General features: G+C 47.3%; 72 protein-coding genes and 2 other annotated features (1 of these 74 only partly in view). Of the genes, 69 read left to right on the forward strand and 3 right to left on the reverse strand.

Annotation, left to right across the window (positions count from 1 at the left end):
• Nucleotides 1-485: 485 nt before the first annotated feature.
• From DRW41_RS20670 to rplQ, 61 genes are all read left to right on the forward strand, one after another.
• The gene (locus DRW41_RS20670) at nucleotides 486-947 is read left to right on the forward strand and encodes a CtsR family transcriptional regulator (protein ID WP_115453935.1); all 462 of its coding nucleotides are present in this window, start codon (nucleotides 486-488) and stop codon (nucleotides 945-947) included.
• A 47-nt stretch (nucleotides 948-994) separates the two neighbouring features.
• On the forward strand, nucleotides 995-1,543 hold the full coding sequence (gene mcsA, locus DRW41_RS20675) for a protein-arginine kinase activator protein McsA (RefSeq protein ID WP_115453936.1): 549 nt from the start codon (nucleotides 995-997) through the stop codon (nucleotides 1,541-1,543).
• A 1-nt stretch (nucleotide 1,544) separates the two neighbouring features.
• A complete protein-coding gene (mcsB, locus tag DRW41_RS20680; RefSeq protein ID WP_115453937.1) occupies nucleotides 1,545-2,618 on the forward strand; it encodes a protein-arginine kinase McsB in 1,074 nt (357 codons plus the stop codon).
• 13 nt (nucleotides 2,619-2,631) lie between these two features.
• Nucleotides 2,632-5,070, forward strand: a complete 2,439-nt coding sequence (gene clpC / locus DRW41_RS20685; protein ID WP_115453938.1) for an ATP-dependent protease ATP-binding subunit ClpC — start codon at nucleotides 2,632-2,634, stop codon at nucleotides 5,068-5,070.
• Between the two features lie 128 nt (nucleotides 5,071-5,198).
• Entirely contained in the window at nucleotides 5,199-6,578 is a 1,380-nt protein-coding gene (radA, locus tag DRW41_RS20690; protein WP_115453939.1) for a DNA repair protein RadA, read from the forward strand.
• A gap of 137 nt (nucleotides 6,579-6,715) precedes the next feature.
• Nucleotides 6,716-7,798 (forward strand): PIN/TRAM domain-containing protein, encoded by a 1,083-nt coding sequence (locus tag DRW41_RS20695; protein ID WP_115453940.1) that lies wholly within the window; start codon nucleotides 6,716-6,718, stop codon nucleotides 7,796-7,798.
• Nucleotides 7,799-7,849: 51 nt separating this feature from the next.
• Nucleotides 7,850-8,542: a 2-C-methyl-D-erythritol 4-phosphate cytidylyltransferase gene (gene ispD / locus DRW41_RS20700; protein ID WP_115453941.1), complete on the forward strand. Its 693-nt coding sequence runs from the start codon at nucleotides 7,850-7,852 to the stop codon at nucleotides 8,540-8,542.
• Nucleotides 8,543-8,588: 46 nt separating this feature from the next.
• Nucleotides 8,589-9,071, forward strand: coding sequence for a 2-C-methyl-D-erythritol 2,4-cyclodiphosphate synthase (gene ispF, locus DRW41_RS20705; protein ID WP_115453942.1), 483 nt, complete (start codon nucleotides 8,589-8,591; stop codon nucleotides 9,069-9,071).
• A gap of 84 nt (nucleotides 9,072-9,155) precedes the next feature.
• Nucleotides 9,156-10,613, forward strand: coding sequence for a glutamate--tRNA ligase (gene gltX / locus DRW41_RS20710; protein ID WP_115453943.1), 1,458 nt, complete (start codon nucleotides 9,156-9,158; stop codon nucleotides 10,611-10,613).
• A 42-nt stretch (nucleotides 10,614-10,655) separates the two neighbouring features.
• Nucleotides 10,656-10,885, forward strand: a binding site (T-box leader).
• A 69-nt stretch (nucleotides 10,886-10,954) separates the two neighbouring features.
• On the forward strand, nucleotides 10,955-11,602 hold the full coding sequence (gene cysE / locus DRW41_RS20715; protein ID WP_115453944.1) for a serine O-acetyltransferase: 648 nt from the start codon (nucleotides 10,955-10,957) through the stop codon (nucleotides 11,600-11,602).
• Between the two features lies 1 nt (nucleotide 11,603).
• A complete protein-coding gene (cysS, locus tag DRW41_RS20720) occupies nucleotides 11,604-13,001 on the forward strand; it encodes a cysteine--tRNA ligase (RefSeq protein WP_115453945.1) in 1,398 nt (465 codons plus the stop codon).
• 3 nt (nucleotides 13,002-13,004) lie between these two features.
• A complete protein-coding gene (locus tag DRW41_RS20725) occupies nucleotides 13,005-13,433 on the forward strand; it encodes a Mini-ribonuclease 3 (protein ID WP_115453946.1) in 429 nt (142 codons plus the stop codon).
• A complete protein-coding gene (gene rlmB, locus DRW41_RS20730) occupies nucleotides 13,426-14,169 on the forward strand; it encodes a 23S rRNA (guanosine(2251)-2'-O)-methyltransferase RlmB (RefSeq protein WP_115453947.1) in 744 nt (247 codons plus the stop codon). The genes DRW41_RS20725 and rlmB overlap by 8 nt, the downstream gene beginning before the upstream one ends.
• Nucleotides 14,170-14,171: 2 nt before the next feature.
• Nucleotides 14,172-14,681, forward strand: a complete 510-nt coding sequence (locus DRW41_RS20735; RefSeq protein WP_115453948.1) for an NYN domain-containing protein — start codon at nucleotides 14,172-14,174, stop codon at nucleotides 14,679-14,681.
• A 115-nt stretch (nucleotides 14,682-14,796) separates the two neighbouring features.
• A complete protein-coding gene (sigH, locus tag DRW41_RS20740) occupies nucleotides 14,797-15,402 on the forward strand; it encodes an RNA polymerase sporulation sigma factor SigH (protein ID WP_439330893.1) in 606 nt (201 codons plus the stop codon).
• A 107-nt stretch (nucleotides 15,403-15,509) separates the two neighbouring features.
• Entirely contained in the window at nucleotides 15,510-15,659 is a 150-nt protein-coding gene (rpmG, locus tag DRW41_RS20745; protein WP_115453950.1) for a 50S ribosomal protein L33, read from the forward strand.
• Between the two features lie 42 nt (nucleotides 15,660-15,701).
• Complete coding sequence (secE, locus tag DRW41_RS20750) at nucleotides 15,702-15,884, forward strand: preprotein translocase subunit SecE (protein ID WP_115453951.1); 183 nt, start codon at nucleotides 15,702-15,704, stop codon at nucleotides 15,882-15,884.
• Between the two features lie 392 nt (nucleotides 15,885-16,276).
• Nucleotides 16,277-16,810 (forward strand): transcription termination/antitermination protein NusG, encoded by a 534-nt coding sequence (gene nusG, locus DRW41_RS20755; protein WP_115453952.1) that lies wholly within the window; start codon nucleotides 16,277-16,279, stop codon nucleotides 16,808-16,810.
• Nucleotides 16,811-17,031: 221 nt separating this feature from the next.
• Nucleotides 17,032-17,457, forward strand: a complete 426-nt coding sequence (rplK, locus tag DRW41_RS20760) for a 50S ribosomal protein L11 (RefSeq protein ID WP_048822996.1) — start codon at nucleotides 17,032-17,034, stop codon at nucleotides 17,455-17,457.
• 182 nt (nucleotides 17,458-17,639) lie between these two features.
• Nucleotides 17,640-18,338, forward strand: coding sequence for a 50S ribosomal protein L1 (rplA, locus tag DRW41_RS20765; protein ID WP_115454002.1), 699 nt, complete (start codon nucleotides 17,640-17,642; stop codon nucleotides 18,336-18,338).
• Between the two features lie 46 nt (nucleotides 18,339-18,384).
• Nucleotides 18,385-18,530: a sequence feature (ribosomal protein L10 leader region), on the forward strand.
• Nucleotides 18,531-18,562: 32 nt separating this feature from the next.
• Nucleotides 18,563-19,063 carry a 50S ribosomal protein L10 gene (gene rplJ, locus DRW41_RS20770; protein WP_115453953.1) on the forward strand — a complete coding sequence of 167 codons (501 nt, stop codon included), beginning with the start codon at nucleotides 18,563-18,565 and terminating at the stop codon, nucleotides 19,061-19,063.
• 56 nt (nucleotides 19,064-19,119) lie between these two features.
• The gene (gene rplL, locus DRW41_RS20775) at nucleotides 19,120-19,482 is read left to right on the forward strand and encodes a 50S ribosomal protein L7/L12 (RefSeq protein ID WP_053364760.1); all 363 of its coding nucleotides are present in this window, start codon (nucleotides 19,120-19,122) and stop codon (nucleotides 19,480-19,482) included.
• Nucleotides 19,483-19,546: 64 nt separating this feature from the next.
• A complete protein-coding gene (locus DRW41_RS20780; protein ID WP_115453954.1) occupies nucleotides 19,547-20,149 on the forward strand; it encodes a class I SAM-dependent methyltransferase in 603 nt (200 codons plus the stop codon).
• A 299-nt stretch (nucleotides 20,150-20,448) separates the two neighbouring features.
• Nucleotides 20,449-24,009: a DNA-directed RNA polymerase subunit beta gene (rpoB, locus tag DRW41_RS20785; protein WP_115453955.1), complete on the forward strand. Its 3,561-nt coding sequence runs from the start codon at nucleotides 20,449-20,451 to the stop codon at nucleotides 24,007-24,009.
• A 151-nt stretch (nucleotides 24,010-24,160) separates the two neighbouring features.
• Nucleotides 24,161-27,754: a DNA-directed RNA polymerase subunit beta' gene (rpoC, locus tag DRW41_RS20790; protein WP_115453956.1), complete on the forward strand. Its 3,594-nt coding sequence runs from the start codon at nucleotides 24,161-24,163 to the stop codon at nucleotides 27,752-27,754.
• 248 nt (nucleotides 27,755-28,002) lie between these two features.
• Nucleotides 28,003-28,251: a 50S ribosomal protein L7ae-like protein gene (locus DRW41_RS20795; RefSeq protein WP_115453957.1), complete on the forward strand. Its 249-nt coding sequence runs from the start codon at nucleotides 28,003-28,005 to the stop codon at nucleotides 28,249-28,251.
• Between the two features lie 100 nt (nucleotides 28,252-28,351).
• Entirely contained in the window at nucleotides 28,352-28,774 is a 423-nt protein-coding gene (gene rpsL, locus DRW41_RS20800; RefSeq protein WP_115453958.1) for a 30S ribosomal protein S12, read from the forward strand.
• Between the two features lie 44 nt (nucleotides 28,775-28,818).
• Nucleotides 28,819-29,289, forward strand: a complete 471-nt coding sequence (gene rpsG / locus DRW41_RS20805; RefSeq protein WP_115453959.1) for a 30S ribosomal protein S7 — start codon at nucleotides 28,819-28,821, stop codon at nucleotides 29,287-29,289.
• A gap of 155 nt (nucleotides 29,290-29,444) precedes the next feature.
• Nucleotides 29,445-31,526, forward strand: a complete 2,082-nt coding sequence (gene fusA, locus DRW41_RS20810; RefSeq protein ID WP_115453960.1) for an elongation factor G — start codon at nucleotides 29,445-29,447, stop codon at nucleotides 31,524-31,526.
• Nucleotides 31,527-31,642: 116 nt separating this feature from the next.
• Nucleotides 31,643-32,830, forward strand: coding sequence for an elongation factor Tu (gene tuf / locus DRW41_RS20815; protein ID WP_115453961.1), 1,188 nt, complete (start codon nucleotides 31,643-31,645; stop codon nucleotides 32,828-32,830).
• Between the two features lie 383 nt (nucleotides 32,831-33,213).
• The gene (gene rpsJ / locus DRW41_RS20825) at nucleotides 33,214-33,522 is read left to right on the forward strand and encodes a 30S ribosomal protein S10 (RefSeq protein WP_053368705.1); all 309 of its coding nucleotides are present in this window, start codon (nucleotides 33,214-33,216) and stop codon (nucleotides 33,520-33,522) included.
• A gap of 37 nt (nucleotides 33,523-33,559) precedes the next feature.
• Nucleotides 33,560-34,186 carry a 50S ribosomal protein L3 gene (rplC, locus tag DRW41_RS20830; protein ID WP_115453963.1) on the forward strand — a complete coding sequence of 209 codons (627 nt, stop codon included), beginning with the start codon at nucleotides 33,560-33,562 and terminating at the stop codon, nucleotides 34,184-34,186.
• 28 nt (nucleotides 34,187-34,214) lie between these two features.
• On the forward strand, nucleotides 34,215-34,838 hold the full coding sequence (rplD, locus tag DRW41_RS20835) for a 50S ribosomal protein L4 (protein WP_115453964.1): 624 nt from the start codon (nucleotides 34,215-34,217) through the stop codon (nucleotides 34,836-34,838).
• Nucleotides 34,838-35,122: a 50S ribosomal protein L23 gene (gene rplW / locus DRW41_RS20840; protein WP_053364771.1), complete on the forward strand. Its 285-nt coding sequence runs from the start codon at nucleotides 34,838-34,840 to the stop codon at nucleotides 35,120-35,122. The genes rplD and rplW overlap by 1 nt, the downstream gene beginning before the upstream one ends.
• A 29-nt stretch (nucleotides 35,123-35,151) precedes the next feature.
• Complete coding sequence (gene rplB / locus DRW41_RS20845; protein ID WP_115453965.1) at nucleotides 35,152-35,982, forward strand: 50S ribosomal protein L2; 831 nt, start codon at nucleotides 35,152-35,154, stop codon at nucleotides 35,980-35,982.
• Between the two features lie 60 nt (nucleotides 35,983-36,042).
• The gene (gene rpsS / locus DRW41_RS20850) at nucleotides 36,043-36,318 is read left to right on the forward strand and encodes a 30S ribosomal protein S19 (protein ID WP_053364773.1); all 276 of its coding nucleotides are present in this window, start codon (nucleotides 36,043-36,045) and stop codon (nucleotides 36,316-36,318) included.
• A gap of 20 nt (nucleotides 36,319-36,338) precedes the next feature.
• Entirely contained in the window at nucleotides 36,339-36,680 is a 342-nt protein-coding gene (gene rplV / locus DRW41_RS20855) for a 50S ribosomal protein L22 (protein ID WP_043931564.1), read from the forward strand.
• A 3-nt stretch (nucleotides 36,681-36,683) separates the two neighbouring features.
• Nucleotides 36,684-37,340, forward strand: coding sequence for a 30S ribosomal protein S3 (gene rpsC, locus DRW41_RS20860; RefSeq protein WP_115453966.1), 657 nt, complete (start codon nucleotides 36,684-36,686; stop codon nucleotides 37,338-37,340).
• A gap of 2 nt (nucleotides 37,341-37,342) precedes the next feature.
• Complete coding sequence (gene rplP, locus DRW41_RS20865) at nucleotides 37,343-37,777, forward strand: 50S ribosomal protein L16 (protein ID WP_048823015.1); 435 nt, start codon at nucleotides 37,343-37,345, stop codon at nucleotides 37,775-37,777.
• Nucleotides 37,767-37,970: a 50S ribosomal protein L29 gene (gene rpmC / locus DRW41_RS20870; RefSeq protein WP_043931561.1), complete on the forward strand. Its 204-nt coding sequence runs from the start codon at nucleotides 37,767-37,769 to the stop codon at nucleotides 37,968-37,970. Before rplP ends, rpmC begins: the two co-directional genes overlap by 11 nt.
• A 19-nt stretch (nucleotides 37,971-37,989) precedes the next feature.
• Nucleotides 37,990-38,253, forward strand: a complete 264-nt coding sequence (gene rpsQ, locus DRW41_RS20875; RefSeq protein WP_115453967.1) for a 30S ribosomal protein S17 — start codon at nucleotides 37,990-37,992, stop codon at nucleotides 38,251-38,253.
• A 39-nt stretch (nucleotides 38,254-38,292) separates the two neighbouring features.
• Nucleotides 38,293-38,661, forward strand: a complete 369-nt coding sequence (rplN, locus tag DRW41_RS20880; RefSeq protein WP_115453968.1) for a 50S ribosomal protein L14 — start codon at nucleotides 38,293-38,295, stop codon at nucleotides 38,659-38,661.
• A 54-nt stretch (nucleotides 38,662-38,715) separates the two neighbouring features.
• Nucleotides 38,716-39,021 carry a 50S ribosomal protein L24 gene (gene rplX, locus DRW41_RS20885; RefSeq protein WP_115453969.1) on the forward strand — a complete coding sequence of 102 codons (306 nt, stop codon included), beginning with the start codon at nucleotides 38,716-38,718 and terminating at the stop codon, nucleotides 39,019-39,021.
• Between the two features lie 25 nt (nucleotides 39,022-39,046).
• A complete protein-coding gene (gene rplE, locus DRW41_RS20890; protein ID WP_115453970.1) occupies nucleotides 39,047-39,586 on the forward strand; it encodes a 50S ribosomal protein L5 in 540 nt (179 codons plus the stop codon).
• Nucleotides 39,587-39,610: 24 nt separating this feature from the next.
• Entirely contained in the window at nucleotides 39,611-39,796 is a 186-nt protein-coding gene (gene rpsN, locus DRW41_RS20895) for a 30S ribosomal protein S14 (RefSeq protein ID WP_009499044.1), read from the forward strand.
• 29 nt (nucleotides 39,797-39,825) lie between these two features.
• Nucleotides 39,826-40,224, forward strand: coding sequence for a 30S ribosomal protein S8 (gene rpsH / locus DRW41_RS20900; RefSeq protein WP_115453971.1), 399 nt, complete (start codon nucleotides 39,826-39,828; stop codon nucleotides 40,222-40,224).
• A 31-nt stretch (nucleotides 40,225-40,255) separates the two neighbouring features.
• Nucleotides 40,256-40,792, forward strand: a complete 537-nt coding sequence (gene rplF, locus DRW41_RS20905; protein ID WP_115453972.1) for a 50S ribosomal protein L6 — start codon at nucleotides 40,256-40,258, stop codon at nucleotides 40,790-40,792.
• Nucleotides 40,793-40,824: 32 nt separating this feature from the next.
• Nucleotides 40,825-41,187, forward strand: a complete 363-nt coding sequence (gene rplR, locus DRW41_RS20910; RefSeq protein ID WP_115453973.1) for a 50S ribosomal protein L18 — start codon at nucleotides 40,825-40,827, stop codon at nucleotides 41,185-41,187.
• 24 nt (nucleotides 41,188-41,211) lie between these two features.
• The gene (gene rpsE, locus DRW41_RS20915) at nucleotides 41,212-41,712 is read left to right on the forward strand and encodes a 30S ribosomal protein S5 (protein WP_115453974.1); all 501 of its coding nucleotides are present in this window, start codon (nucleotides 41,212-41,214) and stop codon (nucleotides 41,710-41,712) included.
• A gap of 14 nt (nucleotides 41,713-41,726) precedes the next feature.
• Nucleotides 41,727-41,909: a 50S ribosomal protein L30 gene (gene rpmD / locus DRW41_RS20920; protein ID WP_059174140.1), complete on the forward strand. Its 183-nt coding sequence runs from the start codon at nucleotides 41,727-41,729 to the stop codon at nucleotides 41,907-41,909.
• A gap of 31 nt (nucleotides 41,910-41,940) precedes the next feature.
• Nucleotides 41,941-42,381: a 50S ribosomal protein L15 gene (rplO, locus tag DRW41_RS20925; protein ID WP_115453975.1), complete on the forward strand. Its 441-nt coding sequence runs from the start codon at nucleotides 41,941-41,943 to the stop codon at nucleotides 42,379-42,381.
• Nucleotides 42,381-43,676 (forward strand): preprotein translocase subunit SecY, encoded by a 1,296-nt coding sequence (gene secY, locus DRW41_RS20930; RefSeq protein ID WP_115453976.1) that lies wholly within the window; start codon nucleotides 42,381-42,383, stop codon nucleotides 43,674-43,676. The genes rplO and secY overlap by 1 nt, the downstream gene beginning before the upstream one ends.
• A 59-nt stretch (nucleotides 43,677-43,735) precedes the next feature.
• Nucleotides 43,736-44,386: an adenylate kinase gene (locus DRW41_RS20935; RefSeq protein WP_115453977.1), complete on the forward strand. Its 651-nt coding sequence runs from the start codon at nucleotides 43,736-43,738 to the stop codon at nucleotides 44,384-44,386.
• Nucleotides 44,386-45,132, forward strand: coding sequence for a type I methionyl aminopeptidase (gene map / locus DRW41_RS20940; RefSeq protein WP_115453978.1), 747 nt, complete (start codon nucleotides 44,386-44,388; stop codon nucleotides 45,130-45,132). Before DRW41_RS20935 ends, map begins: the two co-directional genes overlap by 1 nt.
• Nucleotides 45,110-45,445, forward strand: coding sequence for a KOW domain-containing RNA-binding protein (locus DRW41_RS20945; RefSeq protein ID WP_245959518.1), 336 nt, complete (start codon nucleotides 45,110-45,112; stop codon nucleotides 45,443-45,445). The genes map and DRW41_RS20945 overlap by 23 nt, the downstream gene beginning before the upstream one ends.
• Nucleotides 45,438-45,656, forward strand: a complete 219-nt coding sequence (infA, locus tag DRW41_RS20950; protein ID WP_048823029.1) for a translation initiation factor IF-1 — start codon at nucleotides 45,438-45,440, stop codon at nucleotides 45,654-45,656. Before DRW41_RS20945 ends, infA begins: the two co-directional genes overlap by 8 nt.
• A 37-nt stretch (nucleotides 45,657-45,693) precedes the next feature.
• Nucleotides 45,694-45,807 carry a 50S ribosomal protein L36 gene (gene rpmJ, locus DRW41_RS20955; protein ID WP_000868344.1) on the forward strand — a complete coding sequence of 38 codons (114 nt, stop codon included), beginning with the start codon at nucleotides 45,694-45,696 and terminating at the stop codon, nucleotides 45,805-45,807.
• Between the two features lie 23 nt (nucleotides 45,808-45,830).
• Complete coding sequence (gene rpsM, locus DRW41_RS20960) at nucleotides 45,831-46,196, forward strand: 30S ribosomal protein S13 (protein ID WP_115453979.1); 366 nt, start codon at nucleotides 45,831-45,833, stop codon at nucleotides 46,194-46,196.
• 22 nt (nucleotides 46,197-46,218) lie between these two features.
• Entirely contained in the window at nucleotides 46,219-46,608 is a 390-nt protein-coding gene (gene rpsK, locus DRW41_RS20965) for a 30S ribosomal protein S11 (protein WP_053364791.1), read from the forward strand.
• Between the two features lie 170 nt (nucleotides 46,609-46,778).
• Nucleotides 46,779-47,723 carry a DNA-directed RNA polymerase subunit alpha gene (locus DRW41_RS20970; protein WP_115453980.1) on the forward strand — a complete coding sequence of 315 codons (945 nt, stop codon included), beginning with the start codon at nucleotides 46,779-46,781 and terminating at the stop codon, nucleotides 47,721-47,723.
• A gap of 52 nt (nucleotides 47,724-47,775) precedes the next feature.
• On the forward strand, nucleotides 47,776-48,138 hold the full coding sequence (rplQ, locus tag DRW41_RS20975; RefSeq protein WP_115453981.1) for a 50S ribosomal protein L17: 363 nt from the start codon (nucleotides 47,776-47,778) through the stop codon (nucleotides 48,136-48,138).
• Here the strand turns inward: rplQ and DRW41_RS20980 are convergent.
• Nucleotides 48,130-48,438, reverse strand: a complete 309-nt coding sequence (locus DRW41_RS20980) for a hypothetical protein (RefSeq protein ID WP_115453982.1) — start codon at nucleotides 48,436-48,438, stop codon at nucleotides 48,130-48,132. The two genes, rplQ and DRW41_RS20980, sit on opposite strands and share 9 nt — an antisense overlap.
• Nucleotides 48,439-48,606: 168 nt before the next feature.
• On the opposite strand from DRW41_RS20980, the gene DRW41_RS20985 reads away from it, so the two are divergent.
• From DRW41_RS20985 to rpsI, 6 genes are all read left to right on the forward strand, one after another.
• Nucleotides 48,607-49,446 (forward strand): energy-coupling factor ABC transporter ATP-binding protein, encoded by an 840-nt coding sequence (locus DRW41_RS20985; RefSeq protein ID WP_115453983.1) that lies wholly within the window; start codon nucleotides 48,607-48,609, stop codon nucleotides 49,444-49,446.
• Nucleotides 49,422-50,288: an energy-coupling factor ABC transporter ATP-binding protein gene (locus DRW41_RS20990; RefSeq protein WP_115453984.1), complete on the forward strand. Its 867-nt coding sequence runs from the start codon at nucleotides 49,422-49,424 to the stop codon at nucleotides 50,286-50,288. Before DRW41_RS20985 ends, DRW41_RS20990 begins: the two co-directional genes overlap by 25 nt.
• Complete coding sequence (locus DRW41_RS20995) at nucleotides 50,285-51,082, forward strand: energy-coupling factor transporter transmembrane component T family protein (RefSeq protein WP_115453985.1); 798 nt, start codon at nucleotides 50,285-50,287, stop codon at nucleotides 51,080-51,082. Before DRW41_RS20990 ends, DRW41_RS20995 begins: the two co-directional genes overlap by 4 nt.
• Nucleotides 51,083-51,094: 12 nt before the next feature.
• On the forward strand, nucleotides 51,095-51,874 hold the full coding sequence (gene truA, locus DRW41_RS21000) for a tRNA pseudouridine(38-40) synthase TruA (protein ID WP_115453986.1): 780 nt from the start codon (nucleotides 51,095-51,097) through the stop codon (nucleotides 51,872-51,874).
• A gap of 221 nt (nucleotides 51,875-52,095) precedes the next feature.
• Complete coding sequence (gene rplM / locus DRW41_RS21005) at nucleotides 52,096-52,533, forward strand: 50S ribosomal protein L13 (protein WP_115453987.1); 438 nt, start codon at nucleotides 52,096-52,098, stop codon at nucleotides 52,531-52,533.
• Nucleotides 52,534-52,551: 18 nt separating this feature from the next.
• Entirely contained in the window at nucleotides 52,552-52,944 is a 393-nt protein-coding gene (rpsI, locus tag DRW41_RS21010) for a 30S ribosomal protein S9 (protein WP_115453988.1), read from the forward strand.
• A gap of 13 nt (nucleotides 52,945-52,957) precedes the next feature.
• Here the strand turns inward: rpsI and DRW41_RS23940 are convergent, their stop codons facing one another.
• The gene (locus tag DRW41_RS23940; protein ID WP_500684490.1) at nucleotides 52,958-53,071 is read right to left on the reverse strand and encodes a CVP-CTERM putative sorting domain-containing protein; all 114 of its coding nucleotides are present in this window, start codon (nucleotides 53,069-53,071) and stop codon (nucleotides 52,958-52,960) included.
• A gap of 47 nt (nucleotides 53,072-53,118) precedes the next feature.
• Between DRW41_RS23940 and DRW41_RS23180 the strand changes: the two genes are divergently transcribed.
• Nucleotides 53,119-53,298, forward strand: a complete 180-nt coding sequence (locus DRW41_RS23180; protein WP_181884662.1) for a hypothetical protein — start codon at nucleotides 53,119-53,121, stop codon at nucleotides 53,296-53,298.
• A gap of 90 nt (nucleotides 53,299-53,388) precedes the next feature.
• On the opposite strand, the gene DRW41_RS21015 is transcribed toward DRW41_RS23180, so the two are convergent.
• Complete coding sequence (locus tag DRW41_RS21015) at nucleotides 53,389-54,312, reverse strand: DsbA family protein (protein WP_115453989.1); 924 nt, start codon at nucleotides 54,310-54,312, stop codon at nucleotides 53,389-53,391.
• Between the two features lie 177 nt (nucleotides 54,313-54,489).
• Here DRW41_RS21015 and DRW41_RS21025 point away from each other — a divergent pair, with 177 nt between their 5' ends.
• Nucleotides 54,490-54,693 carry the start of a TetR/AcrR family transcriptional regulator gene (locus DRW41_RS21025; protein ID WP_115453991.1) on the forward strand. Its footprint extends 366 nt past the window's final position, so the window shows 204 of its 570 coding nt (coding positions 1-204); it begins with the start codon at nucleotides 54,490-54,492; its stop codon lies beyond the right edge, outside the window.

The following is a 54,693-nucleotide window of genomic DNA, read 5'->3' on the forward strand; positions in this document are numbered from 1 at the left end:
AGTTGGGGCCTTGCCCCTGTGAGAGTAGGACGCTGCCGGGCAAAAATGGAAGGCAACCTGAAATGGGTTGCCTTTTTTGGTGTGCAAAGACCAATAATTTCATAAGCGACAAAGAATAGGCTAAAACCTAAAACGGTATCGCTCAAATCTTTGTTTGCCTATCGAAAACTCGAATGGAGTGCCAACATCCAACACAACCAATCCTCCGCTTCCCTCGCTAAATGATCCTTTCCATCCAAGCATAAAAAACCCGCACTCAATACCTTTCGCATGAAATATATTGAAAAATATAAAAACTCTACTCAGCGCTGTTTAGTTTTCCGAAACTGGGGTAGAAGAAAAAACCCCCTTTGCAAAAGCCTCCCAAAAGGTTTTGCGCTAGCAGTAATTGGAGAAAATAACAGTGACCAAAAAAATTGCAACTACATAACCGCATCATGTATAATTAATGTCAAATATAGTCAAAGTCAGTAGGGGGTGGCAAGTTGAGAAATATCTCTGACATCATCGAAAATTACTTGAAACAGGTCTTGGAGCTAAGCGATGAGGACCTTGTTGAAATAAGGAGAAGTGAGATAGCTGATAAATTTCAATGCGTCCCTTCCCAAATTAATTATGTAATCAACACAAGGTTTACTATCGAGCGAGGATATTTGGTGGAAAGCAAGCGTGGAGGCGGCGGCTATATACGAATTATGAAGGTCCAGTCAAATGACCACGCCCACTTACTCGACCATGTGCTTTCACTTATACAGGACCAAGTCAGCCAAAGCAAAGCGGAGGGTATCATCGTCCGGTTAATAGAGGAAAAAGTTATCTCCGAACGAGAAGCAAAAATTATGCTGAGCGTCATTGACAGGTCAATCTTGTTTATTGACCTTCCCTACAGGGATGAATTAAGGGCGCGGATGCTAAAAGCGATGCTGACAACACTGAAATATAAATAGAAAAAAGGGCGTATTCGCGCCGCATACACGTTTAAGAAGGTGAGAAGATGATTTGCGAAGAATGCAACCAAAGGCCGGCAACGATGCACTTTACAAAAATCCTGAACGGCCAGAAAACTGAATTCCATCTTTGCGAGCATTGTGCACGGGAAAAGGGCGATTTGTTTATGATGAATGGAGGGGCTGGATTTTCAATTAACAATCTGCTCGCAGGCCTCCTGAATTTCGATAAAGGCTACCAGCAACCAGGCCACGAGGCATTTAATAGGGAAGAAGTCATTCAATGTCCTAATTGTGGAATGACTTTTCCCCAGTTTGTCAAAGTTGGCAGGTTTGGATGCGCTCAGTGCTATAAGACGTTTTCGGCCCAGCTGCAGCCAATATTAAAGAGGCTCCATGGGGGAAATTGGACCCATAATGGGAAAATACCAGAGCGGGTCGGAGGGACGCTTCATCTTCGAAAAAAACTTGAAGAGTCCAAGCGGAAGCTAAAGGAACTCATATCCCTGGAGGAGTTTGAAAAGGCAGCTGAAATCCGGGACGAAATCAGGGCGCTTGAAAACCTGATGGAAGGCACGGCCGGAGGGGGGAACTAACATGTCTTTTGAGAACTTTTTAAATCACGCAGTAAGCTCCTGGATGAATGAGGAAGGCCCTGAAGCGGATATTGTTCTCAGTTCAAGGATTAGGCTTGCGCGCAATCTAGAAGAATACAAATTTCCAGCACTTATTACAAATGAAGAAGGGCAGGCCATTATTTCGAAACTCAAGGAAATGGTGGAGGGGCCGGGGCTTACAGCTTTCGGCAAACTTGAACTTCTTTCAATGCACGAGCTTCAGCCCCTGCAAAAAAGGGTTCTAGTCGAAAAGCATTTAATTAGTCCACACCTCGCTGAGGATTCTCCTTTCGGCGCATGCCTGCTTTCCGAGAATGAAGAGATAAGCGTAATGGTTAATGAGGAGGACCATATCAGGATACAATGCCTCTTCCCCGGCCTCCAGCTAACAAAAGCGCTCGAAGCGGCAAATGTTATTGATGATTGGCTGGAAGGGAATATAAAATATGCTTTCAATGAGGATCTTGGGTATTTGACCAGCTGCCCCACAAACGTGGGAACCGGCTTGAGGGCATCAGTAATGATGCATCTTCCCGGGCTTATCTTGACGCAGCAAATAAATGCGATTATTCCCGCTATAAATCAGCTCGGCCTTGTGGTAAGGGGGATTTATGGGGAAGGAAGCGAAGCGCTCGGCAATATTTTTCAAATATCCAACCAAATTACCCTTGGAAAATCGGAAGAAGATATTGTTGACGACTTGATTAGCGTGGTCGGGCAGCTGATCGCTCAAGAAAGATCGGCACGCGAGGCCTTGGAAAAGACATCCCGCATACAATTGGAAGACCGGGTATTTAGGTCATTCGGGATCCTTTCGAACAGTAGAATTATTGAAACAAAAGAGGCTGCCCGGTGTTTATCGGATGTTAGGCTGGGAATTGATATGGGGTATATAAAAAATATATCCAGGACGATATTGAATGAGCTCATGATTTTGACGCAGCCGGGATTCCTCCAGCAATATGCGGGCGGTCCATTGAGGCCGGAAGAAAGGGACATACGGCGTGCCGGCCTGATCAGGGAACGGTTAAAGCTGGAAATCGATAATAGATGAGGAGGAAACGACGATGATGTTTGGGCGTTTTACAGAAAGGGCTCAGAAAGTGCTTGCGCTGGCCCAGGAAGAGGCAATCCGCCTCGGCCACAATAATATTGGAACTGAACATATTTTGCTCGGCCTCGTCCGGGAGGGAGATGGAATTGCTGCAAAGGCCCTTTATGGGCTTGGCCTGGGAGCGGAAAAGATCCAGAATGAGGTTGAAACGCTTATCGGCAGGGGCCAGGAGGTTCCCCAGACAATTCATTACACTCCAAGGGCGAAAAAGGTAATTGAACTCTCCATGGATGAAGCCCGTAAACTCGGCCATTCCTACGTTGGCACAGAGCATATCCTGCTCGGCCTCATCCGTGAAGGCGAAGGTGTTGCGGCAAGGGTATTAAACAATCTTGGAGTGAGCCTTAACAAAGCGCGGCAACAAGTCCTTCAGCTCCTGGGCAGCAATGAATCCGGGGGTCATCCTGGCAGTACTTCTGTCAGTGCCAACACACCGACGCTAGACAGCCTGGCAAGGGATTTGACTGTTATTGCGAGGGAAGGCAGCCTTGACCCTGTCATCGGACGCAGCAAGGAAATTCAGCGTGTAATCGAGGTGCTCAGCCGCAGGACAAAAAACAACCCTGTGTTGATAGGGGAGCCGGGAGTTGGGAAAACCGCGATAGCCGAAGGGCTTGCCCAGCAAATCGTGAATAATGAGGTACCCGAAATCCTCCGCGATAAGCGTGTCATGACTCTTGATATGGGAACGGTCGTTGCGGGAACAAAATACCGCGGTGAATTTGAAGACCGCCTGAAGAAGGTTATGGATGAAATAAGGCAGGCGGGAAATATTATTTTGTTTATCGATGAATTGCATACATTGATTGGCGCGGGTGGCGCGGAAGGCGCGATTGACGCCTCCAATATCCTGAAGCCATCGCTTGCAAGAGGGGAGCTGCAATGTATCGGTGCAACTACACTTGATGAATATCGGAAATACATTGAAAAAGACGCGGCCCTTGAAAGGCGCTTTCAGCCAATCCGGGTTGATGAGCCAACAGCGGATGAGTCCATCCAGATTCTTCAAGGCTTGCGGGACCGATACGAAGCCCATCACAGGGTGACAATTACCGATGAGGCGATTGAAGCAGCGGTCAAACTTTCCGATAGGTATATTTCTGACCGGTTCCTACCGGATAAAGCCATTGACTTAATTGACGAAGCTGGTTCCAAGGTAAGGCTCCGTTCCTATACAACGCCACCTAACTTAAAGGAGCTTGAAGTAAAGCTTGAAGAGGTAAGAAAAGAAAAAGATGCGGCCGTACAGAGCCAGGAGTTTGAAAAAGCGGCTTCTTTGAGGGATACGGAACAGCGGCTACGCGAACAGCTTGAAGAAACAAAGAAAAGCTGGAAAGAGCAGCAAGGCAAGGAAAACAGCGAGGTCACAGTTGAAGATATCGCGCATGTTGTTTCCAGCTGGACAGGAATTCCGGTTTCAAAGCTCGCGGAAACAGAAACCCAAAAGCTTTTGAATCTTGAAGAAATCCTTCATTCCAGGGTAATTGGGCAGGAAGAAGCGGTTAAAGCAGTTTCGAAAGCAGTCCGCCGCGCGCGTGCCGGATTGAAGGATCCAAAACGTCCGATCGGCTCGTTCATTTTTCTTGGCCCAACAGGGGTGGGAAAGACCGAACTTGCACGGGCGCTTGCCGAAGCGATGTTTGGCGATGAAGATGCCATGATCCGGATCGATATGTCGGAATACATGGAGAAGCATTCCACCTCAAGGCTGGTTGGTTCTCCTCCGGGATATGTCGGGTATGAGGAAGGCGGGCAGCTTACAGAAAAGGTTCGCCGTAAACCGTACTCCGTTGTTCTACTGGATGAAATAGAAAAGGCACATCCTGATGTCTTCAATATTCTGCTGCAAGTATTGGAGGATGGGCGCCTGACTGATTCCAAAGGACGGACAGTCGACTTTAGGAATACTGTGCTGATCATGACATCCAACGTCGGTGCGGAAGCTTTGAAAAGAAACAAATATGTAGGCTTTAATATCCAGGATGGTGAACAGGATTACAAGGATATGAAGGGAAAGGTCATGGAAGAGCTGAAAAAAGCATTCCGTCCCGAATTCCTTAACAGGATTGATGAAATTATCGTCTTCCATTCCCTTGAAAGGAAACATCTTCAGGAAATTGTTACCCTCCTTTCCGACCAGCTTGTAAAACGGTTGAAAGAGCAAGACATTACACTGGAGTTAACGGATACCGCCAAGGAGAAAATTTCTCAGGAAGGCTATGATCCTGAATACGGCGCAAGGCCGCTACGCAGGGCTATCCAGAAGCACATTGAAGACCGCCTTTCGGAAGAGTTGCTAAAAGGTACATTATTGACCGGCCAGCATGTTATAATTGATGTAGATAATGGCGAGTTCACTGTGAAAACAGCGGCAAAGGATCCTGTAGGGTAAATCTGCCGCAGTTAGGATAGCATCAATCAAGGAGGTTCACGCTTATTTATCTGGCGGTACCTCCTTGATTTTTTTCCGGATTGGGGTGCCTTGTGTAAAAATAGTAAAAGCGATGGAGAGGGCAAGCGATGGCAAAGCGTAAAACGAAATTTATGTGCACGAATTGCGGATACGAGTCGCCCAAATGGATGGGAAAATGCCCTGGCTGCGGGGAATGGAACAAGATGGTGGAAGAGGTTGAACCCGCTTCGTCGGGAAGGAGGGGCGCTTTCGCCCACTCCGAAGGTTCCGCGGTCTCTTCTAAGGCGATGCCGATTACAGCGGTTGAAACAATTAGTGAGCCAAGGATTTATACCGACATGGCTGAATTGAACAGGGTGCTTGGAGGCGGGGTTGTCAAAGGGTCGCTCGTATTGATTGGCGGAGACCCTGGGATCGGTAAATCGACCCTTCTCCTACAAGTATCATCCCAACTGTCGAATAAAGGGCATAAAGTTCTGTATATATCAGGGGAAGAGTCGCTTCGGCAGACAAAACTGCGGGCGGAGAGGCTGGGAGTTGCTTCGGACAATCTTCTGGTGTACTCTGAAACCAACCTTGAAGAAATCAGCAGAACAATTGAACAAACCGCTCCTGAATTTGTAATCGTCGATTCAATCCAGACCGTTTTTCACCCTGAGGTCACTTCGGCGCCCGGCAGCGTTTCGCAGGTGCGCGAGTGTACAGCGGAGCTGATGAGGATCGGAAAAACCAAGGGGGTAGCCATATTCATTGTCGGCCATGTCACAAAGGAAGGCAATATCGCGGGGCCGCGTTTGCTGGAGCATATGGTGGATACCGTCCTTTATTTCGAAGGCGAACGGCATCATACGTACAGGATTCTCAGGGCTGTTAAAAACCGGTTCGGATCGACAAATGAAATGGGTATTTTTGAAATGAAGGAAGCGGGCCTGGAGGAAGTCGAGAACCCGTCAGAAATTTTCCTTGAGGAGCGTTCGCGTGGCGCTGCAGGGTCCACGGTGGTGGCATCAATGGAAGGGACAAGGCCGGTGCTCGTTGAAATACAGGCGCTTATCTCACCGACAAGCTTTGGGAACCCCAGAAGGATGGCCACGGGGATTGACCATAACAGGGTTCCGCTTTTAATGGCTGTCCTGGAAAAACGAGTGGGCATGCTCCTCCAAAACCAGGATGCCTATTTAAAGGTGGCCGGAGGAGTCAAATTGGATGAACCGGCGATAGACCTTGCTGTTGCGGTCAGCATTGCATCCAGTTTTCGCGATAAACCGACAAGGCCGACCGATTGTATTATAGGCGAAGTTGGGCTGACCGGAGAGGTAAGGCGAGTATCAAGGATTGAGCAGCGGGTCCAGGAAGCGGCCAAGCTTGGTTTTGAGCGGGTCATCCTGCCGGCAAACAACCTGGGGGGCTGGACAGGCCCTAGAGGATTGGAGCTAATAGGAGTATCCACTGTCAGTGAAGCGCTCAGGGCAGCGCTTGGGGAATAGTATGAGATGACTTGTTTTAAGGGCCGGCGCCTCAAGGCGGTCATGCTCGGAAAAAAGCTTTTTCCTGGAAATTTGTCGTGGCAATTGAGGTTTCATTTCCGGGTTTTTGTTTATAATGATTAAAAGGAGGTGAGGGAATGTTAAAACGAATCGTTCAGGCGTGTTTTCTTATTACCGGAGGAACGCTTGGGATCTTTTTAATTCCGCCATTATTGAATATTATAGGGGCTGACGGAATATCATTTTTGAACAATTCCTATATGGCAGCCATCCTAGGTGCACTTATTTTTTATTTTCTTACTTTTTGGGCAGTTGAGTATGTAATAGATTTTGTTAAATGGGTTGAAGATACCCTTGTTAGGGTTCCTGTTACGGATGTTCTTTTTGGCAGCCTGGGACTTACTTTTGGCCTGATTGTCGCATTCCTGGTCGGCTTTGCCCTGAATGCGATTGAAGTCCCGGTGCTCAATACAGTCGCACCGATTCTTCTTACCCTTCTTTTTGGGTATCTCGGTTTCCAGGTCGGCTTCAAAAAACGTGATGAAATGATGAATCTTTTCACGAGCAAGAAGAAAAAGGCCGCGGAAGAGGACCAGGAGAAGGCAGCTGCCCATTCTCTTAAAATATTGGATACTAGTGTCATCATTGACGGGCGCATCGCGGATATTTGCCAGACGGGCTTCCTGGAAGGAACAATTGTCATTCCCCGATTTGTCCTCGAAGAACTCCAGCATATCGCCGATTCATCGGATGTACTGAAGCGCAACAGGGGGCGGCGCGGCCTGGATATCTTAAACCGCATCCAAAAGGAAATTTCCATTAATGTGGAAATAAGCGAAGCCGATTTCGATGATATTCAGGAAGTCGACAGCAAGCTTGTGAAACTCGCAAAGGAAACAGGCGGGATTTTGGTTACAAATGATTTTAACCTGAATAAGGTGAGCGAGTTCCAGAACGTCTCGGTCCTTAATATCAATGACCTTGCCAATGCGGTCAAGCCGGTTGTCCTTCCGGGCGAAGAACTTAGCGTCCAGGTCATAAAGGATGGCAAGGAGCACCACCAGGGTGTCGCATATCTGGATGATGGCACGATGATTGTCGTCGAGGAAGGCCGTGAATATATCGGCAAGAGAATCGATGTCATGGTCACAAGTGTCCTTCAGACATCCGCAGGGCGGATGATTTTCGCAAAGCCAAAGCTTTATGAGAAAGCATTGTAAATCCGTGGCCCATATCGGCATTGGAGTACTATAATAACTGGGGTTTTTCATATGAAGTATACAGTGATCCTTCCGGCGGCGGGCCGGGGGAAACGGATGGGGGCTGGGATCAATAAGCTTTTGCTTGAACTCGACGGCGTTCCCGTCCTTATCCATACGCTTTTGGTATTTGAAAATGATGAAAATTGCAAGGCCATGATCCTGGCGGTTAATCCGGACGAGCGGGATGAGATGGAAGGCCTTCTGAATCGGTATAAAATCAAAAAGCCGGTCAAGTTTGCCCTGGGAGGGGCGGAACGCCAGCAAAGCGTCTTCAACGGCTTAAAGGAGGCGGGCGGCGAGGGCCTTGTCCTTGTCCATGATGCTGCCCGACCGTTCATTACAAAAAGCCTTATCGGCAGGCTGGCGGAAGCGGCGGAACGGGATGGAGCCGCCATTTTGGCGGTACCGGTAAAGGATACAGTAAAAAAGGCAATAGGAAATCATGTCGCGGAAACAATTGAACGTTCCAGCTTGTGGGCGGTCCAAACCCCACAAGCTTTTCGTATTTCGGTGCTGCTTGAAGCGCACGAAAGGGCAGGGCAGGATAGTTTCCTCGGGACGGACGATGCGAGCCTTGTGGAACGGCTGCCGCATCCGGTAGCAATCGTTCAAGGCGATTACAATAATATAAAGCTGACAACGAGGGAAGACCTTGTTTTTGCCGAGGCGATTTTAAGGCAGCGCGACCGCCAGAACATATAAAAGGTATTGTGCAAAACTAGTATTTAACTTTAAAGGAGATACGGATATGTTTCGGATTGGACAGGGATTTGATGTGCATCAGCTGGTGGAAGGCCGCCCGCTCATTATTGGTGGGATAATTATCCCTTATGAAAAAGGGCTTTTGGGCCATTCGGATGCGGATGTTCTTTTGCATACCGTGGCGGATGCCTGCCTGGGGGCAATCGGTGAAGGGGATATCGGAAGGCATTTCCCGGATACGGACGAGGCGTTCAAGGATGCCGATTCCGCGAAATTGCTCGAGCAGGTATGGAAGATGGTTAAAGAACAAGGATATGAACTATGCAATGCCGATTGCACCATTATTGCGCAAAAGCCGAAAATGGCTCCCTATGTAGGGGAGATGAAGAAAAGGATCGCGGATTTGCTGGAAGCAGATCCGAGCCGAATCAATGTAAAAGCCACGACGACCGAGAAACTTGGATTTACTGGACGGGGTGAAGGGATTGCCTCCCAGGTGGCAGTTCTGCTGCAAAAAAGGAACGGTTAAGGGCCCTCTGGTCTTCCTGCATTTGATTCACAGTGGTAAAATGGAGCATGAAGTAAAATCAGCAGCACGTTTAGGAGGATTTTTATGTCAAATACAGTTCGAGTGCGGTATGCGCCAAGCCCGACAGGACATTTACATATTGGAAACGCCCGTACAGCTTTATTCAATTACTTGTTTGCGCGCAGCCAGGGCGGCAAGTTTATTATCCGAATCGAGGATACGGACAAGAAGCGCAATATTGAGGGCGGAGAAGAAAGCCAGCTGAAATATTTAAAGTGGCTGGGGATGGATTGGGATGAAAGCGTCGATAAAGATGGCGGCTTCGGCCCTTACAGGCAGTCCGAGCGGAATGATATTTACCGGGAATATTACACAAAGCTTATTGAGGAAGGCCATGCTTACAAATGCTACTGCACCGAGGAAGAACTTGAAGCCGAGCGCGAGGAACAGTCAGCCCGCGGCGAAACGCCACATTATACAGGCAAGTGCAGGAATCTGACGGATGAAGAGCGGAATCGCCTTGAAGGCGAAGGAAGGCAGCCGAGCATTCGCCTCAAAGTTCCTGCCGGAAAAACGTATACCTTCAATGACATTGTAAAGGGTGAAGTATCCTTTGAATCTGAGGGTATGGGCGATTGGGTCATGATTAAAAAAGACGGTACGCCGACTTACAATTTCGCGGTTGCGATCGATGACCATCTGATGGAAATCACCCACGTCCTTCGCGGTGATGACCATATTTCAAACACGCCGAAGCAGCTCATGGTTTATGAAGCACTTGGCTGGGAAGCTCCGATCTTTGGACATATGACGCTTATTGTCAATGAAAGCCGCAAGAAATTGAGCAAGCGGGATGAATCGATTATTCAATTTATTGAACAATACGAGGAGTTAGGCTATTTGCCGGAAGCGCTGTTCAACTTTATCGGCCTGCTTGGATGGTCGCCGGCAGGAGAAGAAGAAATATTTTCAAAAGAAGAATTCATAGAGATATTTGATCCCGCGAGGCTTTCGAAATCTCCGGCCCTTTTCGATAAGCAAAAGCTTGCCTGGATGAACAACCAGTATATGAAAAAAGCCGATTTGGACAGGCTTGTGGCCATTTCCTTGCCTCATCTTGTCAAGGCGGGGCTGGTCGAACCGGAATTAAACGGGCAGGATAAAGAGTGGGTTGTCAGCCTTATCGCCCTTTTCCAGGAAAAAATGAGCTATGGCGCTGAAATTGTCGAAATGTCGGATATTTTCTTCCGTGATGATATCAATCCGGATCAGGAGGCAAAAGAGGTCCTTGCTGAGGAGCAGGTGCCGGAAGTGATGAAAGCCTTCCTTGATGAAATTGGCAAACTTGACGAATTTAAGGCGGAAGGCATCCAGGCTGCGATGAAAGCCGTGCAGAAATCGACCGGCCATAAAGGAAAGAAGCTTTTCATGCCTATCCGCGCGGCTGTTACGGGCCAGACACATGGACCGGACTTGCCGAAAACAATTGAATTACTGGGCAGGGAAAAAATTCAAAAGAGATTGAACGATTTAATTAGTTAACAATTGGTCTAAAATGGTATATAGTATGAGTAATCCTATAGCTACAAATCAAAGACGGGGAAAAGTAGAAAAACGAAGCTTGAAAGAGAGAACCATCATCGGCTGAAAGTGGTTTAAGCCTCTCGATTTTTTGAAATGCACCCCTGAGTCCCTCCCGAACCGGCGCTGGCCGCAGTAGGCGAAGGGCGGTACCTGCCGTTACCAGGTTTTAAGTTGGGGCCTTGAAAGGATTAGGCCCAAACAGAGTGGAACCGCGCACAAGCGTCTCTGTCTTTATGGCAGGGGCGTTTTTTAATTGTCTTGGAAGAATCATTTCATTTCCTTTGCAGGGAGGGGAAAAAATGTTCAAAACCTTGAAGGAAGACATCGATGTGGTGTTCGAGCAGGATCCGGCCGCAAGGAGCACATTTGAGGTAGTCCTGACTTATTCCGGATTGCATGCCATTTGGGCCCATCGAATCGCCCATGCATTATTTAAACGGAAATTTTTCTTTATGGCTCGTTTAGTTTCGCAAATCAGCCGTTTTTTTACCGGGATCGAAATACATCCGGGCGCCAAGATTGGCCGCCGCTTCTTCATTGACCACGGAATGGGTGTAGTCATTGGTGAAACATGTGAAATCGGGGATAATGTAACTGTATATCAGGGAGTTACTCTTGGCGGGACAGGAAAGGAAAAAGGAAAACGCCATCCAACCATCCGCGACAACGCCTTGATTGCGGCTGGCGCCAAGGTGCTCGGTTCGATTATAATCGGGGAACATGCAAAAGTAGGCGCGGGTTCGGTTGTCCTGAAGGATGTTCCTGCCCATTCAACCGTTGTCGGCATACCAGGTAAAATTGTCATCCAAAACGGGGTGAAAGTCGGCAAAAGGCTGGATCATACGGATTTGCCGGATCCAACCGGCGACCGTTTCAAAGAGCTTGAAAAGGAAATTGCCATGTTGAAAGAAGAATTGGATGCAATCAAATTGAAGGGAGCCAGATGATATGGCCATTCAGCTTTATAATACATTAACACGAAAAAAAGAAGCGTTTGTTCCGCTTGAAGAAGGAAAGGTAAAAATGTATGTATGCGGCCCTACCGTATACAACTATATCCATATAGGAAACTCCCGTCCGGCCATTGTATTCGATACAGTCAGGCGGTACTTGGAATTCCGCGGATATGACGTAAATTATATCTCGAATTTCACAGATGTTGATGACAAGCTTATAAGGGCGGCAAAGGAACTTGGCGAGGACGTTCCTACAATCGCTGACCGATTCATCGACGCCTATTTTGAAGACGTTACGGCACTCGGCTGCAAAAAGGCTGACGTTCACCCGAGGGTGACGGAAAGCATGGATATTATCATTGAGTTCATTTCGGCATTAATCGACAAAGGCTATGCGTACGAAGCTAATGGAGATGTGTATTTCCGGACAAGGAAATTTGATGGCTATGGAAAACTTTCACACCAATCGATCGATGAACTGAAAGTCGGCGCACGGATCGAACGCGGCGAGAAGAAACAGGACGCCCTTGATTTCGTCCTTTGGAAAGCGGCGAAGGAAGGCGAAATTTATTGGGAAAGCCCTTGGGGCCAAGGACGTCCGGGGTGGCATATCGAATGCTCGGCCATGGCGAAGAAATACCTTGGAGATACGATCGATATTCATGCGGGCGGCCAGGATTTGGCGTTCCCACACCATGAAAACGAGATTGCGCAGTCAGAAGCGCTTACCGGAAAGACGTTTGCGCGCTATTGGATGCATAACGGCTATATAAACATAGACAATGAAAAAATGTCGAAATCGCTCGGCAATTTCGTCCTCGTCCATGACATTATTAAAAAACATGATCCACAGGTCCTCCGATTCTTTATGCTGTCGGTCCATTACCGGAATCCGATCAACTACAGTGAGGAGCTGCTAGAAAACACTAAAGCAGCATTGGAAAGGCTGAAGACATCCTACCAAAACCTGAAGCACAGGAGGGAAGCAAGTACAGGGCTTACAGACGATAACGGCCATTGGTTACAGCAAATTGACGGCTTCAGGGAGCAATTCATCAAGGAAATGGATGACGATTTTAATACAGCCAACGCAGTTTCGGTCCTGTTTGACCTCTCGAAATTAGCTAATCAGTACCTAATGGAAAAGACTACGGCTGTCGAGGTTATTGACCGTTTTACAAATGAGTTTGAAGTGCTTTTTGAGGTGCTTGGGCTGAAACTTGGCGATGAAGAACTGCTTGATGAAGAAATTGAAGCGCTGATTGAAAAGAGGAACCAAGCCAGGAAAGACAGGAACTTCAAGTTATCGGATGAAATCAGGGACCAACTGAAAGACATGGACATCATTCTTGAAGATACGCCTCAAGGTACGAGATGGAAAAGAGGCTGACCTATGCTCCATTATGAAACAAATATTGATGAAAAACAGTTGAACAGCCTTGCGCTGGCCTATATGGGGGATGCGGTGCTTGAAGTCTATGTCAGGCGCCATCTCCTTCAAAAAGGTACGGTCAAACCGCACCGCCTCCATGTGGAAGCGACAAAATACGTGTCCGCGAAAGCCCAGTCACAAATACTTTTTAGCTTTATGGATGAAGGTTTGCTTTCCGAAGAAGAAATGGCAGTGGTGAAAAGGGGCCGGAATGCAAAATCAGGTTCGGTACCGAAAAATACGGATGTCGTAACCTATAGGCATAGCACCGCCTTCGAGGCGCTAATTGGTTCCCTTTATTTATCGGGCGCCACAGAACGGCTTGAAGAGCTTGTTGAAAATGCATTTGAGTTTGTAGAGGGCAGGAAAGGTAGGGTTAAGGATGAGTGAGGATACAATCATTGGCAAAAATCCCGTCCTGGAAGCATTAAGGTCGAAGCGGGACATCAACAAAATCCTGATCGCCGAGGGCTCTCAGCGCGGTCAAATGCAGCAAATTACTGAACTGGCCAAGGAAGCGAACGTCATTGTCCAATATGTGCCAAAGAAGAAAATCGACCAGCTGTCCGATGGGAACCATCAGGGGGTGCTGGCATATGTTGCGGCTTATCAATATGCCGAAGTAGACGACCTTTTTGACGCGGCAAAAAAGAAAGGCGAGGAGCCATTTTTTCTGCTTCTTGATGAGATTGAGGATCCCCATAACCTCGGCTCGATTATGAGGACTGCCGATGCAGTGGGCGCCCATGGCATCATCATACCGAAGCGGAGGGCGGTAGGGCTTACTTCGACAGTAGCGAAAGCATCGACCGGGGCGATTGAATATATTCCGGTCGCCCGGGTAACAAATCTCGCGCGGACAATTGATGAATTGAAAGAGCGAGGCGTATGGATCGCGGGAACAGATGCGAAAGGAAGCGTCGATTATCGGAAACAGGATTTCACTATGCCGCTTGGGCTGGTCATTGGAAGCGAAGGAAGGGGTATGGGAAGGCTGATCCGTGAGAAATGCGATTTCCTTGTCCACTTGCCAATGGCCGGGAAAGTAACGTCACTGAATGCTTCTGTGGCGGCGGCGTTGCTCATGTATGAGGTATACCGCAGGCGCCATCCGCTTGAGGGATAGGAATGGATATCCTTTTAGTTGACGGCTACAACATTATCGGCGCCTGGCCGGAACTTAGGGAATTGAAGGCCCGGGACCTGGCGGCTGCCAGGGACAGGCTGATCGAATTGATGGCGGAATACCAGGGATTCTCAGGTTACCGGGTTATTGTTGTCTTTGACGCGCACTATGTGCAAGGGATAGAGAAAAAGTTTAAAAACCATAAGGTTGAGGTCATTTTCACGCGCGAGAATGAATCAGCGGATGAAAGGATTGAGAAGCTGGCGGTCAAATTAGGAAATCGAAAAACGCAGATTCATGTGGCCACCTCGGATTTTACTGAACAATGGGTCATTTTTGGCCAAGGTGCATTAAGGAAGTCAGCGCGTGAGCTTCTTATCGAAATGGCTGGCGTCGAAAAAAAGATAGAAAAAAGTGTAAAGAAAATCCAGGAAAAGAAGCCCGTAACAAGGGTTCAAATTAGCGAAGAGTTGGCAGAAATTTTCGAAAAGTGGCGCAGAGGCGAAAAATGAACATTGACGCTTAAAAAATACCTACTGTATAATATTTCTAACTATGCATGTACATGCGAGGGGGATCTCAGTGAGTGTGGATGTAAGGTCAAGGGCAGGCGATGAGTTTCTGATTATGGAAGATGAAGAGATCGTTTATTTGGTGCACGGCGGCAACAGCGAAGCCCTGGATTACCTGATCCACAAGTATCGCAATTTTGTCAGGGCCAAAGCGAGGTCCTATTTCCTTATTGGCGCGGACAAAGAAGACATAGTCCAGGAAGGCATGATTGGTCTATATAAGGCAATCCGGGATTTTCGTGACGACAAACTCACATCCTTCAAGGCATTTGCGGAGCTTTGCATTACGAGGCAAATTATTACGGCGATCAAAACGGCCACGAGGCAAAAGCATATCCCATTGAATTCCTACGTTTCATTGGACAAGCCGATATTTGACGACGAATCCGACCGGACCCTAATGGACGTCCTCAGCGGCACGAAGGCGATGGACCCGGAGCAGCTTATCATTAACCAGGAAGAATTCGACCATATCGAAATAAAAATGAGCGAGCTTCTTAGCGACCTGGAGAGGAAAGTTCTAGCCCTTTACCTCGACGGCCAGTCGTACCAGGAAATTTCCGAAGAGCTGAACCGGCATGTAAAATCGATTGATAACGCACTCCAACGGGTTAAGAGGAAGCTGGAGCGCTATCTTGAAATCCGGGAATATTCCCATTAGGCCCCGTCAAGTTTGTCTTTTGTTGAAGGCCCTTTACAGTGCTTATTGACAGTTACTGGTGGGCATGATACAGTTTTAAGGACAAAAAACTGGCAGCAGGTGACGAAATGACAAAAAAAGCAGTCCTTGCCTGTTCCGTTTGCGGTTCGCGAAATTATTCGACTGCGGCAAGCAGCCAGGCCAGGGAAGAACGTCTTGAACTAAAAAAGTACTGTAAAACCTGCAATGCTTCCACGGTCCACAAAGAAACCAGGTAGGATGGCAGGATTCGCATACAGGATAGATGGAGGTCACAAACAATGCAGCGCATAACGAATTTTTTTCGCGATATCTCTCGTGAAATGAGGAAAGTCAGCTGGCCGAAGAGGGACGAGCTTACACGTTATACGATTACGGTTATCACAACAGTAGCAATCTTTGCCGTATTCTTTGCGGTTGTCGATCTTGGCATTTCAAAGCTGATTCGATTAATTCTTGAATAAACCCACCCTGTTCATGGTATAATGGGAAATAATGCAGGAAATTTCTACAAAGCCCGGTTTAACGGGTTTTTTCATTTGGTGTTAGAAAAGCGGAAGCAGCCGTTTAGCGCCGTATGGACTGGAGGGAAGCAACTTCTATGAGTTACTTCCTTGCAGCTTTGCGACGAGCTGAAGACAACTTCCCCGAATTTGCTGTGGCGCAGGAGCACCTTGCCCACAGTAAAGGAAACACGGTGAGCGAAAGCGAATCGATGTTGACTTATCGTAGCGAGGGGACCGAAGTACACTAGGCGCTGGCTGCTGTAGCTGGACAAAAAAATGCGAAAGCAGCCGTTTAGCGATGTATGGCGAAAAAGAAAATGCAGGGAGGGACGGACATTTAGTCCTTTGAAATGGAAAAGAACTGGTATGTGGTCCATACTTATTCCGGTTACGAAAATAAAGTAAAGACGAACCTCGAAAAACGCGTCGAATCGATGGGTATGCAGGATAAAATTTTTCGTGTGGTCGTTCCGGAAGAAGAAGAAACGGATTTCAAAAATGGCAAAAAGAAAACGGTCAAGCGGAAGGTGTTCCCTGGTTATGTGCTAGTTGAGATCGTCATGACAGATGACTCCTGGTATGTTGTCCGGAATACGCCAGGGGTAACTGGCTTCGTCGGTTCGGCGGGATCAGGCTCAAAACCAACCCCGCTGCTTCCCGAAGAAGTTGCGGTCATCTTGAAGAGGATGGGCGTGGAAGAAAAGCGTGTCGATGTCAATTTTGAAATCGGCGAAACTGTCAGGGTCAAGGAAGGTCCGTTCACGGACATGACCGGAACCATTGAAGAAATGGATAAAACGAAATCAAAACTGCGGGTGCTCGTCGATATGTTCGGCCGCGATACGCCGGTTGAACTCGATTTTTCACAGATCGATAAATTATAATTGGTTGCAGCCGCGCGAGAAAAACAAAAGAAAAATTAACTGAAAGTGTAAAATAGCTTGAAATCAACCGTGAAAAGTGGTAACATTTCAAAGGTCAGTATGTCTTGGACAGGAAAAACCGGACATTTGTCAAGTTCTTTATGCGAATAAAGGCTTTTATAATGAGTGGGAGGGGGATACCCCTATTACCACATCACGGACTTTTTAAGGAGGTGTGTCTCGTGGCTAAAAAAGTAATTAAGGTAGTTAAATTGCAAATCCCTGCTGGTAAAGCTAACCCGGCGCCACCGGTTGGTCCTGCATTGGGTCAAGCTGGTGTAAACATCATGGGATTCTGTAAGGAATTTAACGCACGTACAGCGGACCAGGCGGGTCTGATCATTCCTGTTGAAATTACGGTTTTTGAAGACCGTTCCTTTACATTTATTACGAAAACTCCTCCAGCTGCAGTTCTTTTGAAAGTAGCAGCCGGAATCCAGTCTGGTTCAGGCCAGCCTAACCGTAATAAAGTAGCAACAGTTAAGCGCGACAAGGTGCGCGAGATTGCTGAACAGAAAATGCCTGACCTGAATGCGGCCAGCGTTGAAGCAGCAATGCGCATGGTCGAAGGTACAGCGCGCAGCATGGGCATCACGATCGAAGACTAATCCATGCTGACTGTTAAGGTAAGATGGGGTTGCGTAGCTGATTTATCACACGCAACCTTTGTTCTGTAAGGCGGAAGTTGAGCGGGATGAAATCCGGCTCCGACGCCGGGAACAAGGCGCTTATGCCTTTTCACGTGGGAGGTCCATTCCGTTATAACCACAAATCAAGGAGGAAATTTAACATGGCTAAGAAAAGCAGAAAGTATCAAGAAGCCGCTAAGCTTGTCGATCGTACGAAAGCTTATCCGGTAAATGAAGCGATTGAGCTTGCAAAGAAAACAAACTACGCAAAATTCGATGCGACTGTCGAAGTGGCTTTCCGTCTTGGAGTAGATCCGAAGAAAGCTGACCAGCAAATCCGCGGAGCGGTAGTCCTTCCTAACGGAACTGGTAAAACCCAGCGCGTCCTCGTTTTCGCAAAAGGCGAAAAAGCGAAGGAAGCAGAAGCTGCTGGCGCAGATTATGTTGGCGATGCTGAATATATCAACAAAATCCAACAGGGCTGGTTCGAATTCGATGTAATCGTTGCGACACCTGACATGATGGGTGAAGTTGGTAAGCTTGGTCGGACGCTTGGACCAAAAGGCTTAATGCCAAACCCTAAAACCGGCACGGTTACATTCGATGTAACTAAAGCGGTTAACGAAATCAAGGCTGGTAAAGTAGAATACCGCGTTGACAGGGCTGGTATCATCCACGTTCCTATCGGCAAAGTATCTTTCGAAGATGTAAAGCTTGTTGAAAACTTCAAGACCATTTTCGACACAATGGTGAAAGTTAAGCCGGCTGCCGCTAAAGGAACTTACATGAAGAGTGTAACAGTATCTTCTACAATGGGACCTGGCGTGAAAGTTGACCCGGCTTCCGTAACAGCGAAATAATTATTGACAAATGATTTCAAGTTTGTTAACATTACTTCTGTTGTTTTAAATGAATACATTTGTACCGAAGACAGCAGGTGCTGATCCCAGCTTAAACAGCCTGCCGAGGGAATGCGATAGAATTAGCCCATAAAACGGCTTGTTGTATTATGCCTCCATGTCCTTCGGATATGGAGGCTTTTATTTGCCCGGTATAAATGCAGAAATCTATAGGAGGTGTAATTATGAGCAGCGCTATCGAACAAAAGAAATTGATCGTCGATGAAATCGCCGGTAAATTGAAAAACAGCGTAACATCCGTAGTTGTAGACTACCGCGGCCTGAACGTTGCGGAAGTAACTGAACTTCGTAAACAGCTTCGTGAAGCTGGTGTCGAATTCAAAGTTTACAAAAACTCGATGACCCGCCGTGCGGCAGAAGCTTCCGACCTTGCCGGCCTTAACGAATCGTTGACTGGTCCTAACGCTATTGCGTTCAGTGCGGAAGATGTAGTTGCTCCAGCGAAAATCATCAATGATTTCGCGAAGAAGAACGACGCTTTGGAAATCAAAGCAGGTATCATTGAAGGAACCGTTGCTACTGCTGACGAAATCAAGGCACTTGCGGAACTTCCATCCCGCGAAGGATTGCTTTCCATGCTACTCAGCGTGCTTCAAGCTCCTATCCGCAACCTTGCTCTTGCTACAAAAGCTGTTGCAGAGCAAAAAGAAGAACAAGGCGCGTAAGCTGACCGTTTTCGCTTTACAATAAAACCCAAACAAATTTGAGGAGGAAATTTACAATGACTAAAGAACAAATCATTGAAGCAGTCAAATCCATGACTGTTCTAGAACTTAACGACCTAGTAAAAGCTATCGAAGAAGAATTCGGCGTAACTGCAGCTGCTCCTGTAGCTATGGTTGGCGGCGGCGCTGGCCCAGTTGCTGAAGAGCAAACTGAATTTGATGTAATCCTTGCATCTGCAGGCGACCAAAAAATCAAGGTTATCAAGGTTGTTCGTGAAATCACTGGACTTGGCCTTAAAGAAGCAAAAGACCTTGTTGACAACACTCCGAAGCCAATCAAAGAAGGCGTTTCTAAAGAAGATGCTGAAGCTATCAAAGCTAAGCTTGATGAAGTTGGAGCTAACGTCGAAGTTAAGTAATCAACCTATAAGAAAGCTCGCTGCATAAGCGGGCTTTTTTCTGCTTTCCTTGGAGGTGGAAATAATGGCGGATCATTATTACTCACGGAAACCGCATACCGAAAGCGCGCCAAAGCACTGGGATTATACGCTTAGGAATGTCCGTTTCCGATTTAAATCCGATAGCGGGGTTTTTTCGAAAAATGAAGTTGATTTCGGGTCAAGGCTGCTTATCGAAACATTCGCATTGCCGGAAACGGCCGGGCCGATTCTTGATGTTGGCTGTGGCTATGGGCCGATCGGGCTTGCGATAGCCAGGCAATACCCTGACCGCACCATACATATGGTCGATGTAAATGAGAGGGCGCTGGAGCTGGCGAAAGAAAATGCGAAAGCGAATGGAGTGGAGAATGTCATTGTTTATGAAAGTGACAGGCTGACCGGGGTGGAAGAGACCGGTTTTTCCGCAATCCTAACGAATCCTCCTATACGCGCGGGCAAAAAAACCGTCCATGATATTTTCGTGCAAGCGAAGGAGAAGCTGGCTGCTCTAGGTGAGCTTTGGGTGGTTATTCAAAAAAAGCAGGGAGCACCATCCGCCCTGGATAAGCTGAATGAGCTATTTGGGGAAGTTGAGGTAGTCGATAAGGAAAAGGGATACTTCATTATTAAGGCAAAAAATATTTGACTCGAAAATGCCGCTATGTTAATATTATAAAATGCCATTATCATATTTCTGGTACTATTCCCGATTGTCAAGCTTTTTTTGCAAAAAGGATAAAACTTTCTGTGAATAAAGAAACGGAACCCTTTTTGTATAAAATTGGTATAGGAAGGAAAAGATGACAAAATAATAGGTGATAATGTGAAAAATGCGGTTTTTGAGTTGAAAAACCCTTTTTCTTTTTTGTCTGTTGCGGGACAGAAGTCCGGCATCAGGCTCTAAATAGATTTAAAATACAACTCTTGATTTGAGGGGTGAATCAGTTGACAGGTCAACTAGTTCAGTATGGACGACACCGCCAACGAAGAAGTTACGCGCGAATCAGTGAAGTTTTAGAATTACCAAATCTTATTGAAATCCAAACCTCTTCTTATCAATGGTTTCTTGATGAGGGACTGCGTGAAATGTTCCAGGATATTTCACCGATTGAAGACTTTACTGGTAACCTATCTCTAGAATTTATTGATTATAGCCTTGGCGATCCGAAATATTCCGTTGAGGAATCAAAGGAACGGGATGTTACATATGCGGCACCACTGCGTGTAAAAGTACGTCTCGTCAACAAAGAAACAGGGGAAGTTAAAGACCAGGATGTTTTCATGGGCGATTTCCCGCTGATGACTGAAACAGGCACCTTTGTCATTAATGGTGCGGAACGTGTCATCGTTTCCCAGCTAGTTCGCTCCCCGAGCGTTTATTATAGCGGGAAAGTGGACAAAAACGGGAAAAAAGGTTTTACAGCCACCGTTATACCGAACCGCGGCGCTTGGCTAGAATATGAAACAGATGCCAAGGATGTCGTATACGTAAGGATAGATCGTACCCGGAAGCTGCCAGTTACGGTTCTTTTGCGTGCACTCGGGTTCGGCTCTGATCAAGAAATCATCGATCTCATTGGCGACAATGAGTATATCCGCAATACACTTGAAAAAGACAATACCGACAGCATTGAAAAAGCGCTGCTCGAAATCTATGAAAGGCTTCGCCCAGGCGAACCGCCGACTGTAGAAAACGCCAAAAGCCTGCTCGTTTCGCGTTTCTTCGATCCTAAACGCTATGACCTGGCAAGTGTAGGGCGCTACAAAATCAATAAAAAACTTCATATTAAAAACCGTCTGTTTGGCCAGCGGCTTGCTGAAGCATTGGTGGATCCGGAAACCGGTGAAATTATCGCTGAGGTGGGCACACTGCTCGACCGCAGGAATCTTGACCGGCTCATTCCCCACCTAGAAAAGAACATCAACATGTACAGCTACCAGCCTGGAGGCGGAGTTGTTGATGGGGACATTGTCCTGCAGGGAATCAAGATTTTCGCGCCGACGGATGATAACGAAAAAGTAATTAATGTCTTAAGCAATGCTTATGTTCCGGAACAGGTGAAGAACATCAGCCCGGCCGATATCATTGCTTCGATCAGCTATTTCTTCAATCTGCTTCATGGAGTAGGTGACACTGACGATATCGACCACCTTGGGAACCGCCGTTTGCGTTCTGTAGGTGAATTGCTGCAAAACCAATTCCGAATTGGCCTTTCAAGGATGGAACGGGTTGTACGTGAAAGGATGTCGATCCAGGATACTGCGACCATCACTCCGCAGCAGTTGATCAATATCCGTCCGGTTATCGCTTCGATTAAAGAGTTCTTTGGAAGCTCCCAGCTTTCCCAGTTCATGGACCAGACCAACCCTCTTGCCGAACTGACGCATAAACGCCGTCTTTCCGCGCTTGGACCAGGTGGTTTGACACGTGAGCGCGCGGGCTTTGAAGTGCGTGACGTCCACTATTCACACTATGGGCGCATGTGTCCGATTGAAACGCCAGAGGGACCGAACATCGGACTAATCAACTCGCTTTCGTCTTATGCCAAGGTAAACCGCTTTGGCTTTATTGAAACGCCATACCGCCGGGTAGACCCTGAAACCGGGAAAGTGACCGATCGCATCGATTACCTGACCGCGGATGAAGAAGACCTTTATGTAGTGGCCCAGGCGAACGCAAGGCTTGATGAAGACGGGTCGTTTATCGATGCCGACATCGTGGCGCGTTTCCGAAGCGACAATACGGTAGTACCCCGTGAACGAGTCGATTACATGGATGTATCACCGAAACAGGTTGTTTCCGCGGCAACCGCCTGCATTCCGTTCCTAGAAAATGATGACTCCAACCGCGCCCTCATGGGAGCGAACATGCAGCGCCAGGCTGTTCCATTGATGCAGCCGGAAGCTCCAAGAGTTGGTACTGGGATGGAGCACGTTTCAGCGAAAGATTCCGGCGCCGCTGTCATTTGCAAGCACGAAGGAATCGTCGAACATGTGGAAGCCCGCGAAGTTTGGGTCCGCCGCGTAAAAGATATAGATGGCCAGGAAGTAAAAGGCGACCTGGATAAATACAGGATGCTTAAATTTATCCGTTCCAACCAGGGAACCTGCTACAACCAGCGCCCGATTGTTTCCGTAGGCGACAGGGTGACAAAAGGTGAAATCCTTGCCGACGGGCCGTCGATGGAAAAGGGCGAATTGGCGCTTGGCCGGAACGTACTTGTCGCATTCCTGAACTGGGATGGCTACAATTACGAGGACGCCATCATCATGAGTGAGCGCCTTGTTAAGGATGATGTGTATACATCCATCCATATTGAAGAATATGAATCCGAGTCCCGCGATACAAAGCTGGGGCCTGAAGAAATAACACGCGATATTCCGAACGTAGGGGAAGACGCGTTAAGAAATCTTGATGAACGCGGAATCATCCGCACTGGAGCCGAAGTTAAGGATGGCGACTTGCTTGTTGGTAAGGTTACGCCTAAAGGGGTAACCGAACTGACAGCGGAAGAACGCCTGCTTCATGCAATCTTTGGCGAAAAAGCACGTGAAGTAAGGGATACCTCCCTCCGTGTTCCTCACGGCGGCGGAGGAATTGTCCTGGATGTTAAAGTGTTCAACCGTGAAGACGGTGATGAGCTTCCTCCGGGCGTTAACCAGCTCGTCCGTGTATATATCGTCCAGAAGCGTAAAATCTCTGAAGGGGATAAAATGGCCGGACGCCACGGAAACAAAGGGGTTATTTCCCGAATCCTTCCTGAAGAAGATATGCCGTATCTTCCGGACGGCTCACCTGTGGATATCATGCTTAACCCGCTGGGCGTACCTTCGCGTATGAACATCGGGCAGGTGCTTGAACTCCATCTTGGAATGGCAGCGAGGGCGCTTGGCATCCATGTTGCTTCGCCGGTATTCGACGGTGCGACTGAGGAAGACGTATGGGCGACAATCGAAGAAGCCGGCATGGCGCGCGACGCGAAGACGGTTCTCTATGACGGCCGTACTGGCGAGCCGTTCGATAATAGGGTATCAGTCGGCGTCATGTACATGATTAAGCTAGCCCATATGGTTGACGATAAATTGCACGCCCGTTCCACTGGCCCATACTCTCTCGTTACACAGCAGCCGCTCGGCGGAAAAGCCCAGTTTGGCGGACAGCGTTTCGGGGAAATGGAGGTTTGGGCGCTTGAAGCTTATGGCGCCGCCTATACGCTTCAGGAAATCCTTACCGTCAAATCCGATGACGTCGTCGGCCGTGTGAAAACATACGAAGCAATCGTAAAAGGCGAGAACGTACCTGAACCTGGCGTTCCTGAGTCGTTCAAAGTATTGATTAAAGAACTTCAGAGCCTTGGGCTAGATGTGAAAATCCTGTCCGGCGATGAAGAGGAAATAGAAATGCGCGACCTTGAAGACGAAGATGATATGCAGCAGGTAGATACATTGACAATTGCTCCTGAAGCACAAAGCTTCGAGTCTGAAAAAGTGGGATCAAAAGAGTAACAAGAAAAGCGTTAGCGTTGGAGCTAGACAATTCTCGAAAAGAATAAGCTTTTCTGGTTTTAACCATAACCGCCCGGGCGCCATGCGCGTCCGGATTCCGGTTTTGTCAGCTACAGGGTAAAACCTGGAGATTAAAAGGGAGGTAGGCCCCTTGCTGGATGTTAATAATTTTGAGTATATGAAAATCGGCCTTGCGTCACCAGATAAAATCCGTTCATGGTCTTTCGGTGAAGTCAAGAAGCCGGAAACAATCAACTATCGTACATTAAAGCCAGAAAAAGACGGCCTTTTCTGCGAAAGGATTTTCGGCCCTACAAAGGACTGGGAGTGCCATTGCGGAAAATACAAGCGCGTCCGTTATAAGGGCGTCGTCTGTGACCGATGCGGCGTTGAAGTGACACGCGCGAAAGTTCGCCGCGAACGGATGGGCCATATCGAACTTGCCGCGCCAGTTTCCCATATTTGGTACTTCAAAGGAATCCCGAGCAGGATGGGTCTCGTCCTAGACATGTCACCCCGCGCCCTGGAAGAAGTAATCTACTTCGCTTCCTATGTGGTAACGGATGCAGGGGATACAGCCCTTGAAAAGAAACAGCTTTTATCCGAAAAAGAATACCGGGCATACCGGGAAAAGTATGGCAACAAATTCCAGGCTTCCATGGGCGCAGAAGCGATCCGGAAGCTCCTTCAGGATATTGACCTTAATAAAGAGGCTGATTCCCTGAAAGAGGAATTAAGGACGGCCCAGGGCCAAAGGCGTACACGCGCGATCAAACGCCTGGAAGTCCTTGAAGCTTTCCGTGGGTCTGGAAATGAGCCATCCTGGATGGTTCTTGATGTTCTCCCGGTCATTCCGCCGGAACTTCGTCCAATGGTCCAACTCGATGGCGGCCGTTTTGCCACATCCGACCTGAATGACCTTTACCGCCGTGTCATTAACAGGAATAACCGCTTGAAGCGCCTGCTAGATCTTGGCGCGCCAAGCATCATTGTACAAAATGAAAAGCGGATGCTGCAGGAAGCCGTCGACGCGCTTATCGACAACGGCCGCCGTGGACGTCCTGTAACAGGACCGGGGAACCGTCCATTGAAGTCCCTTTCACACATGCTGAAGGGTAAGCAGGGGCGCTTCCGCCAAAACCTACTTGGTAAGCGTGTTGACTATTCAGGCCGTTCGGTTATCGTCGTAGGACCGAACCTGAAGATGTACCAATGCGGGCTGCCAAAGGAAATGGCGCTGGAATTGTTCAAGCCATTTGTCATGAAAGAACTTGTTGAAAAGGGCCTTGCCCATAATATTAAATCCGCAAAGCGGAAAATCGAGCGCGTACAGCCCGAGGTCTGGGATGTGCTAGAAGAAGTAATCCGTGAGCATCCAGTCCTATTGAACCGCGCACCGACGCTCCACAGGCTGGGCATCCAGGCGTTTGAACCGACACTTGTAGAAGGACGGGCAATCCGCCTCCATCCGCTCGTATGTACTGCGTATAACGCGGACTTCGACGGCGACCAGATGGCGGTGCACGTACCGCTGTCAGCCGAGGCTCAGGCAGAAGCACGCCTATTAATGCTTGCGGCGCAAAACATCCTTAACCCTAAGGATGGCAAGCCGGTCGTAACGCCATCCCAGGACATGGTGTTGGGGAACTACTACCTGACATTGGAACGCGAAGGCGCGATCGGCGAAGGGATGGTCTTCAAGGATACGAACGAAGCGCTCATCGCCTACCAAAATGGCTTTGTACACTTGCATACACGGGTTGCCGTAAGTGCAGGTTCTCTTAACAATGAAACATTTACCGAAGAGCAGAACCAGCAGCTCTTGCTGACGACAGTCGGAAAGCTTATTTTCAACGAAATCCTGCCGAAGTCGTTCCCGTACATCAATGAACCGACAAAGCACAACCTCGAAGTGAAAACTCCGGAAAAGTATTTTGTTGAAAAGGGCGCTGACATTCATGCGCTTATTAAGGAAATGCCGCTTGTTGAACCGTTTAAGAAGAAAATCCTCGGAAACATTATCGCCGAGGTATTCAAACGCTTCAAAATCACCGAAACTTCGAAAATGCTTGACCGTATGAAGGACCTTGGCTTTAAGTATTCGACTAAGGCTGGAATCACGGTTGGTGTTGCTGATATCGTCGTACTTGGTGAAAAAGAAGAAATCCTCGCGGACGCCCAAAGCAGGGTTGACAATGTACAGAAGCAGTTCAGACGCGGTTTGATCACCGAAGACGAACGCTATGACCGTGTCATCTCCATCTGGAGCCAGGCGAAGGATACCATTCAGGGCAAGCTGATGCAGTCACTGAATAAGACTAACCCAATCTTCATGATGAGCGATTCCGGAGCGCGTGGTAACGCGTCCAACTTCACTCAGCTTGCCGGTATGCGCGGTATGATGGCCAACCCGGCAGGGCGGATTATCGAATTGCCAATCAAATCGTCCTTCCGAGAAGGATTGACGGTATTGGAATACTTCATTTCCACACACGGTGCGCGTAAAGGCCTTGCCGATACGGCGCTTAAAACAGCTGACTCGGGTTACCTGACACGCCGCCTTGTCGACGTTGCACAGGATGTCATCGTCCGGGAAGACGATTGCGGAACGGACCGCGGTTTACGAATCCGCGCATTGAAGGATGGCACCGAAGTCATCGAAGCGCTTGACGAGCGCCTAATCGGCCGTTATGCAAGAAGGAACATCAAGCATCCTGAAACAGGTGAAATCATCGTACCGGAAAACGGCTTGATAACGGAAGATCTTGCTGTAGAGGTTACTAACGCCGGCATCGAGGAAGTTCAAATCCGCTCGGCATTTACGTGCAACACACGTCATGGCGTATGTAAGAAGTGTTATGGCCGCAACCTTGCGACAGGCCAGGAAGTCGAAGTGGGCGAAGCGGTTGGGATTATCGCCGCCCAGTCAATCGGTGAACCGGGAACCCAGCTTACGATGCGTACATTCCATACGGGCGGTGTAGCAGGGGACGATATCACCCAAGGTTTGCCGCGTATCCAGGAACTTTTCGAAGCGCGGAACCCGAAAGGGCAGGCTGTCATTGCCGAATTGGAAGGTGTCGTAGTCGGCATCAACGAAGGGCGTGACCGCCAGCAGGAAATCGTTGTCCAAGGTGAAGTCGAATCAAGGACTTATACAGCGCCGTACACTGCAAGGCTCAAGGTTCAAGTCAACGACAGGGTAGAACGTGGGCAGGACCTGACTGAGGGATCGATTGACCCGAAAGAGCTTCTTAAAGTCACTGATGTGGGAACTGTTCAGGAATACTTGCTGCGTGAAGTGCAGAAAGTTTACCGGATGCAGGGCGTTGAAATCGGCGACAAGCACATTGAGGTCATGGTGCGCCAGATGCTGCGCAAAATCAGGATTATCGATGCGGGTGAAACCGATGTCCTTCCGGGCATGCTTCTTGATATCCACCAGTTCACGGACGCGAATGAAAAAGCATTGCTGAACGGCAAAATGCCGGCAACCGGTCGTCCGGTCCTTCTTGGTATCACGAAGGCTTCACTTGAAACGGATTCCTTCCTTTCAGCGGCATCCTTCCAGGAAACGACAAGGGTGCTTACAGACGCTGCCATCAAAGGCAAGCGCGACGAGCTTCTCGGCCTGAAGGAAAATGTCATTATCGGAAAGCTTATTCCTGCCGGAACAGGCATGACGCGTTACCGCAAGGCGGAACCGGTCATCCGGGAGGAAGAAGAAGGCATTACAATCGAATAAACGGGGAACCTTTCCCTTATATTCAGAAACGGCACCAGACAAAAGCCTGGTGCCGTTTTTTAAGAGTTTTTGGCTATGTTATACGATGTTTATATCTTTGGAAGCTTTCTTTGTGAAGTGGAAATCAATAGACGAATTTCACATAGCCATTTTTAAAAAAATACGCAAGATTAGTTGACATCCATTATTCATGATGGTAATATAGCAAAGGTGCTCCTATTCACCTGTAACTTTGGAGGATATGAACGATGTCTTACGAAAAAGTTTTGCAGGCCAGGAAACTCCTGATAGGAACTAAACAGGCAGTCAGAGCGCTTGAAGACGGTACCGCCAGTGAACTGGTTGTCGCTTCGGATGCGGATCCGGAACTAACGGACGCAGCCGTTGAAGCGGCGAAGAGACACGGCATACCTGTGCTGCGGGTCGATTCGATGAAAAAGCTCGGCAAGGCCAGCGGCATTAAAGTGGGAACTTCTGCTGTCGCAATAATCCGTTGAAAACTGTTTTTGCAGATGCTGCTGCAAGAACTTTGTTTTTGCCAAAAAAAGAACCACCTGGATGTGTGGGTCTACAAATGTTGTGAAGGGAGGAAAAAACATGCCTACAATTAACCAATTAGTGCGCAAGCCTCGTAAATCCACTGAGGAAACATCGAAATCTCCTGCGCTTAATAAAGGTTACAACAGCTTCAAGAAATCACAAACGAACGTATCATCTCCACAAAAACGCGGTGTTTGCACCCGTGTTGGTACGATGACTCCTAAGAAACCAAACTCAGCGCTCCGTAAATATGCTCGTGTGCGCTTGACTAACGGTATCGAGGTAACTGCCTACATCCCTGGTATCGGCCACAACCTTCAAGAGCACAGTGTTGTTCTTATCCGTGGAGGCCGTGTAAAGGACTTACCGGGTGTTCGTTACCACATCGTGCGTGGCGCTCTTGATACGGCTGGTGTTAACAACCGTATGCAAGGCCGTTCCAAATACGGTACGAAGCGTCCAAAAGCACCGAAAAAATAATAACCTTATCCTAAATAGAAGATTTTCTGAAAGGAGGAAAAAATATGCCTCGTAAAGGTCCTGTAGCAAAAAGAGACGTTTTGCCAGATCCGCTTTACAATTCAAAGCTAGTTACCCGCCTGATCAACAAAATGATGATCGACGGTAAGAGAGGTACATCCCAGGCGATTCTTTATAATGCATTCGATATCATCCGTGAGCGTTCAGGTAAAGAACCAATGGAAGTGTTTGATGCAGCCCTGAAGAACATCATGCCTGTTCTTGAAGTTAGAGCCCGCCGTGTAGGTGGCGCGAACTACCAGGTTCCAGTTGAGGTGCGCCCTGACCGACGCACTACACTTGGACTTCGCTGGTTGGTAAACTACGCAAGGCTTCGCGGCGAAAAGACAATGGAACAGCGTCTTGCCAATGAAATCCTTGATGCAGCAAACAACTCAGGCGCGTCTGTCAAGAAGCGTGAAGATACACACAAAATGGCTGAAGCCAACAAAGCATTCGCTCACTACCGCTGGTAAAATAAAGCGGTATAGGCACCCACTATGGGTCCTAAGCCAGACAAGCTATATAAACGGATACCGAGCCGGGCGATGTTCCCGGCTTCAGGTCCAGTTATTGATGTAGCTTCCAGCCGGATCTTTAAAACACTCATACAAGGAAGGAGAAAGACCCAATGGCAAGAGAGTTCTCCTTGGATAAAACCCGTAATATCGGCATCATGGCCCATATCGATGCGGGAAAAACAACTACAACAGAACGCGTCCTTTATTACACTGGACGTATCCATAAAATTGGTGAAACTCACGAAGGCGCTGCGCAAATGGACTGGATGGAGCAGGAACAGGAACGTGGTATCACAATCACGTCCGCTGCAACAACCGCCCAATGGAAAGGCCATCGCGTAAACATCATTGACACACCAGGACACGTAGACTTCACAGTTGAGGTTGAGCGTTCCCTTCGTGTACTTGATGGTGCGGTAGCTGTCCTCGATGCCCAGTCAGGCGTTGAGCCTCAAACTGAAACAGTTTGGCGCCAGGCTACTACTTATGGAGTTCCACGGGTAGTATTCGTTAACAAAATGGACAAGATCGGTGCCGACTTCCTATATTCTGTAGGAACATTGCATGACCGCCTTCAGGCTAATGCGCATCCGATCCAACTTCCAATCGGTGCTGAAGATCAATTCGAAGGAATCATTGACCTTGTGGAAATGAAAGCAACTTTCTACGGCAATGACCTTGGAACTGATATTGATGTCCGTGAAATTCCAGAAGAGTACCGCGCTCAAGCAGAAGAATATCGCGAAAAGCTTGTTGAAGCGGTTGCGGAGCTTGACGAAGAACTCATGGAAAAATATCTTGGCGGGGAAGAGCTTACAATTGAAGAAATTAAAGCTGCCATCCGTAAAGGTACAACTTCTGTTGAATTCTACCCTGTTATCTGCGGTTCCGCATTTAAAAACAAGGGTGTTCAATTAATGCTTGATGCTGTAATCGACTATCTTCCATCTCCTCTAGACGTACCTGCAATCAAAGGTCACGCTCCTGGCGACGAAGATGAAGTTGTTGAAAAGCATTCAAGCGACGAAGAGCCATTCGCAGCTCTTGCGTTTAAAGTTATGACCGACCCTTATGTTGGTAAATTAACATTCTTCCGTGTTTACTCCGGTACTTTGGAATCTGGATCTTATGTCCAGAACTCCACTAAAGGAAAGCGTGAGCGCGTAGGACGTATCCTTCAAATGCACGCCAATAGCCGCCAAGAAATCTCCAAGGTTTACGCAGGCGATATTGCTGCTGCAGTTGGTTTGAAAGATACAACAACAGGTGACACTCTGTGTGATGACAAGAGCCCAGTTATTCTTGAATCCATGCAGTTCCCTGAGCCGGTAATCCAGCTATCCGTGGAGCCTAAGTCAAAAGCGGACCAGGACAAAATGTCCACTGCATTGCAAAAGCTTCAGGAAGAAGATCCAACCTTCCGTGCGCACACTGACCAGGAAACTGGACAAGTTATCATCGCCGGTATGGGTGAGCTTCACCTGGATATCCTTGTTGACCGTATGCGCCGTGAATTCAAGGTAGAAGCAAACGTGGGTGCTCCTCAGGTTGCCTACCGTGAAACTTTCCGTGAGTCTGCACAGGTTGAGGGTAAATTCGCCCGTCAATCCGGTGGACGCGGTCAATACGGACACGTTTGGATCGAATTCTCTCCAAACGAAGAAGGAAAAGGCTTCGAGTTCGAAAACGGAATCGTCGGCGGTGTCGTTCCTCGTGAATACGTGCCAGCCGTACAAGCAGGTCTAGAAGATGCTCTCGAAAGAGGCGTTCTTGCCGGCTATCCATTAGTAGATATCAAAGCTAGGCTGTTTGATGGATCTTACCATGATGTTGACTCCTCTGAAATGGCGTTTAAAATCGCCGCTTCCATGGCGCTTAAGAATGCGGCTTCCAAGTGTAAGCCTGTAATCCTAGAGCCAGTCATGAAGGTTGAGGTTGTCATTCCTGAGGAATACCTCGGTGACATCATGGGGCAAATCACATCCCGCCGCGGACGTGTTGAAGGTATGGACGCGCGTGGAAATGCGCAGGTAGTCCGTGCGATGGTTCCACTTTCAGAAATGTTCGGTTACGCAACTTCCCTTCGTTCAAGCACACAGGGGCGCGGAGTGTTCTCAATGCACTTCGACCACTACGAAGAAGTTCCTAAATCGATCTCTGAAGAAATCATCAAAAAAAATAAAGGTGAATAATTGATTTTCGCCTTTCAATCAAGTATAACTACTATGTAAGCATAGGCTGGGTTTGGCTTGCCAAACTCAGCCCCTAACAATACTTAACTTTTTAAAATTAAAGGAGGAAATTCCTAATGGGTAAAGCTAAATTTGACCGTTCCAAGCCACACGTTAACATTGGAACAATCGGTCACGTTGACCATGGTAAAACTACTTTGACTGCAGCAATCACAACTGTACTTGCAAAAGCAGGCGGCGGTGAAGCGCGCGGCTACGATCAAATCGACAACGCTCCAGAAGAAAAAGAGCGTGGAATTACTATCTCAACTTCCCACGTTGAGTATGAAACTGCTAACCGCCACTATGCGCACGTTGACTGCCCAGGACACGCCGACTATGTTAAAAACATGATCACTGGCGCTGCCCAAATGGACGGCGGTATCCTTGTAGTATCCGCAACTGACGGCCCAATGCCGCAAACACGCGAGCACATTCTTCTTTCCCGTCAGGTAGGCGTTCCTTACCTTGTTGTATTCATGAACAAGTGCGACATGGTAGACGACGAAGAACTTCTTGAGTTGGTTGAAATGGAAATCCGCGACCTTCTAACTGAATATGAGTTCCCTGGCGATGACACTCCAGTTATCAAAGGTTCTGCTCTTAAAGCTCTTGAAGGCGATTCTGCTTGGGAAGCAAAAATCATCGAACTTATGGATGCTGTTGACAGCTACATCCCAACTCCAACACGTGACACTGAAAAACCTTTCATGATGCCTGTTGAGGACGTATTCTCAATCACTGGCCGTGGAACAGTTGCTACTGGACGCGTAGAGCGCGGACAAGTTAAAGTTGGTGACGTTGTTGAAATCGTTGGTTTCACTGAAGAGCCAAAATCTACAACTGTAACAGGCGTTGAAATGTTCCGTAAGCTTCTTGACTATGCAGAAGCTGGAGACAACATTGGTGCCCTTCTTCGTGGCGTAGCGCGTGAAGAAATCGAGCGTGGACAGGTTTTGGCTAAGCCAAAGTCCATCACTCCACACACAAAGTTCAAAGCGGAAGTTTATGTTTTGTCTAAAGAAGAAGGTGGACGTCATACTCCATTCTTCACTAACTACCGCCCACAATTCTATTTCCGTACTTCTGACATTACAGGTATCTGTAACCTTCCAGAAGGCGTAGAAATGGTTATGCCTGGCGACAACATCGAAATGTCAGTAGAGCTAATCGCTCCAGTTGCGATCGAAGAAGGAACAAAGTTCTCTATTCGTGAAGGCGGCCGTACAGTAGGCGCTGGCGTTGTTGCTTCAATCGTTGAATAATAATTAAACAAGAAGCGGATGGGTGACGACCCATCCGCTTTTATTTTTACCGACAAAATCCGAGTTTCTTCTATAATATAACTAAATGGCAAAAGGCGTTGGGCCAGTGTGGGTGGAAAAAACATGAAATCCCGACTATGCTCCAAAAAAACATTGCAATCACTGCATGATGCCGCTATAATATTAAAAGTGTGCGAAACATAAAAAACCCATGAATGTTATTGCGTTTAGGCGGTGTTTTATGTATAATAGACAATGTTGGTCTTTGACTGCGATGATGTGAGAGGTTGCTGACACACCCGGCCGCTTTGCCATGGCGAGTGTGCAGGAGATTTTCACGGAGAATGTCTATTTTCAAAATAGGCGAAAAGGAGGGAAAAATAATGGCAAAACAAAAAATTCGTATCCGATTAAAAGCGTATGATCACAGGATCCTGGATCAGTCCGCGGAAAAAATCGTTGAAACAGCCAAGCGTTCCGGTGCAGCAGTGTCTGGCCCGATCCCGCTTCCAACTGAAAAGACGGTTTACACAATCCTTCGTGCGGTCCATAAGTACAAGGATTCCCGTGAGCAATTCGAGATGCGTACACACAAGCGTCTGATCGACATTGTGAACCCAACTCCACAAACAGTTGATTCACTTATGCGTTTAGACCTGCCGTCCGGCGTAGACATCGAAATCAAACTATAAACGACCATAAAACAAATTATTTCAGGAGGTGTGACGAATGACCAAAGGAATCTTAGGAAGAAAGATTGGTATGACTCAAGTATTTGCTGAGAACGGCGATTTAATCCCTGTTACAGTTATTGAGGCAGCGGCCAACGTTGTCCTTCAAAAGAAGACGATCGAAAGCGATGGCTACGAAGCTATCCAGGTCGGTTTTGAGGACAAGCGTGAAAAGCTTGCCAACAAGCCTGAAAAAGGGCATGTAGCTAAAGCGAATACTGCTCCTAAGCGCTTCGTTCGCGAATTCCGCGGAGTAGACTTGGCAGCATTTGAAGTTGGTCAGGAAGTCAAAGTTGATATTTTTGCAGAAGGCGACATCGTGGATGTTACTGGAGTATCGAAAGGTAAAGGATTCCAGGGTTCAATTAAGCGCCACGGACAATCCCGCGGCCCAATGGCCCACGGTTCCCGCTACCATCGCCGCCCAGGTTCCATGGGACCAGTTGCCCCGAACCGCGTATTCAAAGGCAAAGCATTGCCAGGACGCATGGGTGGAGAAGTAGTTACAGTTCAAAACCTTGAAATTGTAAAAGTAGATACAGATCGCAACCTGCTTCTAGTGAAAGGCAACGTGCCTGGAGCAAGAAAAGCGTTGATCAAAATTAAAAGTGCGGTAAAAGCATAGGACTTCTTAAGAAAGGAGGAACAAAGGAATGCCTAAAGTAGCATTGTTTAACCAAAACGGTTCCCAAGTTGGGGAAATCGAACTTAATGATACAGTTTTCGGCATTGAGCCAAACCAGCATGTGCTTTTCGAAGCGATACTGATGCAAAGGGCTTCAATGCGCCAGGGAACACACAAAACAAAAATTCGTTCCGAAGTATCCGGCGGCGGACGCAAGCCATGGAGACAAAAAGGAACAGGCCGTGCGCGCCAAGGATCAATCCGCTCACCACAATGGAAAGGCGGCGGTACAGTTTTCGGTCCGGTACCACGCAGCTACAGCTACAAATTGCCAAGGAAGGTACGCCGCCTTGCAATTAAATCAGCCCTTTCCACAAAGGTGCTTGAAGAAAACATCCTGGTACTTGAAAGCCTTGCTTTCGATGCGCCAAAAACAAAAGATTTCGTAAACGTCCTAAAAGGACTTTCCGTAGAAAAGAAAGCACTTGTTGTAACTGCTGACCTTGATGAGAACGTAGCATTGTCTGCAAGGAACATTCCTGGCGTTACAGTAGTAGCAGCCAACGGCATCAGTGTCGTGGATGTCCTTAATCATGATAAGCTAATCATCACCAAAGCAGCGGTTGAAAAAGTAGAGGAGGTGCTTGCATAATGGATGCACGCGATGTTATTAAGCGCCCCGTTATCACCGAACGTTCTACTGATTTGATGGCTGAAAAGAAATACACGTTCGAAGTTGACGTAAGAGCCAATAAAACACAAGTAAAAGACGCTGTTGAAAAAATCTTTGGCGTTGATGTTGAGAAAGTAAACATCATGAACTACAAAGGTAAGTTCAAGCGCATGGGCAAATTCGGCGGATACACAAACAAACGCCGCAAGGCTATTGTTAAGCTGACTGCCGACAGCAAAGAAATCGAAATTTTTGAATCCTAGAATTTTAACTAGAAGAGGAGGGAATAGAAATGGCGATTAAAAAGTACAAACCTACCTCTAACGGTCGTCGCGGCATGACAGTTTCTGATTTCGCTGAAATCACAACTAGCACACCGGAGAAGTCCTTGTTGGCTCCGCTGACAAGAAAAGGCGGCCGTAACAACCAAGGTAAGTTAACTGTTCGTCATCAAGGTGGCGGCCATAAGCGTCAATACCGTCTAATCGACTTTAAACGCGACAAAGATGGCATTCCAGGACGCGTTGCCACTATCGAATATGATCCAAACCGTTCAGCAAACATTGCACTAATCAACTATGTGGATGGGGAAAAGCGTTACATCCTTGCACCTAAAAACCTTAAGGTAGGCATGGAAGTAATGTCCGGCCCAGACGCTGATATCAAAACAGGAAACGCGCTGCCACTAGCGAACATCCCTGTTGGTACAGTTGTCCACAACATCGAGCTTAAGCCTGGAAAAGGCGGCCAATTGGTCCGTTCCGCAGGTACATCTGCACAGGTCCTTGGTAAGGAAGGCAAATACGTATTGGTTCGTTTGACTTCTGGTGAGGTCCGCATGATCCTTGCGACATGCCGCGCTTCCATCGGCCAAGTTGGAAACGAACAACACGAATTGATCAACATCGGTAAAGCAGGACGTTCCCGCTGGTTAGGCAAGCGCCCGACAGTCCGCGGATCTGTTATGAACCCGAATGATCACCCACACGGTGGTGGTGAAGGACGTTCTCCAATCGGACGTAAATCACCAATGTCTCCTTGGGGCAAACCAACCCTTGGACGCAAGACTCGTAAGAAAAAGAACAAGTCCGATAAATTCATTGTACGACGCCGTAAAAAATAACGTGATTGAGCTACGGTTCAGATACAGAACCGTAGAACGGTCTCGAAGGGAGGTACCCTCATGGGTCGCAGTTTGAAAAAAGGACCTTTTGTTGATGATCATCTATTGAAAAAGGTCGAAAACCTTGGTGCTGACAGCAAGCATGTAATCAAAACTTGGTCACGCCGTTCAACAATTTTCCCACAATTCATCGGCCACACAATCGCTGTGTACGATGGACGGAAACATGTTCCAGTTTATGTCACAGAAGACATGGTAGGACACAAGCTTGGAGAATTCGCTCCAACACGTGCTTATAAAGGCCATGGCAATGACGATAAGAAAACCAGACGTTAATGAGAGGAGGGCATCACATCATGCAAGCTAAAGCTGTTGCAAGAACAGTCCGTATTGCTCCTCGTAAAGCTCGTTTAGTCGTAGATTTAATTCGAGGAAAGCAAGTTGGCGAAGCGGTAGCCATTTTAACTTTGACTCCGAAGGCTGCTTCTCCAATCGTTGAAAAAGTGTTGAAATCTGCTATGGCAAACGCAGAACACAATTATGAAATGGACGTTAACAATCTTGTGGTTGAGCAAGCATTCGTTGACGAAGGGCCGACACTGAAGCGTTTCCGCCCGCGTGCGCAAGGCCGTGCCAGCGCAATCAACAAGCGCACGAGCCACATCACAATCGTTCTATCAGAAAAGAAGGAGGGATAATTAGTGGGTCAAAAAGTAAATCCAGTCGGTTTGCGTATCGGCATCATCAAAGATTGGGAATCCAAGTGGTACGCAGGCAAAGACTTCGCTGATCTTCTTCATGAAGATATTAAAGTTCGCGAATACATCCAGAAGCGCCTTAAAGACGCGTCTGTATCCAAAGTAGAAATCGAACGCGCTGCAAACCGTGTTAACGTTACTGTACACACTGCGAAGCCAGGTATGGTAATCGGTAAAGGCGGTACAGAAGTTGAAGCACTTCGTAAAGCGTTGAACCAGCTTACTGGCAAGCGTGTCCACATTAATATCCTTGAAATCAAAAAGGCTGACATCGATGCAAAGCTAGTTGCTGAAAACATCGCTCGCCAGCTAGAAAACCGTGTATCTTTCCGCCGTGCACAGAAGCAAGTTATCCAACGTGCGATGCGCGCGGGAGCAAAAGGTATCAAAACAATGGTATCCGGCCGTCTTGGCGGTGCAGATATCGCTCGTTCTGAACACTACAGCGAAGGAACTGTTCCCCTTCATACACTTCGTGCAGACATCGACTATGCAACTGCAGAAGCAGATACTACTTACGGCAAGCTTGGCGTAAAAGTATGGATTTATAAGGGTGAGGTCCTTCCAACGAAGAAGAAAACCGAGGAAGGAGGCAAATAATCATGTTATTGCCTAAGCGTGTAAAATACCGCCGTGTGCACCGTGGAAAAATGCGCGGTCAAGCAAAAGGCGGAACTGAAGTAACTTTTGGTGAATTCGGTTTGCAGGCAACTGAAGCCTCCTGGATCACAAACCGCCAAATTGAATCTGCCCGTATCGCGATGACTCGTTACATGAAGCGTGGCGGTAAAGTTTGGATTAAAATTTTCCCACACAAGCCATATACTGCAAAGCCTCTAGAAGTACGGATGGGTTCCGGTAAAGGTTCTCCTGAAGGCTGGGTAGCAGTTGTTAAGCCTGGCAAGATTATGTTTGAAATTGCCGGCGTTTCTGAAGAAATCGCACGTGAGGCGCTACGCCTTGCCGCGCACAAGCTTCCAGTTAAGTGCAAGTTTGTAAAACGAGAAGAAATTGGTGGTGAATCAAATGAAAGCTAATGAACTTCGTGACCTTACCACTGCCGAACTAGAACAAAAAGTCAAGTCATTAAAAGAAGAACTTTTCAATCTTCGCTTTCAATTGGCGACTGGACAGCTTGAAAACACTGCCCGCATCAGGGAAGTGCGCAAGTCTATCGCTCGTATGAAAACTGTTGTCCGTGAAAGAGAAATCGGCGTTAACAATCGATAATTGAGAGGAGGTCCGCCTAATGAGCGAACGCAACCAACGCAAAGTTTACACCGGACGCGTGGTATCCGACAAAATGGATAAGACTGTTACTGTTCTTGTCGAGACACACAAAAAGCATCCTCTTTATGGTAAACGCGTAAAATACTCTAAAAAGTTTAAGGCGCATGATGAGCAAAATCAGGCTAAGATCGGTGATATTGTACGCATCATGGAAACTCGCCCACTTTCGGCTACAAAACGCTTCCGCCTTGTAGAAGTAATTGAAAAAGCAGTTATTATTTAATTGTTCGGATAAGCTTTCATCCGAAGGGAGGTTACACGCATGATTCAACAGGAAACACGTTTAAAAGTTGCTGACAACTCTGGTGCCCGTGAGGTTCTGACAATTAAAGTGCTTGGTGGCTCCGGCCGCAAAACTGCAGGCATTGGCGATGTGATCGTCTGCACAGTGAAACAAGCAACACCAGGTGGCGTTGTTAAAAAAGGTGACGTTGTTAAGGCAGTTATCGTACGGACTAAGAGCGGTGCACGCCGTCCAGACGGAACTTACATCAAGTTTGACGAAAACGCATGTGTAATTATCCGTGATGACAAGAGCCCACGCGGAACGCGTATTTTCGGGCCAGTTGCACGCGAACTGCGCGACAGCAATTTCATGAAAATCATTTCCCTTGCTCCAGAAGTACTTTAATTAGCAGTACTTTCAATAAACCAATCTTAAATGCCTTTAAGGAGGTGCGCACAGATGCACGTAAAAAAAGGTGACAAAGTAATGGTCATCTCTGGCAAGGATAAAGGCAAAACAGGTACAATCCTGGAAGCTTATCCGAAACAAAGCCGTGTCCTTGTTGAGGGAGTCAACATCGTCAAGAAGCACTCAAAGCCTTCTCAAGCGAATCCCCAAGGTGGCATCAGCAGCCAGGAAGCACCTGTACACGTATCAAACGTCATGCCAATCGACAAATCCGGCAAACCAAGCCGTGTAGGACATAAAACCGTTGGTGGCAAAAAAGTACGCGTAACAAAATCCGGTGAAGTATTAGATAAATAGTTCATGAAGAAGGGAGGTACAATAGATGAACCGCCTAAAGGAAAAGTATGTTAAAGAGATCACTCCTGCTCTAGTGAGCAAGTTCAACTATAAATCTGTAATGCAGGTTCCAAAAGTAGAGAAAATCGTTGTAAACATGGGTGTTGGCGATGCAGTCGCGAATGCAAAAGCCCTGGACAATGCTGTTGAGGAACTTACAAGCATCACTGGCCAAAAGCCAGTCGTTACCCGCGCGAAAAAGTCTATCGCTGGCTTCCGCCTTCGTGAAGGCATGCCAATCGGAGCGAAAGTTACTTTACGCGGAGAGCGCATGTACGAATTCCTGGACAAATTAATTTCAGTCTCTCTGCCACGTGTGCGTGACTTCCGCGGTATTTCCAAGAAAGCATTCGATGGCCGCGGCAACTACACTCTTGGTGTGAAAGAACAATTGATCTTCCCTGAAATTGATTACGATAAAGTAAGCAAAGTCCGTGGAATGGATATCGTTATTGTTACGACAGCCAACACTGATGAAGAAGCACGTGAACTTTTAACTCAGTTTGGAATGCCGTTCCAGAAGTAATCTATTAATAAGGGAGGCGAAAACGTGGCTAAAAAGTCAATGATTGCGAAGCAAAAACGCACGCCTAAATATAAGGTGCAAGAGTATACCCGCTGCGAACGCTGTGGCCGTCCACACTCTGTATACCGCAAATTTAAGCTTTGCCGTATTTGTTTCCGTGAATTAGCATACAAAGGCCAGATTCCTGGTGTGAAAAAAGCTAGCTGGTAAACCCCAAGTCTGGGAAGGAGGTAAAAATAATGGTCATGACAGATCCAATTGCAGATATGCTTACCCGCATCCGTAATGCGAACATGGTTCGCCATGAAAAGCTGGAAGTACCTGCTTCCAATATCAAAAAAGAAATCGCTGAAATCCTGAAGCGTGAAGGTTTCGTGCGTGATGTAGAGCTGATTGAAGACAATAAGCAAGGCATCATCCGTATCTTCCTTAAGTACGGTGCAAACAACGAGCGCGTTATCACTGGCCTCAAGAGGATTTCCAAGCCTGGCCTTCGTGTTTATGCAAAATCAACAGAAGTGCCTCGCGTATTGAACGGCCTTGGAATCGCCCTTGTTTCAACATCACAGGGTGTCGTTACTGATAAAGAAGCCCGTGCAAAGCAAATTGGCGGAGAAGTATTAGCATACATCTGGTAAGAAAGTTTCTGAATGAATGGAGGTGCACTAAATGTCTCGCATAGGAAAAAAACCAATCGAAATTCCAGCAGGAGTTGCGGTTACTCTAGATAAAAACACTGTTACAGTTAAAGGACCGAAAGGCGAGTTGGTTCGTTCTTTCAGCCCAGAAATCAGCATCCTCGTAGAAGACAATACTGTTACGATTACACGCCCATCCGATGCTAAAGAAATCCGTGCATTGCATGGCACAACACGCGCCGTACTTGCCAACATGGTTGAAGGTGTGTCCAAGGGCTTCGAAAAAGGCCTTGAGTTAGTAGGGGTTGGTTACCGTGCTTCCAAGCAGGGCAACAAACTTGTACTTAACGTTGGATATTCCCATCCGGTTGAAATCGAGCCTGAAAAGGGACTTGAAATCGAAGTGCCTGCAAATACAAAGGTAATCGTTAGAGGCTACGACAAAGAACGTGTCGGAGCACTTGCTGCAAACATCCGTGGCGTCCGTCCTCCAGAGCCTTACAAAGGCAAAGGGATTCGCTATGAAGGCGAAGTTGTCCGCCGTAAGGAAGGTAAAAAAGGTAAGTAATGCCGCATAGTAATACGAAAGGAGTGACGTAAATGATTACGAAGCTTGATAAAAACGTGAGCCGTAAGAAAAGACATGCACGCGTCCGTTCTAAGCTTAGCGGAACAGCTGCCCGTCCCCGTCTGAATGTGTTTCGTTCCAACAAACACATCTACGCTCAGTTAATCGACGATGTGAACGGAGTTACTCTAGCGAGTGCTTCGACAATGGATAAAGATTTCGGATCTGAAGTTTCCGGAAACAAAGATGCTGCGCAAAAAGTCGGAGAGCTTATTGCGAAGCGCGGAGTCGAAAAAGGCATCACTTCAGTAGTCTTTGACCGCGGAGGGTACCTCTACCATGGCCGCATTCAAGTACTTGCTGATGCTGCCCGCGAAAACGGCTTGCAATTTTAATAGACAAAGGAGGGACACACAAAGATGCGTCGCATTGATCCAAACAAACTTGAACTTGAAGAACGCGTAGTTACGGTCAACCGTGTTGCGAAGGTTGTTAAAGGCGGACGCCGTTTCCGTTTCACTGCTCTTGTCGTAGTAGGAGATAAAAATGGCCATGTCGGTTTCGGCACTGGTAAAGCACAGGAAGTTCCTGATGCAATCCGTAAGGCAATCGAAGATGCAAAGAAAAACCTGGTTTCCGTGCCGATGGTTGGAACGACTATCCCCCATCAGGTAATCGGCCGCTTCGGAGCTGGCGAAATCCTTTTGAAGCCTGCTTATGAAGGTACAGGAGTTATCGCTGGCGGACCTGTCCGTGCGGTACTTGAACTTGCGGGTATTTCCGACATCCTCTCAAAATCGCTTGGAACGAACACGCCAATCAACGTAGTTCGCGCTACTATTGACGGCATTAAGCAACTTAAGCGTGCTGAAGATGTTGCGAAACTTCGCGGAAAATCAGTAGAAGAACTGTTAGGATAAGGGAGGGAAATCAAATGGCTAACAAATTGCAAATTACCCTCACTAAAAGCGTAATCGGCCGTCCACAGGACCAGCGCGAAACAGTTAAGGCTCTCGGCTTGCGAAAAGTGAACCAGACAGTTGAGCAACAGGACAACGCGGCTATCCGCGGAATGATCAATAAGGTTGCCCACCTTGTTTCGGTTAAAGAACAATAAACGATTCATTCTTTCTTAAGGAGGTGCCCAAATGAAACTTCATGAATTAATGCCAGCAGAAGGCTCCCGCAAAGAGCGCAAGCGTAAAGGCCGCGGTATCGGATCCGGCAACGGAAAAACTGCAGGTAAGGGACATAAGGGTCAAAAAGCCCGTTCCGGTGGCGGTGTACGCCTAGGATTCGAGGGTGGACAGACGCCTTTATTCCGCCGTTTGCCAAAACGTGGATTCACGAACATCAACCGCAAGGAATATGCGATTGTAAACCTTGATGCCCTGAACAGCTTTGAAGACGGTACAGAAGTAACTCCAGAACTTCTTATCGAAACTGGCCTTGTCAGGAATGAAAAAGCAGGAATCAAGATTCTTGCAAAAGGGAACGTTGAGAAAAAATTGACTGTAAAAGCTCACAAATTTTCCTCTGCTGCCAAGGAAGCAATCGAAGCTGCCGGTGGAAACACTGAGGTGATTTAATGTTCCGGACAATCTCCAATTTTATGCGCGTGGGTGAAATAAGGAATAAAATTCTATTCACCCTTTTGATGTTATTAATCTTCCGTATCGGAACTTTTATTCCGGTTCCAAATGTCAATGCTGATATACTCAAAGCCCAGGATCAATTCAGTGTATTCGGAGTACTGAATACATTTGGAGGAGGGGCATTGAAAAACTTCTCCATTCTTGCAATGGGCATCATGCCTTATATCACTGCTTCAATCATCATCCAGCTTTTGCAGATGGATGTTGTGCCGAAGTTCACAGAGTGGTCAAAGCAAGGGGATGCGGGAAGAAGGAAGCTTGCCCAATTTACCCGTTATTTCACAATCGTGCTTGGATTTATCCAGGCTTTAGGCATGTCCTACGGGTTTAACAACATGGCGCAGGGCCAGTTGATTGAAAGCTCTGGAATCGGAACGTACTTGCTGATCGCGACAGTCCTGACAGCCGGTACGGCCTTCTTAATGTGGCTCGGTGAGCAAATCACGGCAAAAGGTGTAGGTAACGGGATCTCAATCATCATCTTCGCAGGAATTGCAGCCGGAATTCCGACTACTGTCAACCAAATTTACATTCAGCAGTTCCAGGATGTAAAAGATGACTTGTTCATCCGCATTCTGACTGTTCTCCTTATTGTTCTGGCTGTCATCGCCATTGTTGTTGGCGTAATCTTCATCCAGCAGGCAACAAGGAAAATTCCAATCCAATATGCAAAAAGGATGACCGCGGGACGTACGCCGGTTGGCGGCCAGTCCACTCATATGCCGTTGAAAGTTAACGCGGCTGGGGTTATCCCGGTCATTTTCGCAGTATCATTCATAATTACGCCAAAGACGATTGCATCCTTTTTTCCAACAAATGATGTGACGCTTTGGATCCAACGGGTATTTGATTATACCCACCCAATCGGGATGGTGCTATATGCAGCATTGATCATCGCGTTTACGTATTTCTATGCGTTTATCCAAGTGAATCCGGAACAGGCAGCAGAAAACCTGCAGAAGCAGAGCGGCTATATTCCAGGAATTCGCCCAGGCAAACCAACACAGGAATACTTCACACGGGTGCTCTATCGCCTGACATTTGTCGGAGCGATCTTCCTGGCAGTGATCGCTGTCCTTCCAGTTGTTTTTATCCAGGTGGCAAACCTTCCGCAATCAGCGCAAATTGGCGGTACGAGCCTTCTGATCGTGGTAGGGGTCGCGCTTGAAACGATGAAACAGCTTGAAGCCCAGCTGGTCAAACGCCATTACAAAGGCTTTATTAAGTAAGGTTGGTTTTGGGGACGCTAAGTTCCCTAAAACCACTTAATCCCCAAGGGGGTAAGTGAATGAACTTAGTATTAATGGGTCTGCCGGGTGCGGGAAAAGGCACTCAGGCGGAAAAAATCGTAGAACAGTATGGAATCCCCCATATCTCAACTGGAGATATGTTCCGCGCCGCCATGAAGGAAGGTACGGAATTGGGGCTGAAGGCAAAGGCCTACATGGATGAAGGGGCTCTTGTCCCGGATGAAGTGACGATTGGCATTGTTCGCGAAAGGCTAAGCAAGGAAGACTGTGAAAATGGCTTCTTGCTAGACGGTTTCCCAAGGACCGTTCCCCAGGCTGAAGCTCTTGAAAGCATCCTGGAAGGGCTAAACAAAAAAATAGACTTTGTGCTCAACATTGATGTCGACCAGTCCATTTTAATGGAACGCCTGACAGGCCGCCGTATTTGCAAAAATTGCGGTGCGACCTACCATCTTGTTTTCAATCCTCCGGCTGTTGAGGGAGTTTGCGACCGCTGCGGCGGAGAGCTTTATCAAAGGGCGGACGATAACGCAGATACCGTCCAGAACAGGCTTGACGTGAACATAAAGCAATCGAAGCCATTGCTTGATTTCTACACTGAAAAAGGCTACTTGCGCAATATCGATGGACAGCGTGAAATCTCCGAGGTTTTTGCTGACATCCAGACATTGCTTGGGGGCTTGAAATAATGATCATTTGCAAAACGCCCCGTGAGCTGGAAATCATGCGAGAAGCGGGCAGGATTGTGGCGTTGACCCATGAAGAGCTAAAGAAACATATAGCTCCGGGGATTACCACGAATGAACTGGACCGCATTGCAGAACAAGTAATCCGCAAATACGATGCGATTCCATCTTTTAAAGGGTACAACGGTTTTACCGGAAGCATTTGCGCTTCTGTCAATGAAGAACTTGTGCACGGTATACCAGGGGACCGGATCTTAAAAGAGGGAGATATCATCAGCATCGATATCGGAGCCAAATACAACGGTTATCACGGTGACTCGGCCTGGACCTATCCGGTCGGCAAAATAGACGGGGAAACATCCCGCCTTTTGGAAGTGACGGAACAGTCCCTGTATAAAGGGCTGGAAGAGGCTAAGCCAGGCGAACGTCTCACAAACATCTCGCATGCAATTCAGGTGTATGTGGAAGAAAACGGTTTTTCAATCGTGCGCGAGTATGTAGGCCACGGTGTCGGGCAAGACTTACATGAGGAACCTCAGGTTCCGCATTATGGACCGCCAAACAAAGGCCCTCGGCTCAGGCCTGGCATGGTGCTGGCAGTTGAACCGATGGTAAATGCGGGCAGCCGGTATGTAAAAACACTGGCTGACGATTGGACAGTTGTAACAGTTGATGGCAAATACTGCGCCCATTTTGAACATACGATTGCCATTACGGAGGCAGGCTTTGAAATTCTCACAAAACTGTGATGGAATTCCTGGCCCTGTTCCGGGTCAAATCGCTCTTGTTAAAAGCGGACGCGGCGCTGGCCTGTATGTTATAATTATAAAGTTGGCTGATGAGCATTCAGTTCTTGTCGCTGATGGCGGGAAGCTTAAAAACACTCGCCCGAAGAGAAAGAATATACGTCATCTCCAACTGGTTGACCGCATAGCTCCGGAAGTTTATGACAGTATCATCGAGACAGGCAGCGTGACGAATGGAAAGCTGCGCTTCGCACTTACAAGGTTTTTAAATGAACGCCTGACAGATGAAGAGAAGGGAGACGAATTCGATGGCTAAAGATGATGTAATTGAAATTGAAGGCAAGGTAATTGAAACTTTGCCAAACGCCATGTTTAAGGTAGAATTAGAAAATGGCCATACGATCCTTGCCCACGTTTCAGGCAAGATCCGTATGCACTTCATCAGGATTCTGCCTGGCGATAAAGTAACAGTGGAGCTATCCCCATACGACTTAACACGCGGCAGGATTACCTACCGCTTCAAATAAGCCGATTGCACTCCGTACTGCTAAGGAGGTTAGGATAATGAAAGTCAGACCATCTGTAAAACCGATCTGCGAAAAGTGCAAAGTTATCCGCAGACGCGGGAAAGTTATGGTTATTTGTGAAAACCCTAAACATAAACAAAAACAAGGTTAATAAAGAAGGAGGTGCGTTAACTTATGGCACGTATTGCTGGTGTAGATATTCCGCGTGAAAAACGTGTGGTTATCTCTTTAACTTACATCTATGGTATCGGTAAAAACACTGCACAAAAGGTCCTTGCCGAAGCGGGCGTTTCCGAAAACACTCGTGTACGCGATCTGACTGAAGACGAATTGAACAAGATTCGTGACATCGTTGACAAGCTGAAAGTGGAAGGTGACCTTCGCCGTGAAGTTTCACTTAACATTAAGCGCCTGATGGAAATCGGAAGCTACCGTGGTTTGCGCCATCGCCGTGGGTTGCCTGTTCGTGGACAAAACACGAAGAACAATGCCCGTACGCGTAAAGGCCCACGTAAAACTGTAGCGAACAAGAAGAAGTAATCAGTAAAGGAGGTACTTACAAATGGCACGTAAAACTAATACTCGCAAACGCCGTGTGAGAAAGAATATCGAATCCGGTATCGCTCACATTCGCTCAACATTTAACAATACGATTGTTACCATCACCGATGTACATGGTAATGCTATTTCCTGGTCAAGTGCAGGTGCGCTTGGATTTAAGGGTTCCCGCAAATCCACTCCATACGCTGCGCAAATGGCTGCTGAAACTGCTGCCAAGACATCAATGGAACATGGCTTGAAAACTCTTGAAGTAACTGTAAAAGGCCCTGGCGCCGGACGTGAAGCTGCCATCCGTGCTCTTCAGGCTGCAGGTCTTGAAGTTACTGCAATCAAAGACGTTACACCAGTTCCGCATAATGGTTGCCGTCCGCCAAAACGCCGTCGTGTGTAATTTTTCTGTATAGAAATTGTATCCCTGTCTATAATGGGATATGATACCATTTTTCGTTCATGCAGAATCAATATTCCAGTTGTTGTGCACAAACAGGGACGAATACAGGGGGAATTTCGGTTGGGCAATGACCGGCCGGGTTTTCGACGTTTTGAAGGAGGGTATATTTGATGATCGAAATAGAAAAACCAAAAATCGAAACGGTTGAGATCAGCGATGATGCCAAATACGGGAAGTTCGTCGTAGAGCCACTTGAGCGTGGATATGGTACAACTCTGGGTAACTCCTTACGTCGTATCCTACTATCATCACTCCCAGGTGCTGCGGTTACATCGATCCAGGTAGATGGTGTACTTCATGAGTTTTCAACAATTGAAGGCGTCGTTGAGGATGTCACATCCATTATCTTAAACATTAAGAAAATCGCACTGAAAATATACTCCGATGAAGAAAAAACGCTTGAAATCGATGTGAAAGGCGAAGGCCAGGTCAAGGCGGGCGATATCACCCATGACAGTGATGTTGAAATCCTGAACTCTGATCTCCATATTGCCACATTAGGTTCAAACGGACATCTTCGCATGCGGCTGACTGCAAAGCGCGGACGCGGTTATACGCCAGCTGACCAGAATAAGAGAGAAGACCAGCCGATCGGCGTTATTCCGATTGACTCGATCTACACTCCGGTTTCCCGTGTGTCCTACCAGGTGGAAAATACACGTGTTGGGCAAATGACCAACTACGATAAATTGACATTCGACGTATGGACAGACGGCAGCACAGGTCCACAGGAAGCTATCGCATTCGGAGCAAAGATTTTGACTGAGCATTTGAATATCTTTGTCGGATTGACCGATGAAGCGCAAAATGCCGAAATCATGATTGAAAAAGAAGAAGACCAAAAAGAAAAAGTCCTCGAAATGACGATTGAAGAACTCGACCTATCGGTTCGTTCTTACAACTGCCTGAAGCGCGCGGGAATCAATACTGTCCAGGAACTTGCCAACAAGACCGAGGAAGATATGATGAAGGTGCGCAACCTTGGCCGCAAATCGCTCGAGGAAGTTAAAGCGAAACTAGAAGAGCTTGGATTGGGACTGCGCAAGGACGACTAGTCCGGCAAAGCCAGCAAGCCTTTACTGACTTCAACAAAGGAGGGAACCCTTCATGGCATACAGGAAATTAGGCCGCACAAGCGCCCAGCGTAAAGCGATGCTTCGTGACCTTACAACTGACCTAATTATTAACGAACGTATCCAGACAACTGAAACACGTGCGAAGGAACTGCGTTCTGTTGTAGAAAAGATGATCACTCTTGGAAAGCGCGGAGATTTGCATGCACGCCGCCAGGCAGCCGCTTACATCCGCAACGAAGTAGCAGACGTCGAAAACAACACCGATGCACTACAAAAATTGTTTGCTGACATCGCTCCTCGTTACACAGAGCGCCAAGGTGGATACACTCGCATCATGAAAATTGGTCCTCGCCGCGGCGACGGTGCACCAATGGTCATCATCGAGCTAGTTTAATACACCGTTAAGAAGGCAAGGGACAGTTTCATGAAACTTGTTTCTTGCCTTTTTTACAAGAAAAGCGAAAGCGGCCTCCGCTGGAGCTAGACCGAAGAAAAGCGAAAGTGCCCGTTGAACGGCGCCGGAGCTGGCCAGAAGAAAAGCGGAATCCTCCGCTTTCAGGATGAAATGAATAGTTTTGCCGCACAAGCCAAAAAGAGCGTTACGATGGGCAGGAATATCGAAAAGATGACCGGTGGGCCGGGTTTGGCCCAACTCCCGGAAGATTGCAGTATCCCTTTGCATAAAAGCCTGCATTCTTTTCCTGTCCCGTCTAGCTCATGCACCCCTCCCGTTTCTCAAAAAGAAACCCTGTATTGCATCAGATCCTGGATCTGAAGGGGGGCGGGGTGCAGGCTTTTTTTGCTTTTGTGGAGTAATATTCGAGCAGAGAGAGAAAAGGCGAGCCGAGAGGAGGATGGCCCGGTGAAAAAACCGATTATCAGGCTTGAGAATGTATCGTTCCAATATAGCAACGCGGATAAATATGCAATCGAGGATGTCAGCTTTGAAGTGTATGAAGGTGAATGGCTTGCGATCGTGGGGCATAACGGGTCTGGGAAATCCACAATGGCCCGGCTGTTGAATGGGCTGCAATATCCGCAAAAAGGAACCATTATTGTTGGAGGAATGCCGCTCGGAGAACAAACAGTCTGGGATATCCGCAAAAAACTCGGAATGGTTTTCCAAAACCCGGACAATCAATTTGTCGGGACGACTGTAAAGGATGATGTGGCTTTTGGTTTGGAAAACAACGGCATCCCGCAGGAGGAAATGGCCGTCCGAGTGCCGGAAGCTTTGGCGAAGGTTAAAATGGAACAATTTCTTGATCAAGAGCCGCACCATCTTTCCGGCGGGCAAAAGCAAAGGGTGGCGATTGCAGGGGTTTTAGCGCTAAGGCCATCCATCATCATTTTGGATGAAGCAACCTCGATGCTTGACCCAAGAGGACGGGAAGAAGTACTTGAAACGGTAAGGCTTTTGAAAGATGAGGAATCCTTAACCGTTATATCGATAACACATGACCTTGATGAAGCCGCGAAGGCTGACAGGATAATTGTCATGAACAAGGGCAAGGTTTACCGTGAGGGTACTCCGGAGGAAATATTCGCGCTTGACGAAGAACTTGTCTCTCTCGGCCTTGATATTCCGTTTGCGGTTAAAATGGGGAAGGCTTTAGCCGGAAAAGGGGTAAACTTGCCGAAAAATTATTTGTCTGAAGAAGAGTTGGTGACGGAACTATGGACATCTCACTCAAAGATATAGAGTACAAGTACCAGGCGGGCACACCATTTGAAAGGCTGGCTGTAAGTGATGTCTCAATAGAAATCCCGAAAGGCACTTATCTGGCCATCATAGGGCATACCGGATCTGGCAAATCGACTGTCCTTCAGCATCTAAACGGCCTGCTCCAGCCGACTGCTGGAAGCGTCACGATCGGGGACCGGACCATACAGGCGGGAAAAAAAGAAAAGAACCTGAAGGCGGTCCGGCAAAAGGTCGGGATTGTCTTCCAATTCCCTGAACATCAGCTTTTTGAGGAAACGGTGGAAAAAGACATTTGCTTCGGGCCAATGAACTTCGGCGTATCGGAAGCTGAAGCAAAGGAAAGGGCAAGGGTTGCCATCAGCCAGGTAGGCCTTGGAGAAGACATTTTACAGAAGTCACCCTTCGATTTATCCGGAGGTCAAATGCGGCGTGTCGCCATTGCAGGGGTCCTGGCAATGGAGCCTGAAGTGATTGTACTTGATGAACCAACCGCAGGATTGGACCCTCGCGGAAGGAAAGAAATTATGGATATGTTTTACCGTCTTCACCAGGACAGGGGGCTGTCGACTATATTGGTAACGCACAGCATGGAGGATGCCGCTCGCTATGCGGATAAAATCGCCATACTGCACCAGGGCAGGACGGTTAGAATCGGGACGCCTGAAGAAATTTTTTCAAATCCGGCTGAACTGGTCTCGCTAGGCCTTGATGTACCTGAAGCCGTGCGCTTCCAGCTAAAGTGGGAAGAAAAAATGGGCGTTAAACTTGGCAGGACCTATTTGACAATAGAAGAGCTGGCCGATGCGCTTGCCGGGTATAACGGGGGTGGCCAGCCATGATGGAGAAAATGATTTTTGGGCGCTATGTCCCTGCCGATTCAGCGGTCCACCAAATGGACCCACGGTCAAAACTAATTCTCGTCTTTGCCTTTGTCGGCATTGTATTCATTGCGAATAATGTCCTAACATACGTATTGCTGGGCCTTTATACATTTTATTTGCTGGGATTGTCGAAAATCCCATTCAGGTTCCTTTATGAGGGACTGAAACCGATTTTTTTCCTTGTCATTTTTACGCTGCTCCTCCATCTGTTTTTGACAAGAGAAGGGGAAGTTGTCGTTGATCTTGGGTTTATGAAAATATACGAAGGAGGAATCAGGCAAGGGATATTTATCTCGATGCGGTTTTTCTTCCTCATTCTAGTCACATCCCTATTGACATTGACAACAACTCCTATCGAGATTACAGATGGCCTGGAAGTGCTGTTGAACCCATTGAAGAAAATCCGCTTCCCAGTCCATGAAATGGCATTGATGATGTCGATTTCCCTGCGGTTCATTCCGACCCTTATGCAGGAAACGGATAAAATCATGAAAGCCCAGACGGCGCGTGGAGTCGAGTTTGCGAGTGGGCCGATCAAGGAACGTGTTAAAGCAATTATTCCGCTTTTAATTCCATTGTTTGTAAGTTCATTCAAACGGGCCGAGGATTTGGCGACAGCTATGGAAGCAAGGGGCTACAAGGGCGGCGAGGGAAGGACGCGGTTCCGCCAGCTGCACTGGAAGCCGCTTGATACACTGCAAATCGGCCTGCTTTTGCTTCTGGCCATTGCCCTTGTTCTCCTAAGGTCCTGATGGAGGGTAGACATGCAACGGTATAAATGCATAGTTTCGTATGATGGGACAGGCTTTGCCGGCTATCAAGTCCAGCCTGGAAAGCGTACAGTACAGGGAGAAATCGAAGCCGTCCTGAAAAAAATTCATAAAGGTGAAGCGGTCAAGATCACAGCTTCAGGAAGGACCGACGCTGGCGTCCATGCGAAAGGGCAGGTCATCCATTTTGACTCTTCCCTTCCCATTCCGCCCGACCGCTGGCCACAAGCTTTAAATTCCATGCTTGGCGGGGAAATCGCGATCCTCTCGGTTGAAAAGGTGACCCCGTCCTTCCACGCGCGCTTCGATGCGGCCGGGAAGGAGTACCGCTATATTCTTTATCTCGGTAAACAGAAAAACCCGTTTAACCGGAATTATGCATACCATTACCCGTTTCCACTTGATATGGCGAAAATGGAGGAAGCGGCCCGGCATCTTATTGGAACGTATGATTTCTCAAGCTTTTGCGCTTCCAATACGGAAGTGGCCGATAAAGTAAGGACGATTACCGGTATTTGCTTTAAGAAGGAAGATGATTGCCTAGTCCTGAGTTTCAGGGGAAATGGGTTTCTGTATAATATGGTCAGAATTCTTACAGGGACGCTGATTGAGGTTGGCACAGGCGCCAGGGAACCCGCGGATATTCCTGCCCTTGTTTCGGCCAGGGACAGGAGGCTCGCGGGAAAAACCGCCCCGGCGCACGGCCTGTATCTTTGGGAAGTATTTTATGAGGATTCGGGTGAAGAAAGTAAAACAACTAAACCTGGTGTATAATATTTTCTTGACAATATGCCCGCAAGCATTTATTATATCATATGTATGTATTTTAATCCCACGATAAAGCCCCGGAAAGCCTCATCGTGATTAAGAATATATGAACATGAACTTGATGCGCAAAGCCATTCCTGCGCCGCTCCCGGAACAGAGCCGGCACCATGGATAAACGGTTAGAAGCGCGAACCAATATTTTTCGGATTTAATTAGGAGGGAAACCCATGCGTACAACATTTATGGCGAACGCCAACAATATCGAGCGTAAATGGTACGTAGTTGATGCTGAAGGCAAAACTCTTGGACGCCTTGCTTCCGAAGTTGCAGCAATTCTACGTGGAAAAAACAAACCAACTTTCACACCGCATGTTGATACTGGTGACAATGTAATCATCTTGAATGCTTCCAAGGTCCATTTGACTGGAAACAAGCTTCATGACAAAATCTACTACCGCCACACCCAGCATCCAGGCGGCCTTAAGCAAAGGACTGCACTTGAAATGCGCACTAACTATGCTGAGAAAATGATCGAGCTTGCTATTAAAGGCATGCTTCCAAAAAATTCTCTTGGCCGTCAAATGTTCAAAAAGCTGCACGTTTATGCAGGCACCGAGCATCCGCACCAAGCACAAAAACCAGAAGTTTACGAACTTCGCGGATAATAAAGGGAGGGTATTAACTTGGCACAAGTTCAATATATCGGCACAGGCCGTCGTAAAAGCTCCGTTGCCCGCGTACGTCTAGTTCCAGGCAATGGACAAATCCTAATCAATGATCGTGAAATCACTAACTACATCCCGTTCGAAGCGTTGCGTGAAGTTGTTAAGCAGCCGCTTGTTGCTACTGAAACTCTTGGCAGCTACAACATCCTTGTAAACGTTAAGGGCGGCGGCTACACTGGCCAAGCTGGCGCTATCCGCCACGGCATTGCACGCGCATTGCTGCAAGCTGACCCAGAATTCCGTCCAACTCTTAAGCGCGCAGGCCTTCTTACTCGTGACGCCCGCATGAAAGAGCGTAAGAAATACGGTCTTAAAGGCGCACGTAGGGCTCCTCAGTTCTCGAAGCGTTAATATCGTTTTTATATCAATGTCTACAGGCTATCCCCTCTACGGTGGGATAGCCTGTTTTTGTTTTATTAAAAGGTGTGATTGTAAATGGAATGCACCTATGTGGATGACAGGCACAATCAGTAGTTATGGAAAAACAAGAATGAGTTAATTAAATATAAAACAGTAGTATGACGATTGGAGCGGAAGGCGCGAAGACTCCTCGTAAATGCTACGCATTTCCTTCGTGCGTGGGTAATTTCAGGGATGCCATTCAATGTCCTGCGGGAAAAGCTGGCCAGGGGAGACCCCGCAGGCATGGGTTTCGCCGAGGAGGCTCCCGGACTGCCCGCGGAAAGCGAAGTGCCTGTAGCGTAAATAAAGAATTCAAGAAAACCACTCTTTGTAGTGAAGAACCTAAAAAAGACCTGTAAACCTTAGATCGGTTACAGATCTTTTCGTTTATTGCTACTTTTTCACAATATAGGTCTCACCCAGAATTTCCTTAGCCTCGTAAGTTAACAGTGTCAATTCCTTTTCAATGAATGAGTTAACATCTGATTGTTCGATATCATACATGACTTCAATTTCTTTGGAAAATAAGAGTTTTTCCTCTTCAAGCAAAGCAGAAAGAGATGGCTGTTGTTTTGGTTTTAGTTCTTCCAGATTCAGAACTTGTTTTAAACCGTCAACATAGTATTCAAACGGACGGCCCCCAACGATTTTCACCCCTTTATTTTCCTCATTGATCATGATAATGGTTGGGAAACCCCTTGCTCCCAGGCTTCTGGTAAGAGCAAAATCTTCATTCAATAATTGTTGTCCAACGAGTTGTTCAGCTTCATTTACAATGGCTTTCCCATCAAGTCCAAGTTTATTTACGATTTCAATCATAACGGATGGTTCAGAAATATTTTGATTAAATGCGAAAAGTGCTTCCCGCGCGCGGCGCAAAAATTCAAATGCCATAGCTTCATTATGGTTTTTTTGAATGATCTTAAATACACGAGAAGGCGGGTAGGAAGATTGCACTGGATTATCAATCATTAAAGTCCCATCGATTGGCATCCTTGAATATTCTCCAACTTCCCTCCAGTGGCCCGCAACATCGGCGGGTTTATAAATGCCGTTCGCAGGGTCGATAGGTCCGTCATGCCACTTTTCCAGCAAACCGCCCATAACTGTATGAAAGTTAAAATAATCACCATACTGCTTTATAAAACGGCGCAGCACGGGTTCAATCGCCCAGCAATGGGAACAAATCGGATCCGTCACATAATAAAGGGTAATGGTTTTTTCTGGTATGCTAAAATCAATAATCTCCATATCCTCTTCCTCAGCCACTCCGCAAATGCCGGTTTCCAAATCACAAATCATGTTATTATTTTTCAATTCAATTTTCCTCCTTTGTTTTAAGAAACGCCTTATATTTTCTGGGGCAAAGTTGAAAATTTGCCTTACAATTGAATCTTAAGTCATAATGAACATGACCAACACCAATAGTTCCGCGGTTTTGTCGTTTATACAACACATTGAAGAAATTGTTTAGAAAGTAGGCGTGGAAAACAAATGATTCAATCAAAGACGGACCCCCGAGTGCTGCGTACTCGCAAATTAATAATGGATTCTTTCATTGACCTTTCAGGAGAAAAGGAATTTAAGGATATTACTGTTAAGGATATTACCTCCAAGGCTTTGATTAATCGCGCCACATTCTATTATCATTTTGAGGATATATATGACTTATTGGAAAAGGTATTATCAGAAGTATTG

It is taken from the genome of Neobacillus piezotolerans, from assembly GCF_003362805.1.
Taxonomy (GTDB): domain Bacteria; phylum Bacillota; class Bacilli; order Bacillales; family Cytobacillaceae; genus Bacillus_D; species Bacillus_D piezotolerans.

Bases quoted from the DNA above. Each gene is read 5' to 3' on its own strand.
- rpsH (WP_115453971.1), top strand. From the start codon at position 39,826: ATGGTCATGACAGATCCAATTGCAGATATGCTTACCCGCATCCGTAAT.
- gltX (WP_115453943.1), top strand. From the start codon at position 9,156: ATGTCAAATACAGTTCGAGTGCGGTATGCGCCAAGCCCGACAGGACAT.
- fusA (WP_115453960.1), top strand. From the start codon at position 29,445: ATGGCAAGAGAGTTCTCCTTGGATAAAACCCGTAATATCGGCATCATG.
- rplN (WP_115453968.1), top strand. From the start codon at position 38,293: ATGATTCAACAGGAAACACGTTTAAAAGTTGCTGACAACTCTGGTGCC.
- rpsG (WP_115453959.1), top strand. From the start codon at position 28,819: ATGCCTCGTAAAGGTCCTGTAGCAAAAAGAGACGTTTTGCCAGATCCG.
- mcsA (WP_115453936.1), top strand. From the start codon at position 995: ATGATTTGCGAAGAATGCAACCAAAGGCCGGCAACGATGCACTTTACA.
- DRW41_RS20695 (WP_115453940.1), top strand. From the start codon at position 6,716: ATGTTAAAACGAATCGTTCAGGCGTGTTTTCTTATTACCGGAGGAACG.
- rpmD (WP_059174140.1), top strand. From the start codon at position 41,727: ATGGCTAACAAATTGCAAATTACCCTCACTAAAAGCGTAATCGGCCGT.
- DRW41_RS20780 (WP_115453954.1), top strand. From the start codon at position 19,547: ATGGCGGATCATTATTACTCACGGAAACCGCATACCGAAAGCGCGCCA.
- tuf (WP_115453961.1), top strand. From the start codon at position 31,643: ATGGGTAAAGCTAAATTTGACCGTTCCAAGCCACACGTTAACATTGGA.
- infA (WP_048823029.1), top strand. From the start codon at position 45,438: ATGGCTAAAGATGATGTAATTGAAATTGAAGGCAAGGTAATTGAAACT.
- sigH (WP_439330893.1), top strand. From the start codon at position 14,797: ATGGAAGATGAAGAGATCGTTTATTTGGTGCACGGCGGCAACAGCGAA.
- map (WP_115453978.1), top strand. From the start codon at position 44,386: ATGATCATTTGCAAAACGCCCCGTGAGCTGGAAATCATGCGAGAAGCG.
- rpmC (WP_043931561.1), top strand. From the start codon at position 37,767: ATGAAAGCTAATGAACTTCGTGACCTTACCACTGCCGAACTAGAACAA.
- DRW41_RS20970 (WP_115453980.1), top strand. From the start codon at position 46,779: ATGATCGAAATAGAAAAACCAAAAATCGAAACGGTTGAGATCAGCGAT.
- rplE (WP_115453970.1), top strand. From the start codon at position 39,047: ATGAACCGCCTAAAGGAAAAGTATGTTAAAGAGATCACTCCTGCTCTA.
- rplQ (WP_115453981.1), top strand. From the start codon at position 47,776: ATGGCATACAGGAAATTAGGCCGCACAAGCGCCCAGCGTAAAGCGATG.
- DRW41_RS20795 (WP_115453957.1), top strand. From the start codon at position 28,003: ATGTCTTACGAAAAAGTTTTGCAGGCCAGGAAACTCCTGATAGGAACT.
- radA (WP_115453939.1), top strand. From the start codon at position 5,199: ATGGCAAAGCGTAAAACGAAATTTATGTGCACGAATTGCGGATACGAG.
- DRW41_RS20980 (WP_115453982.1), bottom strand. From the start codon at position 48,438: ATGCAGGCTTTTATGCAAAGGGATACTGCAATCTTCCGGGAGTTGGGC.
- rplP (WP_048823015.1), top strand. From the start codon at position 37,343: ATGTTATTGCCTAAGCGTGTAAAATACCGCCGTGTGCACCGTGGAAAA.
- rpmJ (WP_000868344.1), top strand. From the start codon at position 45,694: ATGAAAGTCAGACCATCTGTAAAACCGATCTGCGAAAAGTGCAAAGTT.
- DRW41_RS20935 (WP_115453977.1), top strand. From the start codon at position 43,736: ATGAACTTAGTATTAATGGGTCTGCCGGGTGCGGGAAAAGGCACTCAG.
- rplO (WP_115453975.1), top strand. From the start codon at position 41,941: ATGAAACTTCATGAATTAATGCCAGCAGAAGGCTCCCGCAAAGAGCGC.
- ispD (WP_115453941.1), top strand. From the start codon at position 7,850: ATGAAGTATACAGTGATCCTTCCGGCGGCGGGCCGGGGGAAACGGATG.
- rplD (WP_115453964.1), top strand. From the start codon at position 34,215: ATGCCTAAAGTAGCATTGTTTAACCAAAACGGTTCCCAAGTTGGGGAA.
- rlmB (WP_115453947.1), top strand. From the start codon at position 13,426: ATGAGTGAGGATACAATCATTGGCAAAAATCCCGTCCTGGAAGCATTA.
- rpsS (WP_053364773.1), top strand. From the start codon at position 36,043: ATGGGTCGCAGTTTGAAAAAAGGACCTTTTGTTGATGATCATCTATTG.
- rpsM (WP_115453979.1), top strand. From the start codon at position 45,831: ATGGCACGTATTGCTGGTGTAGATATTCCGCGTGAAAAACGTGTGGTT.
- truA (WP_115453986.1), top strand. From the start codon at position 51,095: ATGCAACGGTATAAATGCATAGTTTCGTATGATGGGACAGGCTTTGCC.
- rpsQ (WP_115453967.1), top strand. From the start codon at position 37,990: ATGAGCGAACGCAACCAACGCAAAGTTTACACCGGACGCGTGGTATCC.
- rplC (WP_115453963.1), top strand. From the start codon at position 33,560: ATGACCAAAGGAATCTTAGGAAGAAAGATTGGTATGACTCAAGTATTT.
- rplV (WP_043931564.1), top strand. From the start codon at position 36,339: ATGCAAGCTAAAGCTGTTGCAAGAACAGTCCGTATTGCTCCTCGTAAA.
- DRW41_RS20735 (WP_115453948.1), top strand. From the start codon at position 14,172: ATGGATATCCTTTTAGTTGACGGCTACAACATTATCGGCGCCTGGCCG.
- rplB (WP_115453965.1), top strand. From the start codon at position 35,152: ATGGCGATTAAAAAGTACAAACCTACCTCTAACGGTCGTCGCGGCATG.
- rplW (WP_053364771.1), top strand. From the start codon at position 34,838: ATGGATGCACGCGATGTTATTAAGCGCCCCGTTATCACCGAACGTTCT.
- rplL (WP_053364760.1), top strand. From the start codon at position 19,120: ATGACTAAAGAACAAATCATTGAAGCAGTCAAATCCATGACTGTTCTA.
- rplJ (WP_115453953.1), top strand. From the start codon at position 18,563: ATGAGCAGCGCTATCGAACAAAAGAAATTGATCGTCGATGAAATCGCC.
- mcsB (WP_115453937.1), top strand. From the start codon at position 1,545: ATGTCTTTTGAGAACTTTTTAAATCACGCAGTAAGCTCCTGGATGAAT.
- DRW41_RS20725 (WP_115453946.1), top strand. From the start codon at position 13,005: ATGCTCCATTATGAAACAAATATTGATGAAAAACAGTTGAACAGCCTT.
- cysS (WP_115453945.1), top strand. From the start codon at position 11,604: ATGGCCATTCAGCTTTATAATACATTAACACGAAAAAAAGAAGCGTTT.
- secE (WP_115453951.1), top strand. From the start codon at position 15,702: ATGCAGCGCATAACGAATTTTTTTCGCGATATCTCTCGTGAAATGAGG.
- clpC (WP_115453938.1), top strand. From the start codon at position 2,632: ATGATGTTTGGGCGTTTTACAGAAAGGGCTCAGAAAGTGCTTGCGCTG.
- DRW41_RS20990 (WP_115453984.1), top strand. From the start codon at position 49,422: ATGGACATCTCACTCAAAGATATAGAGTACAAGTACCAGGCGGGCACA.
- rpsJ (WP_053368705.1), top strand. From the start codon at position 33,214: ATGGCAAAACAAAAAATTCGTATCCGATTAAAAGCGTATGATCACAGG.
- rplX (WP_115453969.1), top strand. From the start codon at position 38,716: ATGCACGTAAAAAAAGGTGACAAAGTAATGGTCATCTCTGGCAAGGAT.
- cysE (WP_115453944.1), top strand. From the start codon at position 10,955: ATGTTCAAAACCTTGAAGGAAGACATCGATGTGGTGTTCGAGCAGGAT.
- rplF (WP_115453972.1), top strand. From the start codon at position 40,256: ATGTCTCGCATAGGAAAAAAACCAATCGAAATTCCAGCAGGAGTTGCG.
- nusG (WP_115453952.1), top strand. From the start codon at position 16,277: ATGGAAAAGAACTGGTATGTGGTCCATACTTATTCCGGTTACGAAAAT.
- DRW41_RS20995 (WP_115453985.1), top strand. From the start codon at position 50,285: ATGATGGAGAAAATGATTTTTGGGCGCTATGTCCCTGCCGATTCAGCG.
- rpsE (WP_115453974.1), top strand. From the start codon at position 41,212: ATGCGTCGCATTGATCCAAACAAACTTGAACTTGAAGAACGCGTAGTT.
- ispF (WP_115453942.1), top strand. From the start codon at position 8,589: ATGTTTCGGATTGGACAGGGATTTGATGTGCATCAGCTGGTGGAAGGC.
- rpmG (WP_115453950.1), top strand. From the start codon at position 15,510: ATGACAAAAAAAGCAGTCCTTGCCTGTTCCGTTTGCGGTTCGCGAAAT.
- rplM (WP_115453987.1), top strand. From the start codon at position 52,096: ATGCGTACAACATTTATGGCGAACGCCAACAATATCGAGCGTAAATGG.
- rplR (WP_115453973.1), top strand. From the start codon at position 40,825: ATGATTACGAAGCTTGATAAAAACGTGAGCCGTAAGAAAAGACATGCA.
- secY (WP_115453976.1), top strand. From the start codon at position 42,381: ATGTTCCGGACAATCTCCAATTTTATGCGCGTGGGTGAAATAAGGAAT.
- rpsL (WP_115453958.1), top strand. From the start codon at position 28,352: ATGCCTACAATTAACCAATTAGTGCGCAAGCCTCGTAAATCCACTGAG.
- rplA (WP_115454002.1), top strand. From the start codon at position 17,640: ATGGCTAAGAAAAGCAGAAAGTATCAAGAAGCCGCTAAGCTTGTCGAT.
- rpsK (WP_053364791.1), top strand. From the start codon at position 46,219: ATGGCACGTAAAACTAATACTCGCAAACGCCGTGTGAGAAAGAATATC.